Here is a 57,671-nt window from a genome sequence, read left to right as displayed (position 1 = left end):
ACAGCGGTTTGGACACGCCAATCGCATAGCTCAGCTGAATGGTGCAGCGTTCAGCCATGCCGGCAGCGACAACATTCTTGGCCAGATAGCGCGCGGCGTAGGCTGCCGAACGATCCACCTTGGTCGGGTCTTTGCCTGAGAAGGCCCCGCCACCATGCGGGGCAGCACCACCATAGGTGTCGACGATGATCTTGCGGCCGGTCAGACCGGCATCGCCATCGGGACCGCCGATCACGAATTTGCCGGTGGGGTTCACATGCCATTCGGTCTCAGCGCTCAGCCAGCCGTCAGGCAGTGTTTCGGTAATATAGGGTTCGACGATGGCGCGGATATCGTCCGAGGTCAGCGCCTCATCCAGATGCTGCGTCGACAGCACAATCGAGCTGACGCCGACTGGTTTGCCATCGCGGTAAACCACCGACAGCTGCGATTTCGCATCGGGGCCCAGCGCGGGCTCTAAGCCGTTTTTACGCACCTCAGCCAGGCGACGCAGAATTGCGTGGCTATACTGGATCGGCGCAGGCATCAGCGCGGGCGTCTCGGTGGTGGCATAGCCGAACATGATGCCCTGATCGCCAGCGCCCTCGTCCTTGTTGTCCGAGGCATCCACACCCTGCGCGATATGCGCGGATTGTTCGTGCAGAAGGTTGGTCACCTCGACGGTCTCGTGGTGGAACTTGTCCTGCTCGTAGCCGATATCTTTGATACAGTCGCGCGCGATCTCGTCGATGCGGCCCATATAGTCATGCAGCTTGTCCTGATCCGACAGCCCCACTTCCCCGCCGATGACCACACGATTGGTGGTGGCGAAGGTTTCACACGCAACGCGCGCTTCGGGTTCTTCGTTCAAAAACGCGTCGAGGACGGCATCGGAGATCCGGTCACATACCTTATCCGGGTGCCCTTCGGAAACGGACTCCGAAGTGAAAGTGTAGTTCTGTCGGGACATGAAAGTGCTCCATTAAGATTTCCCCCGTCACGCCAGGAAGCCGTTGTGACAGGCAATCGAGGGATACGCTCACAGGTTTCCGGGGTCAATCCGATTTATGGGCACTCTGCCGAGCGTTGCGCCATTGCAGCGCAAACATAGACAATAGCAAGGCGAAGATCGGAATATCCCCTATCCGCGAATAAACCGTGGGGGCCAGAGGCGCAGGCAGCGTCGCGTCGATATACCCCGCCTGCCCCAATGCCAGCGCATCCACAACGCGGCCCAGTGGATCGATCATCGCGGACACACCCGTATTGGCCGAACGCATCATCGGCAGGCCCTGCTCAATCGCCCGCATCTGTGCCTGTGCCAGATGCTGATAAGGACCAGACCAAGTGCCGAACCATGCGTCATTGGTGATCTGCAGCAGAAAATCCGCCCGCGCCGGGGCCGACAAGACGTCCTGAGTAAAGACGGCCTCATAGCAGATTAGCGGCAGCGCCTTGCCCAGTTCGCCTGCATCCATCAATGCTGCTCCCTGACCCGCACTGAACCCGTGGCCGTTGGTGGCCGCCATACCATAGACACCAAACTTTGCCATCACCTCGCCGAAGGGCACATATTCCCCAAACGGGGCCAGGTGATGCTTGTCGTACAAGCCCTGCTGCTGGCCCTGTTCATCCAGATAGATCATCGAGTTGTAAATGCGTGGACCGTCACCCCTTTGAATGCCTAGAAACACAGGTGTCCCCTGCGCCGCATCGGCAATCGCATCCAGATAAGGCTGGGCGCTGCCCAACCATGCAGGTACCGAAGTTTCAGGCCACACAATCAGATCGGGCCGCGGCTGCGCGGCCGTAAATTCGATCTGGCGCGCAAAGAAAAGCGGCGCATAGTCCGGATCCCACTTCTGATGTTGGGGGGCGTTAGGCTGGATCAGGCGGACAACGTGATCGGTTTCGATGACAGTCGGGCGCGCGGCCGCATATCCCAGCGCCAGACACACAGCACCAACAGTCAAGGCAATAGGCACAGCAAATCCCGCCCTGTGCGCGAACGCCGCGCCCAAAGGCAGCGTCGCCAACAGGGTCAATGCACCCAGACCGTACGGCCCAAACAGGGACAGAAGCTGCGCGACCGAAGTATCAACCCAAATCTGTGCCAACCCGGCCCAGGGAAATCCCGTCAGCACATACCCACGGGCGCATTCCGCTAGCGACACCGTCACCGCCAGAAAGACAGCCTGCGAAACCGCACGACTATCCGGTCTCCGCGCCACCCAAAAGGCCAGAGCCCAGAACAGTGCCAACCCTCCAGCCATGAAGACCAAGGCAAATGGCGCCATCCAGGCATGACGTTCTGCATCGACCAGAAACGGCTCAATGATCCAGCTCAGGGCATGGGCAAAATACCCGGTGGCAAAAGCCCAACCCAGCCAGGCGGCACGCCCTCTCGTTTCCGTTGATAAATACAGCGGGGACAGAAGGATCAACGCGATCAGAGACGCCGCCCACCCCCCATAGGGCGCAAGACCGAATGCTGCCAGCACCCCCAACATGGCTGCCAGCCCAAATCTTACCCAAAAGGGCCAGCCCCTTGCAGGGTTCATGCAATGACGTCCGGCAACATGACACGCAAACGCTTGATACGGCGTGGGTCGGCGTCAAGCACTTCGAATTCGGGGCCTTCCGGGTGCTGAACGACCTCTCCGCGTGCGGGAACCCGACCGGACAACATGAAGACCAGGCCGCCCAACGTGTCGATCTCTTCTTCGTCCACATCCTCGTGGCTGGTCAGCGAGCGGCCAATCTCGGCCTCGAACTCTTCCAGCGGGATACGCGCCTGAACGATGTAGCAGCCAGGTTTTTCCTCGATCCACAGCTGACCTTCGTCCGCATCATGTTCGTCAGCGATTTCACCGACCACCTGCTCAATCAGATCTTCGATGGTCAGCAGCCCATCGACACCGCCATATTCATCAATCACCAGTGCCATGTGACGGCGTTCGGTTTGCATCTTGGTCATCAGAACGCCAATCGGCATCGAGGGGGGCACGAACAGCAAGGTCCGTAGCATCGGCACCAAATCGAACTCTGCCGACTCACCGTTGAACCCGTGGGTCAGCGCGAAATCCTTTAGGTGGATGAACCCCAATGGCGTATCCAGCGTTCCCTCATAGACTGGTATCCGCGACAGACCACTGTCCCGGAACAGCTGCGCCAGTTCGTCTTTCGTGATGGTTGAAGGGACCGATACGATCTCGGCCGTCGGGATGGCCACATCCTCGACCCTCATCCGCCGCAGGTTGATCATCCCGCGCGGTTGCGATTTGTCGATCTCGTGGCCGTTGGTTACGCGAACTTCTTCGTCGCCCTGCGACGAAAACGCGTCCACTATTCGAGAAAAAAATCCGGCTTTCTCTTTGACATTGTCACCGCCGTCCTTCGGTTGCGCGCCCTGCGCCGCCATAGAACTGCCGTCTGTATCGCCCATAATCCTGTTCCAATTAATCGGCCCTGAAGGCCCACACTACCCATTATATGGGTCATCGATACCCAGTTTGCAAAGTATCTCGACCTCGACCCCTTCCATTAACGTGGCATCGGGGTCACGTATGTGGTCGTAGCCCAGTAAATGCAACATCCCGTGAATAATCAAATGGGTGACATGATCATCCATGGTTTTACCCGCGTCCGAGGCTTCGCGCGCGCAAGTATCGAAGGAGATTGCGATATCGCCCAACGCGATCTCGCCAGTAAAATCCGGTGTCGGCGGTGTCGGCGCCTGCCCCGGCGTTTCGGCCGCCAGATCTTCTGCCGGCCAGCTGAGAACATTGGTGGGCGTCGGCTTTTCGCGAAACTCCGCATTCAGCTCGGCAATCCGCGCATCACCACAGGCCAGAAGGCTGACTTCACACAGGTCAGCATTCATTTCACAATGATCCAATACTGACTGGACAGCGCGCATGACCAAGGGCTCAAGCCCTTGCCAGCGCGAATCTTCGATTGTCAGTTCAAGGTTCATACCATCATGTCCAAAGTCCCGGCGTCGGAACCCTGATGGTTACCCTGTCTCACGGCCCGCGTCGGCCTCATACGCTTCGATAATGGCGGCGACAAGCGGGTGGCGCACAACATCCTTCGAAGTGAAGTAGTTAAAGCTGATATTCGGGATCGTCTTCAACAACCGTTCGGCATCGCGCAGACCCGACTGGACCCCGCGCGGCAAATCTACCTGCGAACGGTCGCCGGTGATCACCATCCGACTGCCTTCACCCAGACGCGTCAGGAACATCTTCATCTGCATGGTCGTGGCATTTTGCGCCTCGTCCAGAACCACAAACGCATTGGCCAGAGTACGACCACGCATAAACGCCAGAGGCGCAATTTCGATTCGCTTTTCCTCGATCAGCTTGGCCAGTTGCTTGCCTGGCAGAAAATCGTTCAGTGCGTCGTAAAGCGGCTGCATATACGGATCGACCTTGTCCTTCATGTCGCCCGGCAGATAGCCCAGTTTTTCGCCTGCTTCGACAGCAGGACGGCTGAGGATGATCCGATCTACGTGCCCCCCAATGAACATTGACACCCCAACGGCAACCGCCAGATAGGTCTTGCCAGTCCCCGCCGGACCAATGCCAAAGGCCAGTTCGTTGTTGAACAGAGACTGCACGTACGCTTTTTGCGCATCGGTGCGCGGCTCAACCAGTTTCTTGCGGGTTTTGATCTCGACCGTGCCGCCCTTGAACATCTCAAGCTGGTCGCCGTCGCGGCTGCCGGTTCCGGTTTCCGAACCCCCCATCCGCAATTCGCGGTCAACATCGGCGGCCTCAACCTCGCGACCGCCTTCCAGACGAGCATATAAGGCCTGCAGCACTTCGATCGCCTGTTTCTGGGAATCGTCGTCGCCCATAACAACCAACTGGTTGCCACGGCGCACGATCTGGACGGACAGCTTTTGCTCGATGTCAGTCAGATTGCGGTCATATTCGCCGCACAGATCAATCAATAACCGGTTATCGGGAAATTCAACGAATGCCTCACTCTGGGGCATTTCATCTTGCGGTGGGGTCAGGGCACCGATGGCCAATCCGTTCTCCTGTCTTGGCGTTTCACCCCGAGCGTGACAACAATTCTTGACGGGCGCAAGCCACAGTTTCAAATTTTCCGCAATGGATGGTAAAACCGCCGAAGGCTGACAACAATATCTGGCCTGCGTGAAGTCAGAACCTGTAGTTCAGTCCAAATCTCAGCCCCCGGTATCGCGGCGTCGATTTCGTTGAGAACCCATTACCAAACGTGATTTCGTCCGAGTCAAACTGCACGTATTCATACTCGCCCGTGATTGACCAATGTTCGCTTAGGTTATGTTCCGCACCGATGCTGGCGGAAAACCCCTTTCGGTGGCCAGAGTCTTCAAACGACTGAACCGTGGGTCCGGACGTCAAGCTGCTGGTAGTCCGTACATCACCGCGCACCAAACCGACTGAGAGGAAGTACAACAATGTACCGCTTTTGTTGGTCAGACCGTTGCGAAACCGCAGCGACAGAACATCAGACACTTCCGAGCCGCCCGTCACGGTGGTACTGCCAATCTGTGTCATGACCTCGTCATCAAGCGAACCGAAATCATATCCCAGTTCAAACCCGTAAACGTAATCGCGTCCGCCTATAGCAGGCACAACACCGCGCCAGCCGCCGCGAATGCCGCCGTAGTTGCCGCCCAGGTCCAGCTCTCCAATTTGAAAAAGGCCCGTTGGTGTTCTCAACCCAAACCGATCCGTGCCGTCTGTCGCGTATCCGCCACTCAGGCCGAGATAGAAGGCACTGACATCGCTGCCAAAACGTTTCGGGCTGGTCACTTCGGGATCGGTCACGCCCTGATCCAGATTCCCTGCTGCCGTCGCGGTTGAAAAAAACGAGGATGCCACCAGAGTCGCAAAGACGGTTTGGCTGTTTGGCCCCAGTAAACGTTCTAGAATCTTCACTCGCACCCTCCATCGTCCTGACCTTGAACTTGCGCCAGCACCGAATTGGAATTTCAGGAAGTCAAAACTCTAGCCCCCAAAAAACCTGGCCTTTCTCGGACCATATTTCCAAGTCATAAATCAAGGGTAAATTTTGGAAACATACGCCAAAACTGGTACTCGGACAGCATTTGATACCAGAATCAGATCAACGCGCCCGCCAATGAATTCGCGCCTGATTCGGTGATCCGAACATCCCTCAACTCACCCACGGCCACATCAACGTCTGACACGTGAACCGAATGCAGATACTCGGATTTTCCGACCATTTGTCCAGGCAGACGACCGGTTTTTTCAAACAATACCCGCACCTTCCGGCCAACCATTGAATCTTGGATTTCCCGCTGATGCCGCGTGATCAGAGCCTGCAAGCGCTGTAGGCGATCATCTGCGGCAGCAGGGTCAACTTGAGGCCGTTCGGCCGCAGGCGTTCCGGGGCGCGTCGAGTATTTGAAGGAATAGGCGTATCCATATTTAACCTGTTCCACCAAATCCAGTGTGGCTTGGAAATCCTCTTCGGATTCCTCGGGAAAGCCGACGATGAAGTCGCCGGACATAACGATATCCGGGCGCGCTGCACGGATACGCTCGATCAGGCGCAAGTAGCTTTCAGCGGTGTGGCTGCGATTCATCCGCTTGAGGATTCGGTCCGAGCCTGATTGCACTGGCAGATGCAGGTAGGGCATCAGTTTCTCACAGGTTCCGTGCGCTTCGATCAGGTCGTCCGCCATGTCGTTGGGGTGCGACGTGGTAAAACGGATGCGCTCCAGCCCATCGACCTTGTTCAACTCCCAGATCAGACCAGCCAAGGTCATGTCTCCGTTCGGACCCGCGCCGTGATAGGCGTTGACGTTCTGACCCAGCAAAGTGATCTCGCGCACGCCGCGATCGACCAGATCGTGCGCCTCACGGATGATGCGATCCGCAGGGCGGCTAACCTCGGCGCCACGGGTATAGGGTACCACGCAGAAGGCACAGAACTTGTCGCACCCTTCCTGCACGGTCAGAAACGCCGTTGGGCCACGTTTGGCCTTGGGCCGGTTCTTGAGTTTCTCGAACTTGTCTTCCTCGGGGAAATCCGTGTCCAGCGCTTTGGCGCCGGTGCGGGTCTTCGCCTCCATCTCGGGCAGGCGGTGATAGCTTTGCGGGCCGACCACCAGATCGACCAGCGGCTGACGACGCATGATTTCTTCGCCTTCGGCCTGTGCAACGCATCCTGCAACACCGATCTTCAAATCTGGCTTCTCGGCCTTTAGCCCTTTGAACCGGCCAAGCTCGGAATAGACCTTTTCAGCCGCCTTTTCCCGGATATGGCAGGTGTTGAGCAGAATCATATCCGCGTCATCAGGGCTTTTGGTTTCGACATAGCCCTGTCCGCCCAGCGTCTCAGACATGCGTTCGCTGTCATAGACATTCATCTGGCAACCATAGGTTTTGATGTACAGCTTTTTGGGTTCTGACATGGGTATGGCCTTTGCGCTCGCGGGATCGGCGTCGTCTATACCTTGCGAACGCCGCTTGCAATGGTGAGGCGATTACTCGATTTTGACCGGAGTTTCCAGCAAAGTGGAACCGAACAGGCAATGCAGTACGACTCACTCGATGTTTTTCTGACCTCTGGCAAATCCGCGCTGGCCAAAGGCCCCGTCGCGCTGATCTTTGCCGAGGATACTGTCGAGGTCGACAGCACCATCCGGCACCATTTGCAACTGGGCTTTAAATCCCTGATCGTCTTTATGCCACTGGACTTTGCGTTGGCCCCGGACCTGACGGATCGCGTTCACCGGGTCACACTGACCTGCGTACCCAGAGCTGTGGTGTTCGACACGATCAACAGAATCATCCAGGACGCGCCGGGTATCTGGATGTACTACTGCTACAACGCCGAGTATCTTTTCTTTCCGTTTTGCGAGACTCGAACAGTCGGTGAATTGCTGGCCTTCCATAGCGAGGAACGCCGCGATGCTATGCTCTGCCATGTGGTCGACCTCTACGCCGATGACCTGAACGCTTTTCCGAACGGTGTCTCACCAGATCGGGCAATGCTGGATAGCACGGGCTATTACGCCCACACCCGCCACGATACAGAGGGCCACCCGGTCGAGCGTCAACTGGACATGTCCGGCGGTCTGCGCTGGCGGTTCGAAGACCACATCCCTTATGAACGCCGCCGCATAGACCGGATAGCTTTGTTCAAGTCCCGCAAAGATCTGCAACTACGGCCGGATCACACGTTTAACGAGCCGGAATACAACACCTATTCCTGCCCGTGGCACCACAACATGACTGCCGCCATATGCTCGTTTCGTGCAGCCAAAGCATTGAAAAGCAACGCCGGGTCCACTTTTGACATCCCCAGCTTTTGCTGGCGCAACACTGTGCCGTTTCAATGGACATCAGGCCAGTTGCTCGATCTGGGGTTGATCGAATCGGGCCAGTGGTTCTGATCCCGGCTTAACGCCGCAGCAACACTGGAAACCAGTCTTCGCGCAGGCGCTGACCAAGGGTCATGTCATGGCCCGGATACGGCGGAGATGTGCGGCCCGGACGCTCCACATACCGCGCGTCGTCCCCCACCAGCCTAAGCGAAAACGCACGGCGCCGGCTGTCAGAGTGGTTTCCGCGCGCGCCATGCAACGTGCGATAGTTGAAGGCGACAGCGTCGCCCGGCTCCATTTCGAATTCCACAACCTTCATGCCTTCGGCGTCAGGGTCAGGGACGGGGATGTACTGACCCTCATCGGGAAAGAACCCTTCTTCCGACACCCAACGGGTCGGCAAAACTTCTTTCTCCCACCGGTGCGAGCCAGCAACGCAACGCAGTGTCGCCTGTTTCACGGGGTCCAGAGGCGACCAGAAACTGATCGTCTGCTGTCCTTCTACAAAATAATACGGTCCATCCTGATGCCAGGGCGTGGCCATCGAGGTACCCGGTTCCTTGACCAGAACGTGATCGTGGAACATCTGAACCGTCTGCGATTGCATCAGGTCCGCCGCAACCTCAGCGGCGGGAGAATTTTCGATCACATCCCGAAATTGATCAATCCGCGACCAGTTGCAGTAGTCGTCAAAGAAAAGTCCGCTCTCGCCCTGTTTCTTGTTTTCAGACGCGTAAGGCCCAGGCTCTGCCATATTCGCGGCAACGCCATCGCGCAGGGTTTCGACGTGATCGGCAAACAACCCTTTTATCAAAACAACGCCGTCCTGCTGAAAGGTGTCGATCATATCCTGTGTGATCAAAGGGTGCGTCATGTCTGTCTCCGCGCTGGTGGCGGGACGATCTGCGCATGCGAAAGACCTCTGTTCAAGTAATATCTTTTGAAGATACACTTAATCTTATGTTATATCTATCACTGCGCCAATACGAATATGTCTGCGCGATCGGGTTGCACGGCAGTCTATCCGCCGCAGCACAGCACCTGAATGTCTCGCAACCCGCCCTGTCCAACGCGCTAACCCGCGTAGAGGATCAGCTGGGTTATCCTTTGTTCGCCCGCAGGCGCGGCGCGGCGATGGCGCTGACACCGCAGGGGCGCAGCTTTATCGAAAAGGCCCAGGCCCTGCTGGCCAGCGCCGCCCAACTGGAAAATACAACCGGTACAACCGCCGGCAAGAACAGGCTGCGTATGGGGTGCTTTGTCGATCTGGCCCCCTTCCTACTTGCCCGCGCCTTAAACAGGTTGCGCGATGTTCTGCCTGACGTCGCAGTGCCTTACCGGGTAGACAGCTTTCAGGGTCTGATATCCGGCCTGATAGACGGGCAGATCGACCTGGCTATTACGTACGGGGTAAGTATGGACGCGACCTTTACCCGGCATACCCTCTTCACCAGCACTCCGCATGCTTTGCTGTCCCCGGATCACCCGCTGGCCGCCAAAAGCCATATCTCCCTGCAAGATCTGGCCGCTTGTCCGCTGATATTGTCAGAAGAAGGGCTGTCGGCACAGCACGTGCTGGGATTGTTTCGACAGATCAACGAAAACCCGACAGTGGCCCACCGGGCGGCTTCACTGGAAATCCAGCGCAGCCTGGCGGCACATGACGAAGGGGTCGCAATCAGCTACGCCAATCCCCCCGCCAACATCAGTTATGATGGACGGCCACTGCTAAGCCTGCCCTTATCGGATTCGTTTGCGGCCGAACCTGTGGTGCTGGCTCGACACGGGACAGGCCCTACGGATGCACAGATTGCGACCGCCGAGCGCGCGTTGATCGACCTAATGAGGTGAGATTATTTTTTCCGCAGGCGGATCACGACATCGACAGACGCGATCTCAACACCTTCAGGGGCCTCGGGCAAGCGTTGAATCACCAGCTGGTCCGACGGCGCATCGCTCAGGCGGCTTTCATCTTCCCAGTAAAAATGGGGATGGTCGTGGGTGTTGGTGTCGAAATAGCTTTTCGACCCGTCCACCGTTATTTCTTGCAGAACGCCGGCATCACAAAAGGCCCGCAGCGTGTTGTAGACAGTGGCCAGAGATACGGCGTCGCCGTTCTTTTTCGCCGCTTCAAACAGACTTTCGGCGGTAACGTGGCGGTGTTTTCCATCACCGACTAGCAGTTCAGCCAGAGCAACGCGCTGACGCGTCGGACGCAATCCGGCGTCGACCAACCAATTTGTCGCTATATTCTGGCTTTGAGGTGTCATGAATCCGAAACCCGTTCGTTGCTGAAGTATATATAGGTGCTCTGGTGAGGAAATTTCAAATGAAATTCATTCGCAAAGAATGGTCTGAACTCAACACGATGTAAGGGAGCGCTCTTGCAGGACCTTGCATACGGGTGCTAGGTGAGGCCAGATATAACGAACGAACCCCTGGCAGGAGAGGCGGCAGAATGGCCCAATTCCCAAGCAGCTTTGACAAGGACGATCTGCTGAAATGCGCCCGTGGCGAGCTATTCGGCCCCGGCAATGCGCAATTACCTGCCCCGCCGATGCTGATGATGGATCGGATCACCGACATTTCGGCCGATGGCGGTGCACACGGTAAAGGTCATGTTCTGGCCGAGTTTGATATTACCCCGGACCTTTGGTTCTTTGATTGCCATTTCCCCGGCAATCCGATCATGCCCGGTTGCCTGGGACTGGACGGCCTGTGGCAGTTGACCGGTTTCAACCTGGGCTGGCGTGGCTGGCAGGGGCGCGGCATGGCCGTGGGCGTGGGCGAGGTCAAGCTGACCGGCATGGTACGCCCGGATCGCAAGATGCTGACCTATAAAATCGATTTCAAAAAGGCGATACAGACCCGCCGCCTGACGATGGGTGTGGCGGATGGTATCGTCGAAGCGGACGGTGAAATGATTTACGACGTCAAAGACATGAAAGTCGTTCTGTCCGAAGCCTGAGCCGGACCGGCCTGAAATAAGGAGCACGCACATGCGTCGAGTAGTTGTCACCGGTTTGGGAGTTGTCTCCTCCATCGGGAACAATGCCGAAGAGGTTCTGACCTCACTCAAAGCCGGCAAGTCCGGCATTGTTGCCAACGAACAGATGGTCGAACATGGCTTTCGCAGCCAGATCGCTGGGTCACTCAAGATCGACGTAGCCGAGCATGTGGACAAGCGCACCCTGCGCTTCATGGGTCCCGGTGCCGCCTATGCTCATATCGCCATGAATCAGGCGATTGCTGATGCCGGCCTAACCGAGGATCAGGTTCAGAACCCCCGCACCGGTTTGGTGGCCGGGTCGGGCGGCCCCTCAACCAGCGCCATGCTAACCGCACATCAGACCGTATTGAAAACCGGAGCGACAAAGCGGATCGGCCCCTTTGCGGTACCCAAGTGCATGTGCTCGACAATTTCCGCCAATCTGGCGACCGCGTTTAAGATCAAGGGTATCAACTACTCAATCACTTCGGCCTGTTCGACCTCGCTGCATTGCATAGGTAACGCGGCCGAGCAGATCATGATGGGCAAACAGGACGTCATGTTTGCCGGTGGTGGCGAAGAACTCGACTGGACCTTGTCCTGCCTGTTCGACGCGATGGGCGCGATGTCCTCGAAGTACAACGACATGCCGGAAAAAGCCTCGCGCGCGTTCGATCAGGACCGTGACGGGTTCGTGATCTCAGGTGGTGGCGGCATCGTCGTGCTGGAGGATCTGGAACACGCGCTGGCCCGAGGGGCCAAGATTTACGCCGAGGTTACCGGTTTTGCCGCAACCTCGGACGGCCATGACATGGTGGCCCCGTCGGGGGAAGGCGGCGAACGCGCAATGCGTTTGGCCCTGGCCACCCTGCCTGAAGGCCGTAAAGTCGGCTACATCAATGCTCACGGCACATCGACCCCGGTCGGCGACGTTGGCGAGGTCGAAGCGGTCCGTCGTATTTTCGGTGAAGGCAACGTGCCGCCGATTTCATCGACCAAGTCGATGACTGGACACGCACAGGGTGCAGCCGGCGCGCTTGAGGCCATCTTCTGCCTTTTGATGCTGGAACATGATTTCATTACTCCGTCGATCAATGTCGACACACTAGCCGAAGGCATCCTGCCCGGTGAAATTGCAACTCAAGTAGTTGAAAACGCAGGTCTGGACAGCGTGATGACCAACAGCTTTGGCTTTGGCGGCACGAACGGGTCCATGGTTCTGTCCAGGTTTAACGGGTGAAAATGATGTCGGAACTTCTTAAGGGCAAACGCGGCCTGATCATGGGCGTGGCCAATGACCGGTCGATCGCATGGGGCATTGCCAAAGCCATGCACGAAGCGGGTGCAGAGCTGGCATTCACCTATCAGGGTGAAGCATTCGGCAAACGGCTGGAACCGCTGGCCAAAAGCCTGGGCAGCGATTTTATGGTCGATGCAGACGTCACCAGCGACGAATCTCTGGACCGCGCATTTGGCGAACTGGGCGCACGCTGGCCGACAATTGATTTTGTCGTCCACGCCATTGCCTATTCGGACAAGTCCGAGTTGGCAGGCCGGTTCCTGAACACTACCCGGGCGAACTTCAAACATTCGATGGATGTATCCGCTTATTCCTTTATCGAGGTTGCCCGCCGGGCCTATCCGCTGATGAAGGACAATGGCGGTACGCTACTGACCCTGACCTATCAGGGATCGAACCGGGTTGTGCCGAATTACAATGTCATGGGTGTGGCCAAGGCTGCACTGGAATCCGCCACGCGCTATCTGGCCAATGATCTTGGCCCCGATGGCATCCGCGTGAACGCGATTTCACCCGGTCCGATGAAGACGCTCGCAGGCGCAGCCATTGGCGGCGCACGCAGGACCTATAAGTTCTGCGACCAGAACGCGCCCATGCGATCAAACGCAACGCTCGAGGCCGTCGGGGGCACAGCAGTTTATCTTGCCTCTGATGCAGGTAAGTGTACCTCGGGCGAGATCATTCGCGTCGACGGTGGTTTCCATGTTCTGGGCATGCCGCAACCCGACAACATGTGACCCGATCTTTCCCTGTCCGCGCCTAGATTTGACCATCTTTCGCGGGCACGGATAGCCTCATGAGCAAAGCTGAACAAATCATTGCCAGCAACACGCGGGTGTCCCGTCGTAAACCCGGATTTTTAGGGTATCGCGGCCGGGTCGCGTTGCTGGCCCTCACCACTATACTGATGCTGTTTGTGTTTCTTACTCAGGCAGACGTCCGCGACGCACTCACATCCTGGACCAGCCTGATTTCAGGCTGATCCTCTGCTCCGGCCCAGGCCGGTCAGTTGATCGAGACGACCTCAATATCGAAAATCAGATCCTGACCCGCCAAGGGATGATTGGCATCCAGTGTGACGGTTGCCTCGTCCGCGTCCACCACGGTCACAGGAACGGCCTGCCCGTCCGGTGTTTGCATCTGTAGCTGCGTACCGGGTTCCAGCGGAATATCATCCGGAATGCCTTCCCGCGGGATCTGCTGACGTGCAGCGGGATTGATCGGGCCATAAGCGTCCACACAGGCGATCTCGACGCGTTTTTTTTCACCCACAGCCAGGCCAGGCATGGCCGTATCCAGCCCGGGAATGATCTGGCCTGATCCGACCACAAATTCCAGCGGATCGCGCCCTTCGGAACTGTCGAACACGTTTCCGTCTAACAACGTTCCCTTGTAGTGGATGCGAACCGTGTCGCCCTGTTTGATCTCGGTCATCTGTGGCCTCCGGCCGTTAGGGGTTGAAGCGACCAAACCTACGGTGTGACACGGTATTGTAAACCCTTCCCTCTTTTGCGCTGGGAACTGTTGTGCCACCCTGCGCCCAACCTACGGAGGGGAGTTGATGCCAATCACCACTTGCGTTTTCGACGCGTACGGGACGCTGTTCGACGTTGCCGCCGCCGCACGGCAGGCCGCATCCGAACCCGAATTCGAGAAGTTGAAACAAAAATGGCCCGATCTGGCCAATCACTGGCGGCTGAAGCAACTGCAATACACATGGCTCCGCGCGATCACCGATGCCCATGCCGATTTCTGGGATGTGACGCAGGACGGGCTGGATTGGGCGCTTGAGGCCACGGGGTTGCAGGGCGACCCGGCCCTGCGCCAGCGCCTACTGGATCTGTATTGGGAATTACAGGCGTACCCCGAAGTGCCACAGATGCTGTCCGATTTGAAAGCCGGGGGGCTGCAAACCGCGATCCTGTCCAACGGATCAATGCCCATGCTGGATGGTGCCGTGAAATCCGCAGGAATCAGCGACGTGCTGGATGACATTCTGTCGGTCGAAAGTGTCGGCGTCTTCAAACCCCATTCCCGCGTCTACGATCAGGTGCAACAACGTTTTGGCTGCGCCCGCGATGAGGTGCTGTTCGTTAGCTCAAATGGCTGGGACGCCGCCGGGGCCAGCGGATACGGGTTTGAAACCGCTTGGGTAAATCGGTCGGGTGAGCCAATCGACCGCTTGCCATGGACGCCGGCGCATGTACTGTCCGACCTGACAACGATCCCCCAACTGGCTGGACTGTAATGGCTTTTTTCAGCACATCCGATGGCAAGCGCCTCTATTTCACTGACGCCGGGTCCGGAACTCCGGTGCTGTGCCTTGCCGGATTGACCCGCAACAGCTTGGATTTCTCGTTCCTCGCCTCGCATGTCCCGGACCTGCGGTTGATCGCGATGGATTATCGCGGGCGCGGGCAGTCGGACTACGACCAGGATTACATGAATTACAACGTCATCCGCGAATCTCAGGACACAGTCGAGTTGCTGGATCATCTCGGACTGGACCGCGTGGTGATCCTGGGCACCTCACGCGGTGGTCTGATTGCAATGGCGCTGGCCGCAGGCCACCCCGAGCGGCTGTCTGGCGTGATTCTGAATGACGTTGGTCCGGTGATCGAACCCGCGGGCATCGCCATGATCATGGGCTATGTGGGAAAACAGCCGGTTTCCAGAACATATGACGAGGCAGCGCAAGCGCTGCAGCAAGTAATGGGTGATCAGTTCCCCGGCGTTGCGTTGGACCGGTGGCGGCAACAGGCGGAATTTCAATACGCACAGGCTGTTGAGGGCCTGACCCTGCGTTATGACCCGGCTCTGCGCACAGCGCTACTGGAGCAGACCGCAGCAGGCGCAGCCCCGGACCTTTGGGCGCTTTTCGAAGCGCTGCGGGGCATCCCAACCGGTCTCATTCGCGGTGCTAACTCTGAATTGCTCAGCAAGGACACGCTGATCGAAATGCACAATCGCCTTCCCGACCTTATATCAACCGAGGTGCCGGATCGTGGGCATGTGCCGTTTCTGGACGAACCGCAATCGCTAGCCCTTATTCGCAAAGTATTGGATGCCGCATGAGCACGCTGAAGATGATCGAAGCCGCAGCCGAACGGTTGAAAGGCCACGTCCGGGAAACGCCTCTGCTGACCTCACCATTTCTGGACGAGATGGCCGGTCGTCGGGTGCTCGTGAAACCAGAGTGTCTGCAACATACCGGCAGCTTCAAGTTTCGGGGCGCATGGTCGGCGATATCTGCGCTCAGCGACGCAGAGCGGCAGCGCGGTGTGATCGCCTATTCCTCGGGCAACCACGCACAAGGCGTCGCCCATGCTGCGACCCTTCATGGCATTTCCTCGGTCATCATCATGCCCTCGGACGCGCCGCAACTTAAGATCGACAATACGCGCGTGCTTGGCGGCGAAGTCGTTTTGTACGACCGTGCAAACGAAAGCCGCGAAGAGATTGGCGAAGCTCTGGCCACCAAACGCGGCCTGACCCTGATCCGCCCTTATGATGAACCGCAGGTGATTGCCGGTCAGGGCACCACCGGGCTTGAGATCGCCCGACAGGCGGCTGCGCTAGGTGTCGCTCAGGCTGACGTTCTGGTGTGCTGTGGTGGTGGCGGGTTGAGTTCGGGGATCGCTCTGGCGCTGGAAACCCACGCGCCCGGCCTGCGTGTTCGTACATGCGAGCCGGATGGGTTCGATGACGTGAAACGTTCCCTGGCTGCCGGACAGATTCAGGGCAACAACGCTGCCAGTGGCAACATCTGCGACGCAATTCTGACCCCGCAACCCGGCGAGATTACGTTTCCGATTCTGCGCCGTCTGTGCGGACCGGGCCTGTCGGTTTCGGAAGAAGAGGCAATGCGCGCCATGGCGCAGGCGTTTTTGCGGCTCAAGATCGTGCTGGAACCAGGCGGGGCGGTATCGCTGGCCTCGGCGCTTTATCGACGGGACGAAATCGAGGGCGACGCGGTGATCGTTGTGGCCTCTGGCGGCAACGTTGATCCGGAAGTCTTTGGAACAGCGCTGGAATTCCTGACCTGACATACATCAATGATTAGGTCACTGTGATATTTTACGTATGACGACAGGGGATTAAGTCATGCAAATTGCGGATATCGGAGACGTCAAACTCCACTATCGGATTGATGGCGATCCGGCTGGTGCGCCGATCGTCTTTGCCAATTCACTCGGCACTGATCTGCGCCTGTGGGATGCGATGTTACCGCATCTTCCCGCAGGGCTAAGGATCATACGATATGACAAACGCGGGCATGGCCTGTCGTCGCAACCCCCCGCCCCTTATTCCATGGGCGCGCTGGTACGCGATGCCGAGACCCTTTTGGATCATCTGGATGTACGAGATTGCGTTTTTGTCGGCCTGTCCATTGGCGGGCTGATCGCGCAGGGTCTGGCGGTTAAACGCATGGATCAGGTGCGCGGTATGGTACTGTCGAACACCGCCGCCAAGATTGGCACCCCGTCGATCTGGCAAGACCGGATGGAGGCCGTCCGTCAAGGCGGTATCGAGGCACTGGCGGATGCTACGATGGAACGTTGGTTTTCTCGCAAATTCCAAGCTTCGCCCGATCATCTGCTGTGGCGCAACATGATGGTGCGGCAACCAATGGACGGGTATCTGGGCTGCTGTGCCGCGATCTCGGGCACGGATTTCTATACGCCGACAAGCGGCCTGCGCCTGCCGACGCTGGGCATTGCCGGCAGCGAGGACGGTTCGACCCCGCCCGATCTGGTACGCGAAACCATCGACTTGATCCCAGGATCAAGGTTTGAACTGATGCGCCGAGCCGGGCACCTGCCCTGTGTTGAACAACCGGCAGAGTACGCGGCATTGCTGCGTGAATTTCTGATTGATATCGGACATATTTAAAGGAGCAAGATCTTGGCAGATTTTCTGTTGGTCCATGGATCCTGTCATGGCGCCTGGTGCTGGCGTGATCTGATCCCAGCGCTCGAGGCGTTGGGCCATACGGCTCGAGCCATTGATCTGCCCAGTCACGGTTCTGATCCAACGCCGGTTGCCGATGTCACACTCGAAAACTGCCGCGATGCCGTCCTTTCCGCCTGTACTTCACAAAAGATTGTCGTCGGCCATTCATGGGGCGGATATCCAGTCAGCGCCGCCGCCGAAAAGAACCCGGACGCCATGCGTGCCATAATCTACCTGTGCGCCTACGTGCCTCAAGATGGGCTGTCCATGATCGAGATGCGCAAGCGCTCGCCCCGACAGACGATCCACGATGCGGTTGACAAATCCGCTGACGGCCAGTCTTACACGTTCAGCCCGAAGAAAATCCGCGATCTGTTTTATCACGATTGCCCACCGGAAACCGTCCCCTATGCATTGGCGCGCCTGAGTCCGCAGGCCATTGCACCGCAAGAAACCGACTTGCCCGTGTCTGAGAAGTTCGCCCGTGTCCCCAAGGCCTATATCCGCGCCACGCAAGACCAGACGATCCCTCCAGAGTACCAAGAGCAGATGAGCCGCATCGCACCCGAGGGATTGCGGCCCACGATCAACAGCTCGCATTCCCCGTTCTTTGCCCAGCCCCGGTATCTGGCTGAAATTCTGGACGATCTGGCGCGAAAACTTCCCCCTGCGTAACCCTCTCTGACGGACCCTTCACACAACATTCGAGCGTGATAGGGTCTCCGGACGATTTCTCACGATTGGTTACCATGCGCCTACCTTTTCTCTTCGTTCTTTGTACGGTCATGATCGACGCGATGGGCATCGGTCTGGTGCTGCCGATCATGCCGGAGTTGATTGTCGAAGTTCAGGGCGGAACCCTGGCCGACGCCGCAATATGGGGCGGCGTACTGAGTACGGCCTTTGCGGCGATGCAGTTCGTATTCGGACCGATACTGGGCAACCTGTCTGACGCCTATGGCCGACGCCGGGTCCTGTTGGTGTCCCTGTTCATCATGTCACTGGATTACATGGTAATGGCCGTCGCTGGCAGCATCTGGTTACTACTGGCCGGACGTATCGTCGGAGGTGTAACCGCAGCGACCCATGCCACTGCGGCAGCCTTCATGGCAGACGTGTCCAAACCCCATGAAAAAGCCGCGAATTTCGGCCTTCTGGGCGCCGCCTTTGGTGTCGGCTTTGTACTCGGCCCGGTCATCGGAGGATTGCTTAGCGAATACGGCACACGTGCACCCTTTTGGGCGGCCGCAGCATTATCCGCCCTGACATTTTTGGCAGGCCTTTTGGTGATGCCCGAAACCGTGACAGACAAAACCCGCCGTGCTTTCAGCCTGCGCCGGGCCAACCCAGTGAACTCGCTGCGCGCCATTGCGTCCTTACCCGGCATTCGCCCGATGCTGTGGGTCTATTTCCTCTATTCGGTGTCAATCTACGTCTATCCCGCAATCTGGGCTTATTTTACAACCGAGCGCTTTGGATGGTCTCCGCAGATGATTGGCCTGTCGCTGGGCGTCTACGGGATCGGAATGGCGGCCGTGCAGGGCGGACTGATCCGCCCGGCCACCCGCTATCTGGGAGAGCGGGTTACAATCATCTGCGGCATGGGGTTCGAGATCGTCAGTTTCCTGCTGTTGGCGTTCCTGACCAATGGCTTCATCGCGTTGATGCTGATTCCGATCACAGCGCTTGGGGCCGTTGTCACACCTGCCCTGCAAGCCCTGACATCCCGTGCGACACCGGACTCGCAACAGGGAGAGTTGCAGGGCGTACTCACCTCACTACACGCGCTGTCGATGGTGATCTCGCCCTTGGTGATGACTTCAGTGTTTGCCTATTTCGTCCGGTCTGACACCAGTATCTATCTGCCCGGCGCGCCTTTCCTGCTGGCCATGGTGCTGATGGTCGTTGGCTTCACGCTATTTCTGCGATCCCCGCCCTATCGTCGCGTAACAACGACATCGCAATGACGGTTTCCGTCTTGCGACATGCATGTTCCCGCGTCACCGTGGCCAAAAAGGAGTGAGGGAGACCAATGCAAACCATCAAAGCTGCCGTCTGCCGGGCGTTCAACGAACCCCTGGTCATCGAAGACGTTCAGATCGCTCCACCGGGCACAGGTGAGGTCGAGGTCACTCTGGATGCCGTCGCGATCTGCCATTCAGACATCACCTTTGCCAGCGGAGCGTGGGGAGGGCACCTGCCCGCCGTATACGGGCACGAAGCGGCCGGCTTGATCACCGAGACGGGCGGTGGGGTCGGACATTTCAAGGTAGGTGACCCCGTCGTGGTAACACTGATCCGCGCCTGCGGGTCCTGCCCCTCTTGCGCGGGTGGGCAGCCGACAATCTGCGAAACACCCTATGATACGGTCAAAGGTCCGTTGCAGACAGCTGACGGCGGACCGCTGGATCAGGCGATGGCTTGCGGTGCGTTTGCCGAAAAGGTCGTGGTCAGCCACCGGCAGATTGTGAAAATCCCGGAAACCATGCCGAAGGACGTAGCCAGTCTGCTTTCTTGCGGCGTGATCACCGGGGTCGGCGCGGCGGTGAACGCTGCAAAACTGCGACCCGGTCAGGATGTGGTGGTGATCGGAGCTGGGGGCGTCGGGCTGAACGCCATTCAGGGCGCGCGCCTTGCCGGGGCGCGGCGGATCGTTGCTGTCGACATGACTGAGGAAAAGCTGAGCATCGCTAAGGAGTTCGGTGCAACGCACGGCGTGCTGGCCAGCTTGAAAGAACCGTGGAAAGCCGCCTTCAAGGCCCTTGGTGGACGCGGCGCGGATGCGGTACTGATCACTGTGGGTGCGATCCCTGCCTATGATCAGGCCCCGCGTTATCTGGGCCGGGGCGGCAAAGCGATTATGATCGGCATGCCGCATTCGGGGGACATGTCCACTTATGAACCCGTCGTTCTGGCGGCGCTTGGCCAAGGTGTTATTGGGTCGAAAATGGGAGATGTTGTCATTCAGCGCGATATCCCGTGGATGATTGACCTCTACGAACAAGGACGGTTGAAATTGGACGAGCTGATCTCGGGCCGTTGGTCACTGGATCAGATCAACGAGGCGATCGAGGATACCAAGACCGGGTCGGCCAAGCGCAATGTGATCATTTTCGACAAAGGCTGACACCAGCTAAGGGGAGGACACCGGATGAAACTGCAGGACCTCGATATCATCGTGACCGCCCCTCCAGCACCGGGTTGGGGCGGCCGTTACTGGATTTTGGTGAAGATCACGACCGATACCGGAATCATCGGCTGGGGCGAATGCTACGCTTCATCCGTCGGCCCCGAGGCGATGCGCCATGTGATCCGCGATGTGTTCGAACGGCATATGCTGGGCGAAAGCCCCGAGAATATCGAATTGATGTTTCGCCGTGCTTATTCCAGTGGCTTCACCCAACGCCCGGACTTGACCGTGATGGGCGCGTTCTCGGGGTTGGAGATCGCCTGCTGGGACATTCTGGGCAAAGACCGTGACCGGCCCGTTTATGCCTTGCTGGGCGGTCTGATGAATGAGCGCATCCGGGCCTATACCTACCTCTACCCGCTGCCACAGCATAATCTGACCGATTTCTGGACTTCACCCAATCAGGCCGGAGAATGCGCGGCAGAGATGGTGCGACGGGGGTTCACGGCGGTCAAGTTTGACCCTGCCGGCCCCTACACAATCCGCGGCGGGCATATGCCGGCAATGTCCGATATCTCAATGTCGGTCGCATTCTGCAAAGCGATCCGCGAGGCAGTAGGCGACAAGGCCGATCTGCTGTTCGGCACGCACGGCCAGTTCAACACCGCAGGCGCGATCCGATTGGGTCAAGCGCTGGAACCCTACTCTCCGCTGTGGTTCGAAGAGCCCACGCCGCCCGACATGATCGAGGACATGGCCCGTGTCGCGCGTAACGTTCGTATCCCCGTCGCGACCGGCGAACGCATGACCACCAAGGCCGAGTTTGGGGCTGTGCTGCGCGCCGGGGCCGCCGAGATTCTGCAACCCGCTCTGGGCCGTGCCGGAGGCATCTGGGAGATGAAGAAGGTCGCCAGCATGGCCGAGGTGTTCAACGCCCAGATGGCACCGCATCTTTATGCCGGCCCGGTCGAATGGGCGGCAAACATCCATCTGGCCGCGTCGATCCCGAACCTGCTGCTGCTCGAATCCATCGAAACGCCTTTCCACGACCAGTTGATCAAAGGCTCGCTGTGCGTTGACGAAGGTTTCGTCAGTCCACCCACTGCACCCGGACTGGGGATAGTAGTAGACGAGGATCTGGCCCGCGCGCATCCTTACACGGGCCAAGACCTACACCTGCAAATGCAGGAGGAGCCTTGTGATTACGTTAACGGCAACGCCTTCCAGGGCGGCGCGCCCGCGTCCGAGGGGTGACAAACATGCCTGAATTGAGGCATATTGGTCCAACCCCAAGTTGCAGACAGGACAGGCGTGACCCCAAAGGACAAGGACAACAAAACCACACATCCTGAGAACCCCGCGGACATGAAAGAAAGCGCCGCGCGGGCTACGGCGTTTTTGAAAACACTGGCGCATGAAGGGCGGCTGATGATCCTCTGCCATCTGGGTGAGGGTGAAAAATCCGTTGGGCAACTGGAACAACTGCTGCAAACCCGTCAGGCCGCCGTCAGTCAGATGTTGGCCCGACTGAGGGAGGAACGGCTGGTTTCGACCCGCAGGGATGGCAAGACCATCTATTACTCGCTGCAAGACGGCAACACGGCGCAGGTGATAGGGCTGCTTTACGATCTGTTCTGCAAGCCGGACGCCTAGTTCGAGACATATCCCGCGATCACCTGCAACAGCTTGAATGCGGTTGCGGCATCGTTTTCGACCACGGCCAGGAATTCCTCTTCACCGATACGCAGACAGGACAACTCGGTTTCGGCAATCATGCTGAGCGCGCGGGGTTCCTTGCGGATCAGCCCCAGCTCACCCACAAGCGCCCCCGGCCCGACCGTCGCGATAAGCTGATCCGGGCCATCCATTTGCGGCAGATACAAACCGGCCTCGCCTTCCAACACCACATAGGCACCGTCGGTTGGCTGATCGTCTTTCAAAAACACGATCTCTCCCGCTTTGGCGTCGAACCAGCGCGCACCAAAAGCCAGCAGGCGCAACTGCCGACGGTCAAGACCGGAGAACAGCGGCGTCTGTTCCAAAGCACGCAACTTACGTGCAAGGTCGGCTGAAGCTGCACTATCCTCTTCCACTGTGTCCTGCCCTTCATCCGTAATCACCCGACCTTGCCGAATTTCGACGTACATGTCGAATGCATCAGGATTTTCGAATTGGTCATTAAGGTAGATGACGGTTGTTTCCGGCAGCAATTCACGCAGGTTTTTATAAACGGCCACCTGTGTTGCCATGTCATAGCTGGCCAAAGCGCTTTCCAAAATCAGGATGTCCGGTTTTTTGATCGTCGCACGAGTAAACGCCAGCGGTTCGGCAAAAACGGCCGGCAGATTCTGGCCCCCGATCGCAACCGGAACGTCATAAATCAGCTCGACCACCAGGGGACGTGCGCCATGCGCATCCAAAACGTCGACAATAAGCTTGCGCGACTCGTCCGACCGGGCTCCGCCGATCTGGCTGACCTTACCAAACAGCGCGTTTTCCATGACCGTCAGACCAGGCGCAATTTCGTCGTCCTTCAAAGGCACAAAGACGTCGTGCAACCGTTCAAGCAGTTTCTCGGAGTGGCTATGACGCAGTTCGAGGATACGGTTCTTGAGTTCATCCGTGAACGCAGGTCCGATCTGTTCTGCCGAGATGACAAATGGGACAGCCAGAAGACTGGCGAGTTGCTCGTCATCCAATCCGGACACGCCCTCGTTCCGGGTTCGCTCGACCAGTTCAACCGCAGCTTCGTATGTTTGCGCCTCAAGGCCGAGTTTACGGAACAGAGGGTGGTCGGTGCCATCCAGGCCAAAAATCTGGCGCAGCATCTCGATCACATCTCGGGTTAGGCTGACCAGAGTTTCATCCAGCCCCAATTCACGCAGTTGACCCAAAAAGATGGTCTGTCGGGCTAACAATTCCTGCGTGACCGGCACGCGTGGCGTGGCAAACAGCAGGTTCTCTACCACCGGTAGGGCCGGATTGTATGCGTCGCGATCAAACACAAGTGCCTGCTGGTCCAAACCTGCCTTTTGCACCGCCTGTTGTACCAGCGGTCGCAACTCAACCAGCTTTTGCGCCAGATCGGCGTGGTTATTGATATCAAATGTCTGATCGGCTCCACGTTGGAACAAAGCCGCACCTGATCCCATGCCGTCAATCAGCTGCAGCCACCAATCCCGCAGCGCATTCGGGCTATCCAGACCGGCCATGGATGGGTCCAGCCACTCGACACTATACGGGTCGGCGCTGTTTCCGGCCCGTTGCGTTTCTGCAAAGTCGGGATCGCCATTCTGAGTGGTGAGCGGCCTTTGGCGCATTGGCATCATCACGTTGTCGCCCAATGTCCCCTGAAACATGATCGGTCGGGACGACGCATAACCGATGCGCTCAGCCACGACGCCTTGGTGCAGGGACGACAGGTTAAGGTCCCCAATTTCGACCCGGCCCGAGCTGGGTAGAACTTCCCGTGTCAGCAATTCGGCAACCGCGCGCCTGTCCTCTTCGCTTGGGGCCGCGATACCAACCGTCTGGCCCGCTACGAAGGTCAAATTCAAATCGTCCAGCACCTGATTGCCGTCCATGTCCCGGACTGACACGCGATCCAGAACGATATCGCCTTTCAGGTGGGGTCTTGCTTCCGGTTCCCCTTCGAACAGCTTTTCATCCAGCATTCCTGGCGGGGCAAAACGTTCGATCACGACGTCCCAACGCAGCGACATATCCTGCGTCTGGTTGTAGTAAGTCAGCAACTCTTTCCAAGGCGAACTCAGGTCCTTATAGGCTGCCAGCGCCGCGACCAGCGCCCCCAGCGAGACTGATCCTTGCAGCACTAGAAGACCGCCGACCAGATAGAACATGAAGGGCGTAAGCTGCGAAATGAAGTTGTTGATGAACTTCATGAAGAATTTCTTCTGATAAATCTCGAACCGGATACCGAACAGCCGCCCCAGCTGCTCCGAGATCATCGCACGACGATAACGCCAACCTCCATTGGACCGCAGGGTCGAGGCACCGGCGGCATTCTCGCCGATCTGGGCGGCCAGCACCCGCACTTCTTGAATGCGCTTTTTGTTCAGCAGGTTGATCTGCCGTTGCAATTTGGGAATCAGCCAGGCCTGCAACGGGATCAGAGCAATGGCGGCCAACCCGAACCAGACGCTTTGCAGGAACAGAAACGACAGGATCGTGATCATTTGACCCGCCTGAAGAACCGGTTGGCTGATCGCATCGCCCATCAGCCCGCCCATCGGTTCGCTTTCGGCGGTGATCATCGACACCATTTCGCCCTGGCTGACGCGCTCAAAATAGGGTTGGGGAAACCGCAAGGCGCGGTTGATCAGCTGATAACGAAACCGGCGCAGCATCCGCTCGCTCAGGACACCTTTCATGGTGTTGATGCGCATCTTCATCAGACCATGGGCCAGCACCGCCACCAGAAAAGCGATACACAGGATGATCAGAAAAGTGGTCTGCGGCAGGCTATAGCCTAGGACATCCACCACAGGGCTGGCCGCACCGATCGCATCGTTGATAATGCGCTTGGGCAGTTCCAGCGTCAGGTAAAGCAGTGGAAATAGCGTAGAGGTCACGGCCAGCAAAATCAGCTGATCGCGTTTCGAGTACTTCCAAATAAACCGGAAAATCGTACGTTCTATGGAACCCGCCCCTATTATGGATCACCGATCTTATCATGACGAAAGTGCCGTAAATCCAATATCCGGAATTTACAGCAATCCTGTCAGGTGACGCAAATAGTTTCCAGTTTGATCGGATATCCGCCCTGTGTGAACAAGTTCATTTGCGCCGCACCGGTTTAACCCGTAAAGTTTGCAACAGGACGATATCGGGAGGAATATTTTGACCGCCAGCTTAGGCGCAGCACTTTTGATGCTCTGCTTGTTGCAGATCAAGCATATGTTTGCGGATTTCTACCTCCAGACACCCAAAATGTTGTCCGGCCGTGGTGAATATCTTCACTGGGGCCGCGCGCAGCATGCCGGGGTGCATGTCATCGGATCCGTAATTGTTTTCCTGCTGTTCGGGGCACCGTGGTCCTTTATTCTGATTATCGCCGCGCTGGAATGGATTGTGCATTTCAATATTGATTTTGCCAAAGCCAGCTATTCGGACAAGAAACAGCTGATTCCTTCACAGGCTGCATACTGGCGCGCGGCCGGATTGGACCAATGCATGCACAACCTGACTTATATCGCCATGGTCTGGGCCTGGGCTAAATTTGCCGCCTGATCGAAGCATTCGCTTCAGATAACGGTCTCCGTTTCCGCAGCGCGATAGGCCGCCAGCCAGCGCCTGTCCAACGCGTCGAGTTTGTCCGTGTCGAACCGGTTCGCATCCTCCCAATAACGACCAGAAGGAACGACGTAACCCAGTTGTTCTTCGTCGTTCAGAATAGCCGACAGCGCATCCGTCAGGGGAAGAGGCGTTTCTGTCAAATTACCCAAACCCACTGACGGGAACAGCAGGCGGCTTTCACCCTCTGACAATCTGACAACACGGCAGCCCTGTACCGCAGCAATCAACGCCAGCCGGGCCGACTTGGCCTCGAGCGACCGGAGGGTGACATCGGGGCGCAAAGGATCCGCCGCACCATTTCCGTAGAAATGCGTTTTCCCCTTGCCGGGGTAAACCATGTCACACCCGAAAAACGCCAGAACCGCGGGCTGCAGCGCTGCAAGCGCCCAATAGCCTGCCGTAAAAGCCATTGTGCCACCAGCATAGACGAACCCGCCAAAACAGTTTTGTGCTGGCACGTAGTCCTGCGCGGTGACAATGCACTGATCGGGTTCAACCTTTTTCGGGCAGTTGCGATCCGGGAAATCCTCGGGGTGTATGAGCACATCCCAATCCGGTCGGATGCGCCAGGCATTATTGATCGCGACAATATGAGTGAAGGGGTCGCGAGGCCAGCCCCGTGCGACAACCGCGTTCGGGGCGCTTCCCAGTATCAATACTCGGTTCTTTGGCTCGGTCATCCTGGGTCCCGCTATTCTGGTTCCAAGGAAGATTAGAGCGTTTTGACAGCCAGGCTAGCCCAGAACCGAAAAACTGCTTTCCTCGTTTATCGGGCGTTTTCGCGAGTAGAATCCGACGTCGATCATCCGCTTGATATAGGGCAGCTCAAACTGCAGAGGTTCCGCATCGTGGTCACTCCCACCTTCGCAATAGTCAATCAGGGCTGTCATCATCTTCCCGGCAATCGGCGCGTTTTTGTACTGGTTTCCGCTGGTGCCACACGCCATGTAAAAGCCCGGCAGGCTGGATTTATCATAGATTGGAATCCAGTCGGTCGATGCGTCATACAGATCGACCACACCGCGCGTTTTTGAAGGGATGCCCAGGCTCGGCACCCGTTGGGCGTAACGCATGGCCTGAGTTGTCCATTGATCGGTGAAATCGTGGTTATAGTTTACGTCGTCCTCGCACCACTGATGCGGATCGCATTCCGGGTCTTCGGACCCGACGAGGATATGGTTGCCGTGCTCGGGGCGGCAATAGCAGGCGATATCGCTGTCTGAAACGATGGTGCCGTCGTTCTCGAAATCAAAGCCCTCTGGCGCGGGCACATGTACGACCTCCTGCCGCAATGGCCGAGTTTCGATGGTCATGTCCTCCAGCACGCCTGCCATCCTATTGATGATCGCTGACCCGGGCCCGGCAACGTTTATAACGACCTTGGCGTGAATTTCCTCGCCCGAGGCCAGCTTGACCCCCGAAACGCGCCCACCGTCGGTCAGGATTTCGACAACCTCGGCGCCGGTGCGCACTTCAGCCCCGTGCTGTTTCGCGGCATCCATCAGGTTCTGCGCCGACAGCGCCGGGTCAGTGACATAGCCCGCCTGCGGCCAGAACACTCCGCCCTGCATCTTGCGTCCATTGGTTTGACCGAAATCCGGGTCGTCCATGCGACGCGCAGGGGCAAAGCTGTCCAGCGAATAGACAGGCAAGCGCTCGGTGATTTTCTCGGGCGACCATTCCTCGAACGGGCAATCCAGATCGGCGCTGTTCTTCATATGTTTTTCCAGCATCCCGTTGGCGTCCGTCTTCATCACCAGACAACCCGTCTCACGGAACTGCGCCAGATTGGCCTCTGCCGGCAAACCAAGATACGCGGCCCAGTCGCGCCAATAATGATAGCCTTCCCATGCAAACGCCGTGCCATCGAAAGTCGAATAATGCATCCGAATGATTGCGCAGGACCCTGCGGTCGAACCGTGGCCGACCTGCGCATTGCGATCCAGCGACAGGGTTTTCCAGCCAGCCTTGGTCATTTCAAACGCGATGGCCGCGCCGATCACACCTGTTCCGATGATGATTGCGTCAGGTTGGCTCATGAGTGTTCTCCTTTCCAGTAGCGCGCTGAATAGGCGCTGAATTCTTCGACTTCCTCGGGCTTTGGCTCGACCCCGGTAAAGGCATATAGATAGTGCGGAACCATCGAAATCCGCGTGGACATAGGTTCGTTCAGCTGTGCCAAATCGTACCCGATTTGCATGTAGTAGAGGATCCGCGCGCGGGTTTCGGCCTCGATCTCGGAATAGCCATAGCGCGCAAACATGGCGTGCAGCGCCGCCAGACGCCGTGCATCCGACTGATCCAGCGCATGGCGGACCTTACCCGACTTGCGCGCCCAGTCACGCACGGCAAAATCCAGCGCAGTGTCGAACAGGTCCGTGTTCACCACGCACCGATGCACGTTGCAGACGGCCGCGGTGATCGTGTCCGCCGGGGCCTGTGCCTGCGCGATCAAACCAGCGGTATTGGTGGATTGCCATCGCGCCAGCAAGGCGTCCAACAACTCCTGCCGGGATTTGAAATACCAGTAAAAGGACGACCGTGAAACAGCCATCCGTTCGGCCAAATTCAGAACCTTGATCTGATCGACGCCATCCGAAATCAGAACGTCCATCGCAACGTTCAGCCAGTCGTCGCGGGTGACCTTGACGTTTCCGACCAGGGGTTCAGCTTCGGGATCATCGCGGTGAAGGATGGGTTTGGTGCTCATTCAACTCTCCGGCGGCGCGCCGCCCTCTTCGGTTCGGCGGGCAACAAAGTCCTGCAGCGCACCCAACCGGTCCGTGTTATGGGGCGGAGCCTCGAAGTTCTCAAGAATGTCTTTCCAGACGTTCGTCGCCCTGTGATTGGCATCGACTGAGCCGCGCTCAGTCCAGGTACCAAAGTTTGCATAATCATGCACATGCGGTTCATAGAAAGCCGTGTTGTAGCGTTCCATAGTCTGGCTTGTCGCAAAGAAATGCCCACTGGGTTCAACTTCGGTCAGTGCCGTATCAAAACCGATCTCATCCCGTCCGGCCTGCGCCCCGGCGCACAGTTCGGCCACCATGTTCAGCACTTCAGCGTCACAGATCATCTTTTCAAAGGATACGGTCAACCCACCCTCTAACCAACCGGCAGAGTGGATGATGACCGTGGCCCCGGCCATCAGGCAACCCCACAGGCCGAACTGGTTTTCATTGGCCGCCTGAACATCATTGGTATTCGACGCCGAGCCTGCAGCCGACCGCCACGGCAGCCCCAGATGTCGCGCCAATTGGCCTGCCGCAAGCGATGCCTGAAAATGCGAGGGCGTGCCAAACGCAGGCGCGCCCGATTTCATGTCTACATTGCTGGTGAAAGTCCCGTAACAAACTGGCGCACCCGGATTTGTCAGTTGCGTCAAGGTCAGCGCGGCCAACGCCTCGGCGTGGGACAGCGTGATCGCGCCAGCCACTGTGATCGGTGCCATCGCCCCCATCAAGGTAAACGGAGTGATGATCGACATCTGCCCGTGCCGCGCAAAGTCGATCAGTCCCTGTGCCATCGGAATGTCCAGTGTACGCGGGCTGTTGGTGTTGATAATGGTATAGCAATGTGGAGTGGCACGGAATTCATCGTCCGACAGACCCCGCGCGGTGGTCAGCATCTCAAAGCAGTCCATCACCTGCGGCGTCCCACGCGAGAAGAAGAAGGGGAACTTGTCGGTCAGTTCCATCTGCGCCTGCGTGGTGAAATAGTGCCTCAGATGGGTCGGTACGTCTTGCGGCTCAACCTGAGGCGAGATCATCTGGAAGACGTCGAAATGGTGGGTGAGTTTCAGAAACTCCAGATAATCCTGCCCGGTTGCGGGGCGACGTCCGCGTTCCAGATCGGTCGCATTTGGGGCCCCTGCACCCGGTTGAAATACCAGCGAACCCAGTTCCAGCGTGAAATCGCGATGTCGCGCCCCCGCGCTGCAGGCAATTGACTTGGGCGCCGAGGCCACCGCAGATTCGACCATATCGCGCCCAATGAAGATCATCTCGCTGTCCTCATCCACCCGCGCTCCACCCATGGCAAAGATTCGACGCGCTTCGGGCAGCAGGACCTTGACCCCCAGCTCTTGCAACGTGCGCAAGGCGGTTTCGTGCATGTCCGCAATCTGATCCGCCGGGAACACTTCCATGAGGGGAAACGGGTTTTTCAGTTGGCGATAGTTCACGTCGCGGCTGACCGGCGGTGTCGCATCAGCACCGCGCCCGCGCCGTCGCCTGCTACGTTCCGAAGTCTGGGAAATCATTGTCAGCCCCTCATTGCTTTGCCCTGCGGGTCATAGGGTGACGGGGCAATCACGCGCGCCGGACGTTCCACACCAACCACATGGACCGACAATTCAGTTCCCGGCGCGGCCTTGCCCCGGTCGACAAGCGCCATCGCCAGTGATTTTCCTGTGTAGTGACCAAAGCCGCCCGACGTCACGAACCCCACACGTTCACCCTCGGCCCAGATGGGCTCGTACCCGCTGGCATCGGCATCCAGAGCGTCAACCTCTAGCGTTACCTGAACCTGAGCCGGGCCGTTGCCGTCCCGCTCTGCCATCGCTGCGTCTTTGCCGACGAAATCCTTATTCCAGTCGATCCAACGATCCATCCCGGTCATGCCTGGCGTGTAGGCTTGCGTGAACTCCGCCGACCAGATGCCAAAGCTCTTTTCCAGTCGCGTCGACAGCATCGCGTTAAAGCCACATTCGCGGATGCCTTCACTGGCCCCGGCTTCAAGCAGCATGCGGCGCAGCGCGATGTGATCGCCGGATCGGCAATTGATCTCGTACCCTTTTTCACCAGTCACCGACATGCGCGCGACGCGGGCGCGCACAAGGCCGATGTCAAAATCGCCGCACCCCATGAATTGCAGACCCGCGATATCCTGCTCGGCCAGCTTCTCGACAACCTCCTGCGATTTTGGACCAACCAAGGCGAAACCGCAGTATTCTTCACCCAGATCACGGATAATTACGCCATCAATCATGTGATCGTCGAACCATCGCATATGCCAGGCCCGCAGGTAGTAGCTGCCCATGATCCACCACGTGCCATCGCCCCAGTTCAACACGGTTAGATCACCCTTGAGCCGCCCGGTCTCACCCAGCATCGGTGCCAGTTTCGCCCGGCCCGGCGCGGGCAGTTTCGAGGCCATCACGTTGTCCAGCCAGATTTCGGCGTTAGGTCCGCTGACTTCGAAACGCGAAAAGCCAGATATGTCCAGCAGGCCCACACCTTCACGGATCACCTTGCATTCCTCAGCCACGATGTCATGGGCATTGGACCGCTTGAGGGTCGGCGTTTCCTCAAACCCTTTCGGTGCGAAGTACAACGGTACTTCCAGATCCCAGCTGACACCCCACTTGCAGCCCGCCTCGGTCATCACATCATGGGCAGGGGCCATCTTCAGCGGACGACCCGCTGGAAGCTGCTCGTTCGGATAGGTCATCACGAAACGGCGGGAATAGAACTGGCCGGTGGTCTCGCGGATGTACCGCTTGTTCTGCGCAAAATCGCCATAGCGAGCCACGTCCATCGGCCACGCGTCTGCCTCGGGCTCGCCGTGGATCATCCACTCGGCCAGCGTTTTTCCCACACCGCCGCCCTGCAGGAAGCCCGCCATCACCGCACACGCCGACCAGTAGCCAGGTTTGCCCGGCACCGGCCCGACCAGAGGGTTGCCGTCGGGCGAAAACGTAAACGCCCCGTTCACCCAGGTTTTGATGCCGACATTCTGGATCGAAGGGTAGCGTTCAAAGCCCAGCGTCAGTTCGTTTTCGATCCGGTCGAGCTGTTCCTGAAACAGCTCTTCGCCATAGTTCCACGGCGCGCCGTCCATGGCCCAATGTTCGTGATCGACCTCGTAGATGCCGACCAGAACGCCCTTTTGGTCCTGCCGCATATAGGTGAACCCTTCGAGGTCCACAGTCATCGGCATTTCGAAATCCGCCGCTGCAACCTCGGGCACCGTGTCGGTAATCAGGTAATGGTGTTTGAGCGGTGACACCGGCAATTCCACTCCAGCCATGCGCCCAACCTGCTTGGCCCAGAGGCCCGCGGCGTTGACCACATGCTCGCAGGTGATCGTGCCTCGGTCAGTTACCACCTGCCAGCCGTCAGCCGTCTGGATCAACTCTTCGACCTTGGTTTCCTCATAGTATTCCGCGCCGCGCTTTTTGGCCGCTGTCGCGTAAGCCTGCACAGTTCCTGTGGTGTCAATGTACCCCTCGCGATCAGCCCACATGGCACCAAGTACGCCATCTGTGGACATGATCGGGCAGCGTCGCTGCGCTTCTTCCGGCGAAAGCAATTCACAGTCGTCAATCCCGATAGACTGGAAAATACGGTAATTGGCCTGCAACCACTCCCAGCGTTCCGGCGTGCCCGCCAAGGTCAGGCCGCCGGTCATATGCAGACCGATATTCTGACCTGATTCCTTTTCGATCTCGCTAAGCAGGTCGATTGTATAAGCCTGCAAAGATGCCATGTTCGGGTCAGCATTCAGGGCATGCACACCCCCGGCCGCGTGCCAAGAGGAGCCAGACGCCAGACGCCGACGCTCGAGCATAACCACGTCCGACCAGCCAAACTTGGCCAGATGATACAGAACCGAGGCCCCAACGACGCCGCCCCCGATGACCACTACACGGTATTGAGATTTCATCCTGCCCTCCCCAGCCTGACGTGCAGAGGCACGCTAGACGTACTGTTCACTTCTGTCTAGACATTTCTGTACAGTTCAGACGACGAATAAACTGGCAACCCAGTGTTCGATTTTAAAGTTTGGCGCTGGGGCGGGATCCAACCTTTTCAAACCATGCCAAAGTGGCAGAGTTTTCCTGTGGAATCCGCATCTTGATCACACGGGCAAAGTCCACGAACACAAACGTGGAAATGTCTGCCAGCGTGAAGTCGGGCCCGGCGATAAACGGGCTTTCTGTCAGCCTTGCCTCCAGCAGATCAAAGAAATGTGCAACCCGCGCCATTCCCCTTTGCGCCAGTTCCGGGATTTGCGGGTGATTCACCGGCCCCGGAATCGCCCTGTTGGAAAAGGCCGGATGCGTATTTCGCAACGCGTCTCCAATAGGCGCGCCGCCTTGTTGTTCGACAATGCTGTTCCACATCAGAACAGACCCCTTTTCATCCGGGTTCCGACCCATCAGCGGCGGTTCAGGGAAACGCGCTTCAATATAGGCCGCAATCCCAAGATTTTCTGTCAGCACTGCCCCGTCATCAGTGACCAAGACCGGAACGGTCGCATTGGGATTGACCGCTTTGAACCCTTCACTCAGCTGTTCGCCCTTGGAGATCGAAATCTCTACGGTTTCAACCTCCACCCCTTTTTCGGCAATAAACATACGCGCGCGGCGTGGGTTAGGCGCAGTCGGGCAATCATAAAACAGCATCAAACTGTCCTTTTAAAAGTGTCAGCGACGATAAACGAAACACCGGCCTTCTACGGCGTCAGCAGGCAAAGGTAGCTCGGTCAGGGTTTCGAAATACATCCGATCGCTGGACACCATCAACCCACCTTCGGCCAACAACGGCTCGATCAGAGGCGAAACAAATTTGGCAAAGGCGTCATTCTTTTTGCGGTTATGTCCGCCGAGATCGGCATGGATCAGACTGGCCGTGGCTCCGAAACGATCCACGGATGCTGGAAGCGTTTCCCGTACATCTCCCAGAATCACCAGATCGTCCGGTGGTGTCGAATCCGGGTGGGACGCAATCGCTCGCTCGAACACATAGACGGGGCGGTCCTGAACGTATTGCACCATGTGATGATACGTGCGCCCGTTGCCCAAACCCAACTCGAACACGGGGCCCGGCATACCGTTGGTCTGCGCTATGGCGTAATCCAAACAGGCGCGTTGGGACACCATGCGGTCGATAAACAGATCCAGGCGGCTTTGGTCGTCGGGCACGGGAAATCTCTCCTTGATATCAGTAGACTTGTCACATGGGGCCGATAGGGCATGTGATGGCAAATCCTCAAGGATTTGTGTAGGCGATTTGGCGTCAGTTTCACAAAATCGCGACATTTCGGCCCAAGAACGGGTTTGACTAGTCTGCACCAACCGCGCGAAACTACACCAAAAAACACAGGGAGTTGATTAAGCCGATGCCGACCCACGGCCTAACGGGTGGAAAACCCGCATGACAGCGTTGTTGTCTGTCCGCAATCTCAGCATCGGTTTTGGTGCGGGTGAACCTGTTGTCAAAGGCGTTAATTTCGAAGTTGAGGCCGGACAAACCCTGGCGCTGGTCGGCGAGTCCGGTTCAGGCAAAACCATATCCTGCAGGGCAGCCCTGCGGATATTGCCCCGCACCGCGCAGATTCGCAGCGGTACGATTACCCTTAATGATTCCAAGGGAATGGTCGATCTGACGCAGATCAGTGAACGCCAGATGCGTGACATTCGCGGCAATCGGGTGTCGATGATCTTTCAGGAACCGATGCGTTCCCTGTCGCCCTTGCACAAGATCGGCAATCAGGTCAGCGAGGTTTTGTGGCTGCACCGCAATGCGTCAGAGTCTCAGGCGCGCAAAGAAGTACTGACCCAGTTCGAGCGCGTAGGCTTTCCCGACCCTGAGCGTGCTTATGATTCTTACCCGTTCGAATTGTCTGGCGGCATGCGCCAGCGCGCTATGATTGCGATGGCGATGGTGTCCAAACCCGAATTGCTGATCGCTGACGAACCGACCACAGCGCTGGACGTAACCACACAGGCGCAGGTTTTGGGGCTGATCAAGGAATTGCAGCGCGAAACCGGTATGGCGCTGATCCTTGTTACGCACGATCTTGGTGTCGTGGCCAACATGGCCGAGCAGGTCGTCGTCATGCATAAAGGCCGCGTGATGGAGGCCGGTGCCGCCGCTCCTATCCTGACCGCACCGGCCCATCCCTATACGCAACAGCTTTTCAACGCCGCCCCCGAGATACCGGACGAAGAATCCGTTGGGCTGCCGATGCCCGACGAAGATTTGATTCTTCAGATGAAGAACGTGTCGAAAACCTACACGATGCGATCCAGCAAGGGCTGGCAAGGAGAGCGGTTGATCCACGCCTGTCGTGGTGTGGACCTGAAACTTGCACGCGGCAAGACGCTGGCCATTGTCGGCGAAAGCGGCTCGGGGAAAACCACGGCTGCACGCATCGCATTGGGTGCCGAGCCCCCCGATCCCGGTGGCGAGGTTCTGTTCCGGACATCCCCCGACGAAGACCCGATCACGGTGCACCACATGGCCCGCGCCCAGCGCACGGCTTTTCAGCGCAAGGCGCAGATGGTGTTTCAAGACCCCTACAGTTCGCTCAGTCCTCGGATGCGAATACAAGACGCCATGACCGAACCGCTTGAGATACACAATATTGGCACAACGGCGGAACAACGGGACAAGGCCGCGGAAATGTTGCAGCGGGTCGGCCTGAATGCAGACATGCTGAAGCGATACCCGCACGCATTCTCTGGCGGTCAGCGGCAACGCCTGTCTATTGCCCGCGCCATGATGCTGGACCCGCAACTGATTGTCTGTGATGAGCCGACCTCGGCGCTGGACGTTTCGGTGCAAGAGCAGATTCTGACGCTATTGGAAAATCTGCAGGACAGTCTGAACCTGTCCTATTTCTTTATCTCCCACGACCTCGCGGTTGTGGCGCGTATCGCCGACGAAGTTGCTGTGATGCGTAGGGGCCTTGTGGTGGAACAGGCCCCGCCCGAAACCCTTTTCTATAATCCCCGCCACCCTTACACCAAGGCGCTGATTGCCGCTCAGCCAGAACCTGACATCAACCGCCCCATTGACCTGAAATTGGTTGCTTTGGGCGCAGGTTCGCCAGACAGTTGGGATGACGCCTTCCGATTTACCGACTCCGTGATACCCTCGCTGGTGGAAATGGAGCCCGGCCATAAGGTACGATGCCATGTTTAAGACCACTCGCCCCCTGTTTCTGGCAGCCACGCTGACCGCTGCGTGGCTGCTGCCTGCAGCAGCAGACATACCGCCCCTTCAAGAAAGCTCATTCTGGGCCAGCGAAGTAGATGCCGGAAACTTGCCGCCGATTCAGGATCGCCTGCCAACCGAACCGCTTGTGGTCGACCTTGCCGCCAAAGGGCGCGAATTCGGTACACAAGGCGGTACGCTACGCACAATGGTCACCCGGTCCAAAGACATCCGCCAGATGGTTGTTTATGGCTACGCCCGACTGGTGGGATTCAACGAAAATTATGAAATCGTCCCCGACCTGCTGGAATCCTTCGAAAACGAAGACAACCGAAAATTTACCCTGAACCTGCGGGAAGGGCACAAGTGGTCGGATGGAAGTCCGTTCACATCCGAGGATTTTCGCTATTGGTGGGAAGACGTTGCGAATAACGAACTGCTCAGTCCTTCGGGGCCACCGGATTTTCTGATTGTCGAGGGAAAGACACCGACCGTTACCTTCCCCGACGAATCCACCGTGGTGTTCGAATGGGAAGATCCGAACCCTGACTTCCTGCAATCACTAGCTCAGGCGCGCCCGCCTTTTATCTATCGGCCAGCCGCGTTTCTGAAGCAGTACCACGAAAAATATGCAGACGCCGAGGAGCTTGCATTCCAGGTTGAAGACGCCCGGGTCAAAAGCTGGGCCGCATTGCACAACAAGCTCGATAACCTCTACAAATTCGACAACCATGAACTGCCAACATTGCAGCCTTGGCTGAACGCCAGTTCGGGCAAGAAAATTCGGCACAACTTCGTACGCAACCCCTACTACCACCGCATCGACAGCAAAGGCGTTCAGTTGCCTTATATAGACGTGGTCGAAATGGAGATTGTGGCGCCCGGTCTGGTCGCTGCCAAAACCAATGCCGGTGAAAGTGACTTGCAAGGGCGTGGCCTTGCCTTCCGTGATGCCTCGATCCTGAAAAAGGGCGAGGAAATCGGGAACTACAAAACGCTGCTCTGGAAGACCGGGGTTGCCTCGCAGATCGCGATCTATCCGAACCTGAATTTCTCGGACGACGGTTGGCGCGACGTATTGCGGGACGTGCGCGTGCGCCGTGCTTTGTCGCTGGCGATTGACCGCAAGACGATCAATCAGGCGCTTTATTTCAAACTGGCCCATCCAGGGGCGATGGCTGTGTTGCCAGCCTCTCCGTTTTACAGCGAAGATAACGCTCAGGCGTGGGCGCAGTATGATCTCGAAAAGGCCAACGCCCTTCTGGACGAGGCCGGCCTGACCGAGCGGGACAAGAACGGCGTCCGTATGCTGCCCGACGGGCGCCCTATGGAACTGGTCATCGAAACCGCTGGTGAGCGGCAAGAGGTCGAAAACGCCCTGCAGATCGTCACAGACACCTGGCGCGAAATCGGCGTCGATCTGGTGATGCGCCCGCTTGACCGCGATATTCTGCGCAACCGTGTTTTCTCGGGCAACACCATGGCCTCGGTCTGGTTTGGCTGGGACGATGGAATACCGCAGGCCCACACTTCGCCAGCATATCTTGCACCAACCGATCAGGTTTTTCTGTCCTGGCCCAAATGGGGACAATATTACCAAACCAGCGGTGACGCTGGCGAAGCCCCGGATATGCCCGAAGCCGAGCGCTTGATGCAATTGGCCAAGGAGTGGGAGGCCGCCACAACGGATGAAGAACGTAAGGCGGTGTGGACTGAGATGCTGAATATTCACGCCGAACAGCTGTACGCCATCGGCATTCTGAACGGCGCACCCCAGCCAGTCGTGGTGTCGAACCGCCTGCGCAATGTACCCGAACAGGCCATGTGGGCGTGGGAGCCAGGCGCGCATTTCGGCATTCACCGCCCGGACGAATTCTTCTTCGCTGACTGACAGGAGCAGCTAAATGGTTATGCTGCGCTATGCGGTCTATCGCTTTTTCACGATGCTGCTGACGCTGCTTGTGGTGTCGGTTCTGATTTTCGTGATCATCAACCTGCCCCCCGGCGATTACCTCAGCAACCAGATCGCTGAGCTTCAGGCATCCGGGCAATCTGCAGGGGTAGCCAAGGCTGAATTCCTGCGCACAGAATACGCATTGGATCGCCCAATGTGGGAGCAATACCTGATCTGGATAGGGTTCTGGCCCGGTCCGCATGGCTTTGAGGGGCTTTTGCAAGGCAACTACGGCTGGTCTTTCGAGTTCGACCGACCCGTGGCCGAGATCGTAGGCGACACCCTGTGGCTGACGGTTGTTGTCAATCTGGCGGCCATCCTGTTCGTCTATGCCGTGGCTCTGCCCTTGGGTGTCATCGCCGCAGCTCGGTCAAGAACGTGGATCGACTATACTTCGGCCTTTGTCGGCTATCTGGGTCTGGCCACCCCGAACTTTTTGTTGGCACTGATCCTCTTTTATTACGGACACCGCTATTTCAACTTGCCTATCGGCGGCCTGATGGACCCTTCGTTTGAAGGCCAGCCGATGAGCTGGGAGAAGATGAAATCAATCCTCGTCCATCTGATCGTTCCGACCTTTGTCATCGGTACGTCCGGGGCCTCGGCCATGATGCAGCGTCTGCGCGCCAACATGCTGGATGAGCTGGGCAAGCCTTATGTGGAAACCGCCATCGCCAAGGGCATGGCCCCTTCGCGGATGCTGACAAAATACCCGCTGCGCGTGGCCTTTAACCCGTTTGTGGCCGACATCGGCAACCTGCTGCCATCGATGGTCTCGGGGTCCGTTCTGGTCTCGGTCGTGCTGGGCCTGCAAACCATCGGTCCGACCCTGCTGACGGCATTGAAGACGCAGGATCAGTTCCTTTCGGCCTTCATCCTGATGTTCGTGGCCTTGCTGACCCTGATTGGCACCATGATATCCGACATCCTGCTGGTCATGCTCGACCCGCGCATCCGGTACGAGGGGCGTGAAGCATGACCCAACATCCCGACGGTCGCTATGTTGACGACGCCCCGTTCGATCCCGATGCCGCCCTGCAACAGCTTGAACGCGCTGATCTGGACGCACCAAACTGGGTGCTGGTCTGGCGCAAATTCAGGACTCATAAGCTGGGCCTGATCTCGGGCATCTTCCTGCTGATGTGTTACCTGATGCTACCGTTTGCCGGGTTTATCGCACCTTACGGTCCGAATGAACGGAACGGAGAGCATCTCTATGCCCCACCTCAAAGCATAAACTGGTTCTACGAGGGCCAATTCATCGGCCCCTATGTGTTTCCTATCGTGGCTGAGGCCGATCTGGAGACCTTCCAGTGGAAATTTGTGCCCGACACCGAAGACCCGCGCCCGATCCGGTTCTTCTGCCAAGGGTCAGAATACAAGCTGGCCGGTCTGATCAAAACAGATACTCACCTATTCTGCGCCCCCGAGGGCGCGACGCTGTTCCTGTGGGGATCTGACCGCCTTGGCCGAGATGTGTTCAGCCGCATCCTCTATGGCGCACAACTGTCGCTGACCGTCGGTCTGATCGGCATTTCAGTATCGTTCTTTCTGGGTATCATCTTCGGCTCGATGGCTGGATACTTCGGCGGCAAGATCGACTGGGTCATCAACCGCGTTATCGAAATTCTGCGCTCGCTGCCGGAACTACCGCTCTGGCTGGCACTATCGGCGGCGGTACCGTCGAACTGGAGCCCCGTGGCGGTGTTTTTCATCATCTCGATCATCCTCGGGATTCTGGACTGGCCCGGCCTTGCCCGATCCGTGCGCGCCAAATTCCTGTCGCTACGCGAAGAGGAATACGTGCGTGCCGCCGAGATGATGGGCGCAAGTTCAGGCCGGGTGATCCGCAAGCACCTGCTGCCCAACTTCATGTCTCACCTGATCGCCTCAGCCACATTGTCGATACCCGCGATGATCCTCGGGGAAACAGCGCTCAGTTTCCTTGGCCTCGGTTTGCGGGCCCCCGCTGTCAGCTGGGGTGTGATGCTGAACGATGCGCAGAATCTGGCCTCGATCGAAATTTATCCGTGGACGGCTATCCCGATGCTGCCAATCATCGTGGTCGTTCTGGCATTTAACTTCTTGGGCGACGGTTTGCGCGACAGCCTGGACCCGTATCAGCAATGACCCTGCTCTCTGCCCTTCCCGCCTCGGACAGCTATCGGACGACCGGCAAGGGCGCACGGCCCAGCGCGTTTGCGGTATCCGAACTGGCGACAGCAAGCTTCGCGGCGGTCGGTCAGGAATTGGCGCGGCTTGTGGCTGCTCTGAACCTTTCCCCCAAAGCACCCGAGGTTTCAATCGATCATCGTCTGGCCTCGCTCTGGTTCGGGTATTCGTTCAAGCCTGACGGATGGGAGATGCCAAGCCTTTGGGACGCCATCGCCGGAGACTATCAGGCGTCGGACGGGTGGATAAGGTTACACACCAACCTGCCGCGTCACAGGGCAGCCGCCTTGAAAGTGCTAGAGGTAAAAGGCGACCGGGAAACCGTATCGCAAGCTTTGAAGGACTGGGCGATTGCCGACCTGGAAACCGCAATCGTTGCTGAAGGCGGGGTTGCTGCGGCGATGCGCAGCCGAACCGATTGGCTCGACCATCCTCAGGGCCGGGCCGTGTCACGCGACCCGCTGATCGGCTGGCACAGCCCGCGGCACGTCACCTTGCGCGAGCGCCCCAAAGCGACCGCAAGTCGCCCGCTGGCTGGCCTCCGCGTTCTGGACTTCACCCGCGTTCTGGCCGGTCCGGTTTCAACCCGCACACTGGCTGGGTTCGGGGCCGAGGTCCTGCGCATCGACCCGCCGGGGTGGGACGAGCCCGGCGTCATCCCCGATATCTCTCTGGGCAAGCACTGTGCCTATCTGGACCTGAAATCTCAGACCGGACTGGAAACACTGCAGGAGCTGTTGTCGCAGGCCGATGTCTTAGTTCACGGCTATCGCCCTGGCGCATTGGATGCGCTTGGCTTGACAAAGCTCAAACGAGATGAACTGGCGCCGAACCGGGTCGAGGTCACACTGAACGCTTACGGCTGGCAAGGCCCCTGGTCCTCCAGACGTGGTTTTGACAGCCTGGTACAGATGAGCGCAGGCATCGCGGAAGCCGGTCGGGACTGGGCCACTGCCGAAAAACCCACACCGCTGCCGGTTCAGGCCCTGGATCACGCAACCGGTTATCTTATGGCGGCTGCCGTTTTGTCGGCGCTGACTGAGGCTGCATCAGGAAATTCGGTCATGCTTGCCCAACTGTCGCTGGCCCGCACAGCCGAACTATTGGCTGCACTGGCAAAAAACAATGTGGACGACGACATCACAGATGCCCGACCCGAGGATTTTGGCCAGACATCCGAGGTCACGGATTGGGGGCCGGGTCACCGATTGAAACCTGCACTGACAGTGGGCACAGCCGATATGTCCTGGCCCCTGCCCGCCTCAAAACTGGGAACTTCGCAAGCGGTCTGGCCCTAGGTCGCCATCTGATTCATCAGCCGCGCGGAACGCGCGGTCCGGCCCAACCCTTTGGATGGCGTCTCGCCAGAGACGCACACCAATGGGGCGGGAGCCGCCCCTAGCGGTCGTCCCCACCGGGATCGATATCACCCAGCATATCCTCATCTATCGCGGCCTGTACGGCGCCGGTCACGGCCTCGCGCTGCTTTGGCGACAGGTCGTCCGGGTCTTTTCCTTCGGCCAGTCGCACGGTGACTTCACGGTGCGCAAAATTGATGCCTTCCCGGGCGAACAATTCGCGGATATCCTGATACACCTTCTTGCGCACCAGCCACTGATCCCCCGGCTTGGTCATAAACTTGACCCGAATGATCATCGCGGAATCCTGCATTTCGATCACACCCTGCGATTTCAGGGGCTGAATGAAATTGTCACCAATCACCGGATCACTCAGCAACTCCTGACCCAGTTTCTTGATCAGCTTCCGCACCTTTTCGACGTCGGTGTCATAGGTTACTCGCAGGGGCAGTTTCATGATCACCCAGTCACGGGAATAGTTGGTCAGCACCTTGATCTCACCAAAGGGGATGGTGTTCAGCGCGCCCAGATGGTGGCGCAGCTGGAAGGACCGGATCGAGATCTTCTCAACCGTCCCCTTCACATCCCCGATATCAATGTATTCACCTTTGCGGAACGCGTCATCCATCAGGAAGAAGGCCCCCGAAAAAATATCCCGAACCAAAGTTTGCGATCCGAAGCCAACGGCCAGACCAACCACGCCAGCGCCCGCGAACAACGGACTGACATTGATGCCCAGTTCCATCAGCGCGATCAGAACGATCGTGACGACGACAACGGCCAATATCGCGCCTCGGAACAGCGGCAGCAGGGTCGCCAAACGGCTTTGCCCACCCTCGCCACCTTCATCACCCAATTCGGCCTCGGCCCCGCCATCGACAACTTCCTCAGCGATTTTGGAGTCGATCCAGATACGGAAAAAATTGAACATGATGTACCCGATGAATAGGATGACCATCACGTCCAGAGCTCGCTCGACCGGCAGGTCTTCGCTCCAGCTTGCATCTGGGTTCCAGATCACAACCAGCGCATACAACCCTACCACAAAGGCCAAAATCCCTGCCACGCGGCGGGCCAGATCTTCGTAGGTCAAAATAGCGTGTTTGCGCATCTCTGCCTCAGCCGTTTCTACGGTCTCTTCTGGCCTGTCAGAGGCATCGGCTTCGGCGTTGATCTCTTCAATCTGGCGATTGCGTTCGAAATAGCGTTCCAGCAGATAATTCATCGCCCCATAGGCCACGACCACCGACATGAAAATCGCGTAACTGCTGGCCACGATGGGGATTGAGTTTTCGTTCTCGAGGACAAGGTCGACCGCCAGCTTGAACCAGCTGAATACGATGTACACGATGAGAACGGGCGCCCAGGCAAAGGATATGAACCGCAGTATCCACGACACCTGATCAGGTGCCCGTCCACCACGGATAGCGTTAGAAATGGCACGCGCGTTGAACAAGATCATCAGCACGTTGCCCAGCGCACCAAACATGGTCAGACCGCCATAGACCATTGCATAGACGTTATAGTTCAACCCGAAATCAGCGACCCATGTCGAAAACAGCACGACCGAGATGTCATACGTTGCAAGTGCCGACGCCCAGAAATACAGCCGCTTCGCATCCCTGTCGGAAAAGGGTGGCAGGCGGTATTGGCTCAGATAAGGCGACAGAACCATTCGCCACAGGTCCGAGACCGTGCGCGACAGAAAGAACGCTGTGAAGATCGCCGTGACGGTGAACTGGATCGATAAATCTTCCGCCTCGCCAAAAAACAGATATCCGACGATCAGCGCCATAAGCATCGCAAAGATCGTGGCCCCGAAGCCCATGAAAAAGCGGAACACCAGAAACGGCATCTTTTCGCGATAACCCTGCGGGTCTTCCTTGGACCGCGCCACAACAAGATTCTTGGCCATGCGCTTGCCGTAAATCTCGGTGGACAACCAGCGCCCAAGCAATAGGAACAAAATGTTCCAGAACAGTACCTCGACATAGGTCTGTATCCGGCCATCCGGGCTGGTCTGACGCAAGATGTATTTCACCTCGAAGATGGAATAGGGCAAGGCCTCCAACCTCGATGCCAGCGACTCGCGGAATTTCGACAGACGCTCCTGTGCTTTCATCAATTGCGACCCGTCGCCCATCGGATCGATTGGCTGACCGGCTTCGGTGTTGGTTTCCCCGCCCGAACTGACAACCCGCCCCGCGCTGTCAATGACAATCACGCTTGCCCCTGCCTCGGTCGCGGCCTGTATTGCGGCGGCCAGATCGCCATCCTGACTGGTGTCGGCAGTGGCGTCTGTACCCGAAGTATACCCAGGGATAAGTGAGGTCTGCGCCGCCGCGCCAGCGACGTAGGCTACCGTGAATGCCCAGATCATCAGGGCTATTCCAGCAAAAAGCTTGAGTTTCATCGAGATTTCTATCCAATTCGCGTGTCGCGCCACAGGTTAATGAAGCACCTGACGGTATTCAATTATTCAGCCTTTCGCTTTTCAAGATCGTGTTATTGCGTGTTCCCGTTGCAATGCTGGTGATAACGGTGTTTCCAACCTTGAAAAAACTGAATATGACCTTCACGGAAAATGGGTAAGAGTGGTAAAGTCGACAGCATGCTCGGCAGGCGTGAAGAGGCCCCGGAAACCCCGGTCAATTGGATGTTGCCAAATCGCAATGCTTGTTGAATTTGCGGGTTCTCAGCCCCCCCTTTGGCAAGCGCCCACAAAGAATATACGATATTGGGTGTAAACGCGCGGAAGTACACCGGGAAACACGACAGGCGAAGGCATGAGCCTAGGAATACAAAACGACACCACCGGCCGGGCGCCGCGCATATTGCTCTACAGCCACGACACATTCGGGTTGGGGCATCTGCGCAGATCGCGCGCTTTGGCTGCGGCCATCACACAGGCAAACCCGCACGCATCCGCCCTGATTCTCACCGGCTCGCCGGTGGCTGGTCGGTTTACGTTTCCTCGTCGGGTCGATCATGTGCGCCTGCCGGGTGTGACCAAACGATCTGACGGCTCATATGCGGCACGGACGATCGGCATGGGAATTGAAGAGGTGACCGAGCTTCGCTCGGGCCTGATCCAAACCGCCGTTCAGCAATTCGACCCGGACGTTCTGATCGTGGACAAGGAACCCACCGGTTTTCGCGGGGAACTGCTTCCTACGTTGGAAAACCTGCTGCGGTCGCAACGCACCAAGCTGGTTCTGGGCCTGCGGGACGTGCTGGACGAACCCGAAGTTCTGGCCGCCGAGTGGGCGCGAAAAGACGCCCTGGAAGCAACCGAAAAGTTCTATGACGAGATTTGGGTCTATGGCCTTCGGTCCATCTATGATCCGACCAAGGGTTTACCTCTCAGTGCCGCAGCGCAGGAGCGTATGCACTGGACGGGATATTTGCGTCGCGATCTTGGTCCAGTGGGTGAGCCACCTGAACAACCCTACATCCTGATCACACCTGGCGGTGGTGGTGATGGCAAGGCGATGGTGAACCTTGTCCTGTCCGCCTATGAAAAGGATCCGAACCTATCGCCGCGGGCCGTGCTGGTCTATGGCCCCTTTCTGTCCGGCGAGCTGCGAGAGGAATTCGAGGCGCGCGTTGCCGCTTTGGACGGGCGCGTGACGGCAGTTGGCTTTGAATCGCAAATCGAAACCCTGTTTGCGGGCGCCGCAGGGGTGGTCTGCATGGGCGGCTATAACACGTTTTGCGAAGTTCTCTCGTTCGACAAGCGTGCCGTCATAGTTCCACGCACAACTCCGCGGCTGGAACAATGGATACGGGCCTCGCGCGCTGAAGGGCTGGGGCTTGTTCGGATGCTGGATGAATACAGCGCCGGATTGACACCCGACGCGATGATCGAAGCCATCCGAAACCTTCCTCGTCAGCCCCTGCCGTCCGAGGCCATTCAGGACGGGCTGCTGGATGGTTTGGATTACGTCATCGAACGCATTGACGCTCTGCTGAGCAGGGAACAGGAACGGGCCACCGGATGACCGAAACCCAGCCGAAACTGGCGGTGTTGGTCAAAGGGTGGCCGCGCCTGTCCGAGACGTTCATTGCGCAGGAACTTGTTGCCCTGCAGGAGGCCGGTCACCGCTTTGACATCTGGTCTTTGCGCCATCCAACGGATGTAAAGCGCCACCCGTTGCACGACCGGTTCCGCGGTCAGGTGCATTATCTGCCTGAATACCTTTACGAAGAACCGCAGCGCGTCTGGGCCGCACGCGAAATCGCTCAGAGCCTGCCCGGCTATGCCGAGGCCTACCGGGTGTGGCGCGCCGATCTACGCCGCGATCCGACGCACAACCGCATCCGCCGATTTGGTCAGGCCTGTGTTCTGGCTGCGGAATTGCCCCAAGTGACGCAGGTAATGTATGCGCATTTCATGCACACCCCGTCCTCGGTCGCCCGGTACGCCGCGATCATGCGTGGCCTGCCATGGAGTTTTTCGGCCCACGCCAAGGATATCTGGACCTCGCCTGATTGGGAAAAAAGCGAAAAGTTGCATGCCAGCACACATGGCGCAGCTTTTGGCGCGACCTGCACCGCCATTGGCGCCGAACATTTGCGCAGTCTGGCGGATGATCCTACGCGTATTGATCTGATCTATCACGGACTGGACCTGAGCCGTTTCCCTGCACCGCCCGACCGTGCGCCGCGCGCAGCGGACGGGCCGTTTCTTATGTTGTCTGTGGGCCGCCTGGTCGAGAAGAAAGGCTTTGACCGCCTGATCGACGCCTTTGCTTTGCTACCAGAGTCTCTCGACTGGCATTGGACGCATATCGGGGGTGGAAAACTCGGCGGTATCCTACGTGACCGGGCCGAGGCCGCTGGCCTTTTGCACCGGATCACCTGGAAAGGGGCCTGTGATCAGCCCGAGGTTATCGCTGCAATGCGCGATGCCAACCTTTTTGTTTTGCCCAGCCGAATTGCCGCAGACGGAGATCGCGACGGACTACCAAACGTACTGATGGAGGCTGCGTCGCAGCTGTTACCGATCCTGTCGACGCCCGTGTCTGCGATCCCGGAGTTCATCGAAACGGGCACGCACGGGGTGCTGTCTGATGACGCCCCTTCGGCGTTGGCAGCGGCCATGACACGTTTGGCCGCTGATCCTGCCAAAACCGCGTCCATGGCCTCGGCTGCGTATGACCGGCTGATTGCCGAGTTTCGCATGGACCCAGGCATCGCCCGGCTGTCCGAACGATTGCGAGCGCTGGGCGCGGATGCAAGCTAATGGTCCGGATCGCCTTTTACACACCGATGAAAGCGCCTGACAGCGCGGTGCCTTCCGGGGATCGCGAAATGGCCCGTAACCTGATGCAGGCCATCGCGGCGCAGGGCGACACTGTCGAGCTGGCATCCCGGCTACGCGTGTATGACAAGGTCGGAGATGCGCAGGTGCAAAGCGCCCTGCGAACCGAGGCTGACGCAGAGGTGCGCCGTCTGATCACGAACATGCCAACGGATACCGGGCTGTGGGTGACTTATCACAACTATTACAAAGCGCCTGACCTGCTAGGGCCGCGTGTAAGCAAAGCCCGGGGCATTCCCTACATCCAATTGGAAAGCACTCGCGCGACCAGCCGCTTGAACGGCCCCTGGGCCAGGTTTGCCGAGGCCGCGCATGACGCTTGTGATGCAGCACAGGTGATCTTTTATCATACCGCCAATGATCTGATCACGCTAAAGCGGGAGCGTTTCGGCGACCAAAGCCTAGTCGAACTGCCCCCCTTTCTTCCTATATCAGACTTGCCGCCTGCGTCGTCCTGCGATGGTCCGATGCTTACCGTTGGCATGATGCGGCATGGCGACAAGCTGGCCTCATACACCATTCTCGCACAAGCGTTGGCGCAACTGGACGGCAACTGGGCGCTCAACATCGCAGGCGACGGACCTGCACGCCCCGAGGTCGAGGCGTTGATGGCCCCGTTCGGTGCCAAGGTTCGGTTTCTGGGCCAATGTGATCGCGACACCTTGCAAGATTTGTACGGTGCGGCCTCGGCTCTGGTCTGGCCTGGCGTCAACGAGGCCTATGGCATGATCTACCTTGAGGCGCAGGCCAGTGGCGTTCCCGTTGTCGCGCAGGATCGGCCGGGCGTTCGCGACGTGCTGAACCCGTCTGATTATCCCTCTGTCGATGCAGGTCCCACAGGGCTGGCCTTGAGGATGCACACTTTGCTAAATAACCCGTCTCTCCGCCTGTCTTTAGGCACACAGGCGCGGGCAAGGATTGCCGAACGCCACCTTAAGCCGGGCGCGACCGAACGGTTCTGGCAGGTCGCTCGGCCATTGGTGGAGGGTATTCGATGACTAAACTGGCTCTGCTCCGACACGGCCACACCGAGTGGAACCGGGCTGGCCGCATTCAGGGGCGCAGCGATATCCCGCTGGATAACGACGCCCGGTCGGAACTTGCGGCGTCGCAACTGCCTGCACCGTGGAATGAGGCTGCGCTCTGGTCCAGCCCATTGCTGCGCGCCAGTGAAACCGCGCGGCTGGTGGCAGGGCGTGATCCCCTGACCTCGGACGCGCTAACGGAAATGAACTGGGGCGACTGGGAAGGATTACGGGGGGTCGACCTGATTGCCGACCCGAACAGCGGGTACCGCCATATCGAAGATTGGGGCTGGGCATATCGCCCCCCAAACGGGGAAAGCCCGGCCGAGGTCTGGGCCCGTCTGCAACTCTGGCTGGAAAACCTGACCTCTGACACGGTTGCCGTCTGCCACATCGGCATCATGCGGGTCATTCTGGCACGTGCCTGGGGATGGGGCTTCGCGGGGCCAGCCCCCTTCAAAATCAAACGCAACCGCCTTTACATTGTTGATATTCCCACGATGACTCCCCTGCCCGACCCTGTCCGCCTGCTGAGACCCGAGGTTCCTCAATGAAAGTGATGATCGTTGTCACGCACTTGCTGGGCACAGGACATCTGAGCCGGGCTTTAACGTTGGGGCGATCCTTCCTGCAAAAGGGCCATGAGGTCTTTGCCATCTCGGGCGGGATGCCCGCCCCACAACTGGACAGCGCGGGCATGACCCTTTTGGGATTGCCACCGCTCCGGTCGGACGGCACTAACTTTACGCGGCTTTTGACACAGACAGATACCGTCGCCGACGTGGATTACCTGAAAGCACGTGAAACCGCACTGGTTCAGGCGGTACAAAGTTTCGCGCCCGATGTTCTCATCACTGAATTGTTCCCTTTTGGTCGCCGCTCTTTGACCGCCGAGTTCACTGCTGCGTTGGAGGCCGCGCACGCGCTACCACGCCGCCCCCTTATCCTAGGGTCGATCCGGGACATCCTCGCGCCGCCTTCGAAACCATCAAAGGCGGAACGCGCGGAAGAGATCGTCTGCCGTTTTTACGATGGTATCCTTGTACATTCGGACCAAAGTGTCGTTCCGCTGGACATCAGCTGGCCGGTCACGGATCGCCTGCGACAGAAGTTGCACTATACGGGCTTTGTCGCCCCTGCCGCCCCGACACCGCACCCGGATGGGGTCGGCCAAGACGAAATTCTGGTCAGCGCAGGCGGTGGATCAGTAGGTCAACCGATCTTTCGCGCAGCCATCGAGGCCGCACAAAAGATGCCCAACAAGCGCTGGCGCCTGTTGGTGGGTGGACAAGACGCTCGGGCGCGCATTGACGAGCTACATCAGATGGTCGGCGATGCACGGGTAACACTGGAACCGGTACGCCCGGATTTCCGCCAGATGCTGCCCCTTGCGGCAGCGTCCGTCAGTATGTGCGGCTACAACACCGCATTGGATATCCTGCAATCAGGAACCCCTGCCGTATTCATTCCTTTCGACGACGGGAACGAAGTCGAACAGGGCCTGCGCGGAAAAAGCCTTTCGGACTTGCCTGCAATTGACGTACTGCCCAGCAAGACCCTGAATGGTGATACCTTGGCCCGCGCGGCCGCGGCGGTGATGTCTGATGGCCCGCGCCCCATCCCGGATCGGGGCTTCGGCGGAGCTGTCAGATCGGTCGAGATCGCAATGTCCCTGCGAGCGCGCGCATGACAGCAGACTGGCGCCATCTGGAAATCGAACTGGACATCTGGCATTCGCAAGGTCTGAGGCTGCCCCTTTGGTGGCGCGATGACGACGCCATCGCGGAAACCCCCCAGCTTAAGAGGCTTTCAGAACTATCCGAATCCCTCAACCTGCCTGTTCATCTGGCAATCATTCCCCGCGATGCCGATGCCGGAATGGCGGATCACGTCTCGCATTACCCGCAGCTCATCCCTGTGGTGCACGGCTGGGCGCATTCCAACCATGCGCCACCTGACGAAAAGAAATCCGAATTTCGTTTGCATCGACCCATGGTTGATATTCTCGCCGATGCACGTTCGGGCCGAGAGCGATTGCATTCGCTGTTCGGTGACAGGCTTTGCCCGATGTTTGTGCCGCCCTGGAACCGCATCGCACCCGAGGTTGTTCACGAATTGCCCCGCCTTGGGTTTCACATCCTTTCGACAGCGACGCCGCGCCAGACGCGAATACCCGCCCCCGGATTGGAACAGGTCAATACTCACCTGGACCCAATCGACTGGCGCGGAACCCGGGGGCTGATCGATGCGGATACGTTGATCACGCAAACGGCAGACCTGCTGCGGGACCGGCGCGAGGGGCGGACCGACAACGCCGAACCCTTCGGCGTCTTGACCCACCATCTGGTCCATGATCAAGACATCTGGACCTTTACCGAAGACCTGCTGCGCAGGTTGCTGGACGGGCCTGGTTTTGTCTGGACCGCACCAGTACCTGTACCGACCGGAGACCCTGAATGAGCCGACTGGATTCCATGCTGCGCCGCCTGACGGCACAACGCGACGGATTGAACTGGGCGGTGGCCCAAATCAGAGATATGTCTGGCGACGTTCTGGATATGGGCCTGGGTAACGGCCGCACCTACGACCACCTGCGTGAAATCCTGCCGGAGCGGCGTATCTGGGTAATGGATCGGGTGCTGCAATGCCATCCATCCAGCACACCACCTGCCGAGGATTTTCTGCAGGGCGAGGCCGAACCCATGCTGGAAAAGCTGGCACAGGGCGGGCCGAAAATTACGATGGCGCATTACGATTTCGGGCGCGGCATCAAGGATGAAGACGTGGCCGAAGCGGCCCGCCTCAGCCCTTTGATTGCTAGTGTCATGTTGCCCGGAGGGTTGCTGATTTCGGGTCAACCTTTGGTCGGATTTCAACAGATCAATGGCCCGGACACCATCGCACCTGACCGATATCTGTTCTATCGGGCCTGATCAGGCCACGCGCCGCCCACGTGACCAGACGCCATTCAGTGCCGGAGTGCCCTCGTGCACGCGAAACCTGATGACATCTGCGCGCTTACCTGTCCGCAGTTCTCCTCGGTCCTCCAGCCCGACAGCCTGCGCGGGTGTCGCCGTAACAGCCCGCAGACCACGCGCAATGTCACCCCATCTTTCGCCAAGCCGAACAGCGGAAAGTAAAAGGGCAGCCGGAACATAATCCGACGACAGAATGTCGAGATGCCCCAGATCGGCCAGTTCTTGCGCGGCGACATTCCCCGAGTGCGACCCGCCCCGGATCAAATTCGGCGCTCCCATCATCACCTTGATCCCGTGATCGTGGCAGGCGCGGGCAGCCTCGACAGTGGTGGGGAATTCGGCCAGCCGGATTCCATGACCTGCGGACACGCGAACCTGTTCTTGTGTGGTGTCATCATGACTGGCCAGCATCGCACCGAAACGTCTGGCCGCCTTCACGGTCTCAACCTCATGCTGATCCCCCTTTTGGTCCCGCATTGCCTTGAGATCCGCAACATGCTGCAGGAAACCATCTCCCTCCAAACCCAGCTTTCCTTTCAGATACCCTTCGAGCGTCGAAAGGTCCCGAAACTGCCGCTGCCCCGGCGTATGATCCATCAGTGACACCAACCTGACCCGGTCTTCAGGGCCAAACTCATTCAGTTCCTCAACAAGTGTTTCGGAACACACCTCGGCCCGCAGGTGCAGGAAATGACTGATCTTCAGGGCATTCTGCTCGCGCAATTGCCACAGCTTGCTGGAAAGGGCCCGTGCATATCTCTGATAACGCTGTCCTGATGGGATAGACCCCACACGCATCGCATCGAATACGGTGGTGATCCCGGTACTCGCCAGTTCGGCATCGTGGGCCAGAATAGCCGCCGTGTGAGGCCAATCTACCTTGGGGCGTGGTTGAATGTGCCGTTCCAGATTATCGGTGTGCATCTCGACCAGACCGGGGCATACATAATCGCCTTGGCAATCGATCGCGCCCTCTGGCACCGCCTTGCCAGTCGCAACCTCAGATATGGTTTCCCCAACAATCCGTAGGCTGCCGGAAACTGTCTCATCCGAAAGAACAAGCGTAGCATTGGCAAGGATCAATTCTTCTGTCATCTGAACCTCACACGGTTTGGGCTATTGGCTGGGCCACGTACAGGAGGCCAATGTGACATTCTCGCGATACGCGGTCTATTTCGCGCCACCGGCAAATGCCGAATGGACAAAATTTGCGACCAGCTGGCTGGGTTGGAATATGGAAACCGGGCAAATGGTTCCGCATCCGGTCATTGAAGGTATCGACATTGCCGCCGTGACCGATGTGCCGCGAAAATACGGATTGCACGCAACCCTGAAGCCGCCGTTTCGTCTGAAGCCGGGTCAGTCGATGGATGGACTTGCAGAGGCCTGCGCACGGCTTGCAGAAACCCAGCCACCAGTGACTCTGGTTGGATTGGAGATCGCACGCCTGGGACGTTTTCTGGCCCTGCGCCCGCTTGGGGATGAGGTCGGCGTGAACGCCCTGGCCGCTGCCTGCGTACGCGATCTGGACAATTTTCGCGCCCCCGCCTCCGCAGCTGAGCTTGATCGCCGCCGCGCCTCTGGCCTGACCGTCGAGCAAGACACAAATCTTGCGAAGTGGGGGTATCCTTATGTGATGGAATCGTTCCGTTTCCACATCACGCTCAGCAGCAGGCTTAAAAAGCCAACGCTTGCGACGGTTCACGCCGCGTTGCAATCGCAGCTTGACCCGTTGCTGCCCGAACCTTTCCAGATCAACGACCTGGCCCTGGTTGGTGAGGCCGATGACGGTCGGTTCCACCTGATCCATCGCTACAGCCTGTCCGGTTGAAGCCTGGCGAGAATTGCGTCGACTGTCTCATCCAGTAGGCCCGAATTGTCGATCTCGATCACGCGAGATAATCCGTTCGGCAATAAGGCCCCGGCACGCTCCAGCCGCCGCGCCTGTTCAGTGGCGCTCTCTCGTCCGCGAGCAGACAGGCGGTACGCCAAAACATCTGGGGTGGCAGTCAATGAGATCACGATCATGTCACCGAACACCTCCTGCGCCTGCAACAAGACTGATCGGGACAGGTTCACAAATACCAAGTCGGCGGTGCGCCTCAGGTCTTCGATACTGCTAGGCACACCGTAGAAAAGACCGTGTGCGGCCCAGTGCAACGCAAAGTACCGCTCCGCGACCATCTGCCGAAATTCTGTGACAGACACTCGGTCAAAATCTTCCCCTTCTTCACCGTCAGGACGTGTGATCACCCGACGTACGGATCGAAAACCGGCAGAGCGGGCCTCTAATGCCGCCATCACGCTGTCCTTGCCTACCCCCGACGGACCCACAAACGCAATGACCGGTGCAAGGCCCGACATCTGGCGCCCGAGAGGCGTTACCTGATATCTCGGCACACCCTGCCCCCTTAGAAAGGTTCGGCGGATCATACGCTTGGTTTGTTCACCCAAATATGCGAAGTTACTGCCATTCATTTTAAGTATCTTTTTGTTTTCTGGTGTGTTTATGGACCTATTCGTAATTGGCGCGGTCATTTTGACCATTTTGCTTTATGTTTGCTGGCAAATTCGTCACGCGAAACGGCGACGACGGGCCATGCGCAGAGACCCGACTGGTGAATGGGCGTCGGTTGGAGCATCTTCGGCCACGCGCGAACCCATCCAAGACAGGACCAATCGGCAAATGTTCGCGCAGGAGCGGACCGGGAAGCCGACCTAGTAGACCCATTCCACAGCCACCGTTGGTGTGATCTGCCATCGAACCCTCTTGGACAAGTTGTCTGTATATACTATACAACTAGACAAATATTACGATTTACGAGAATGCTTCGCAACCCGATGCACAGTGGAAGACTGACGACATGAGGAAATCTCCTGTCTGGAAAAGTATCGCGCTCAGCCTGACCGAGGACATCGCCGAAGGCCGCTACAATACCGGCAACAGGCTACCGAGCGAAGCTCAGCTGGCGGCCCGATACGGCGTAAACAGGCATACGGTGCGTCGGGCGTTGTCGGATATGGCCGAGCAAGGGCTGGTGCATTCCAGGCGCGGTGCGGGCGTTTTTGTGGCCGCGCGGCCCACTGATTACCCGATCGGAAAGCGAGTCAGATTCCATAAGAACATTTCAGTCAGTGGCAGAATCCCGGGCAAGAAAATACTTTCGCTGACCACTCGTGTGGCCGACGATGCGGAAGCCGAAGCGTTACAACTTGCGCCGGGCGACCCCGTTCACATCTACGACGGTTTATCTTTGGCTGACGGTCAGCCCATCGGTCTGTTCCAGAGCATATTTTCGGCAAATCGCCTGCCGGGCATATTGGAGGCACTGAAGGAGACCCAGTCCGTAACCAAGGCACTGCAAAGCTGTGGTGTCACAGATTACACCCGCATTTCCACCCGTCTGACCGCCCGAGCTGCAACAGCAACGCAGGCGCTTCATCTGCGATTGCCTGAAGGCGCGCCAGTATTGTTTTCATCTGGGGTCAACGCTGACATGGTAGGCGTTCCCGTTGAGTATGGCCGTACGGTATTTGCCGGAGAGCGTGTCACGTTGACTCTAAACGCCGATTAAGCGGCTGTATCGAAGGCACGCAGTAGAAGTGAAAGATATGTACCTGCGAGGGAAACGTGGGGGCTACCCATCGGTACCCCACGCGGGTATACGCGACCGCGACACTCCAGCTGATACGAGGCCAGAATGAGCTTTGACCGCACCATCAAGATCGCTCCGTCGATCCTGTCCGCCGATTTCGCCAATTTCGGACAAGAGATCCAGGCTATTGAAGCCCAGGGCGCCGATTGGGTCCATGTTGACGTGATGGACGGGCATTTTGTTCCGAACCTGACCTTTGGACCGCCTGCCGTCAAAGCGTTCCGTCCGCATGTTAAAACGGTGATGGACGTACATCTGATGATCACTCCGGTCGATCCTTACATCCAAGCTTACGCAGACGCTGGCGCGGACATCCTGACCGCACATGTCGAGGCCGGGCCGCATACACACCGCACGCTGCAAGCCATTCGAGCCGCTGGAATGAAGGCCGGTGTTGCGCTGAACCCTGGCACCCCGGCTGAAGCGGTCGAACATCTTCTGGACCTGACAGATCTGGTGTGCGTCATGACCGTGAACCCCGGTTTCGGCGGCCAGAAATTCATTGACATGACCAGCAAAGTCCGCCGCCTGCGCGAGATGATCGGGGACCGCCCCGTCCACATCGAAATCGACGGTGGTGTCGATCCGCAGACCGCGCCTTTGGTCGCGGCAGCAGGAGCAGACGTTCTGGTCGCGGGATCCGCTGTATTCAAAGGCGGTTCGGTATCTCAGCCTGAGGTCTACGGCGAAAACATCCGCGCCGTTCGGACAGCCGCTGAATCAGCACTGTAAGGGTACGGCGAACGCCATCTGAACCTTATGGAATCTGCACTCTGGCGGATTGCAGGAAACGCGATATCTCGAGCCCGAGGCTGGCTTCAATTGAAATCGCCAGCTCGGGCTTTTTATTTAGTTCGGCATTCAAGTCCGACATGTCCCACACGATGACGCGGGACGGCTTCAACGCGGTCACAGTTACCGGAGCGGCAAACCCGTCCTTCTTGCTCAAAAAGGCTGTTCCGCCCAGAAAACGGCATTCACCCAATGTGTCGATCCTTTCGCCGTTCATCTCAACCTCAACCTCACCGTTCACGATAAGCGAGAGGCATGGAACAGGTTTGCCCTGGGTCAAAAGCTGTTCCCCAGCGTGAACGGTCTTCGACACTCCCATTCTGAGCAAATTATAGGCCTCACGTTCGGTGAAATTACGCAAAGCGGTCTCATACAGATGCCGTTCGGTATCCGTAAACGGCACGGGGCGGCGTTCGAGCAACAGGCGAACGATCCAAAAAATGTTGATCCCGGTGAAGAACAGGTTCCATCCTATAGGAGCCCAGAGCGGGTCACTTTGCAGATAGTAGTATGGCAGCAGGATCAGCGCACCGATCACAGACAGAACACGCAGCCAAAAGATGTCTCTTACCGAGTATGAAATCAGGTAAAAAATATTTGCTGCGTTGACCAACAGGTCCAATCCCACCATACCCAAACCTCGTCAGCTATGCGCGCTGAAAGGTGTCAGCCACGCTCTAAAAGGTGCATGGTGAGTTTAGCCACTCAATCCTCAGCTGTGGAAGGCTTTGGCAAAATTGCATTTGTGACGGTCGCAAACCCGTGATGCGGACCCCGTCGGCTTAGGCCGATTTGGCCAAGTCCGTCAGGTATGTAATCTGATCGGTTTTTTGATTTTTTCCCACCCCAGGCGGTTGAGTGCCCTCTTTAGTCAAGTTGTCATCGTCACTCAGAAACGCCGCCTGCATATCGTCCAAATCGCCACTGTGCAGGAAACGCGTGCTGTTCTGTACAAACTGAAACCCAAACATTGTCTACTCCGTCTTTCCTCCCTCGGCGCGCCAACCCACTGGAAACACAGAGGATTGTCGCGGCATAACGGGTACGATTGCAACTGGTGAACAAGTGCCAACGTTCGGAAATCTCACGAAACCGAGTTCGGCGTATTCTTGTATCCTCTGAAAGATAGAGACGAAGTTTTGCTTTGGGATGGAGGAGAAATTAATCTGCATTTACAGTGGCGCGGTCAATATGATCACCACAGACAAACGACTGGCCGCTGGTCAAAGCCGCCGCTCCGCCACGGGCGCTTCCACATCATATATGCCGTCCAGCGCGCCCCAAACTTCGGGGTAGTAAACGCGACCCGCTGGCGTTTAAAACGTGATACAAGCCCCAAAAGAAAAAGCAGGACAGAGCAGTGTCATGAAGTTCCGCATCATTTCCCCGGCCATAGTCACAGGTGGGCCGGAGCTTTTGCATCAATTGTGCGCGGAACTCAGCGGTTTGGGCTTCGACGCGGCAATGTGCTATACGCCTTTCGGCGAACAGCTTGAGACGCCAGAGGCATTCAGCAAATATAACGTCTCGCAGGCAGAGTTTGAGGATAGCGATGATGTTGTTTTCATCATCCCGGAATCCAGAACCGGCCTGATTGAATACATCAATCACGCGCAATCAATGATCTGGTGGCTATCGGTCAATAATTACACCGCGCGGAAACCGTTCAACTATGATCGCGGAACGAGGAGAACTCCTCTCAACCGCGGGCTGCGGCATCGCATCCCATTGGATCGCCTTAAGAACTATGACCTCGTTCACCTGAGCCAGAGCCACTATTCCACCGATTTTTTGGCAAGGCACGGAATTCCAAGCCTTCCTTTGGGCGACTACGTAAACGAAGAGTTTTTGCAGAACTCTGACCTCCGAGTGGAAGTAAAGACAGATACGATTGCCTATAATCCCAAAAAAGGCCTGCGGCAGACGCGGATGTTGATGAAACGTTGGCCCGAATTTGAATGGGTGCCTTTGGTCGATCTGACGCGCTTGGAAATGCTCGAACGCCTGCGCACCACAAAACTGTATGTCGACTTTGGTGCACACCCCGGTAAGGATCGAATACCGCGAGAGGCGGCCATAAGCGGCGCGTGTGTTTTAACCGGGCTGGAAGGCTCTGCAGCCAATCCGATCGACGTGTCAATTCCCAGAAAATATAAGTTTGACCACCGGCACCCAGATTTTTCTGACAACTTTGGGGCGATCGTACAGGACATCTTCAAGAACTATCAGGTTCATTGTGATGCCTTCGAGCCCTACAGGACCAACATAAAACGCGAACACGAAGAGTTTCGACTGCAGACGCGGGCTCTTTTCGAAGGGCTTTCGTTTTCCAAGGAAAGCGCCTGAGAGACACCAGGGTTCCAACAAAAAGGGCGCCCGAGAGGCGCCCTTTTCACGAGTTGTCGCGGTTGCGGCTTACTCGATGATTTTCGACACAACGCCGGCGCCG

Annotated in this window: 54 protein-coding genes and 1 riboswitch (1 of these 55 running past the window's edge); of the genes, 32 read left to right on the top strand and 22 right to left on the bottom strand. The window is 57.9% G+C overall.

The genetic code is table 11. The features are described from left to right. From metK to miaB, 7 genes are all read right to left on the bottom strand, one after another. Positions 1-949, bottom strand: partial view of a methionine adenosyltransferase gene (gene metK, locus ACR0IY_RS13590; protein WP_480674143.1) — the 5' portion only. The gene continues 233 nt to the left of window position 1, outside the view; the window shows 949 of its 1,182 coding nt (coding positions 1-949); its start codon is at positions 947-949; the stop codon falls past the left edge of the window. 5 nt (positions 950-954) lie between these two features. Next, a riboswitch (SAM-SAH riboswitch) is annotated at positions 955-1,004 on the bottom strand. 30 nt (positions 1,005-1,034) lie between these two features. Further along, positions 1,035-2,540, bottom strand: a complete 1,506-nt coding sequence (lnt, locus tag ACR0IY_RS13585) for an apolipoprotein N-acyltransferase (protein ID WP_480674141.1) — start codon at positions 2,538-2,540, stop codon at positions 1,035-1,037. Next, positions 2,537-3,424: a hemolysin family protein gene (locus ACR0IY_RS13580; RefSeq protein WP_480674139.1), complete on the bottom strand. Its 888-nt coding sequence runs from the start codon at positions 3,422-3,424 to the stop codon at positions 2,537-2,539. The genes lnt and ACR0IY_RS13580 overlap by 4 nt, the downstream gene beginning before the upstream one ends. 36 nt (positions 3,425-3,460) lie before the next feature. Next, positions 3,461-3,955 (bottom strand): rRNA maturation RNase YbeY, encoded by a 495-nt coding sequence (gene ybeY / locus ACR0IY_RS13575; RefSeq protein WP_480674137.1) that lies wholly within the window; start codon positions 3,953-3,955, stop codon positions 3,461-3,463. Positions 3,956-3,994: 39 nt separating this feature from the next. Then, positions 3,995-5,017 carry a PhoH family protein gene (locus tag ACR0IY_RS13570; protein WP_480674135.1) on the bottom strand — a complete coding sequence of 341 codons (1,023 nt, stop codon included), beginning with the start codon at positions 5,015-5,017 and terminating at the stop codon, positions 3,995-3,997. 133 nt (positions 5,018-5,150) lie between these two features. Then, positions 5,151-5,915, bottom strand: a complete 765-nt coding sequence (locus tag ACR0IY_RS13565) for an outer membrane protein (protein ID WP_480674133.1) — start codon at positions 5,913-5,915, stop codon at positions 5,151-5,153. A 182-nt stretch (positions 5,916-6,097) separates the two neighbouring features. Further along, complete coding sequence (gene miaB / locus ACR0IY_RS13560; protein ID WP_480674131.1) at positions 6,098-7,417, bottom strand: tRNA (N6-isopentenyl adenosine(37)-C2)-methylthiotransferase MiaB; 1,320 nt, start codon at positions 7,415-7,417, stop codon at positions 6,098-6,100. A gap of 120 nt (positions 7,418-7,537) precedes the next feature. On the opposite strand from miaB, the gene ACR0IY_RS13555 reads away from it, so the two are divergent. Further along, entirely contained in the window at positions 7,538-8,401 is an 864-nt protein-coding gene (locus tag ACR0IY_RS13555; RefSeq protein ID WP_480674129.1) for a glycosyltransferase family protein, read from the top strand. A 7-nt stretch (positions 8,402-8,408) separates the two neighbouring features. On the opposite strand, the gene ACR0IY_RS13550 is transcribed toward ACR0IY_RS13555, so the two are convergent. Then, the gene (locus ACR0IY_RS13550) at positions 8,409-9,206 is read right to left on the bottom strand and encodes a phytanoyl-CoA dioxygenase family protein (protein ID WP_480674127.1); all 798 of its coding nucleotides are present in this window, start codon (positions 9,204-9,206) and stop codon (positions 8,409-8,411) included. A gap of 86 nt (positions 9,207-9,292) precedes the next feature. Between ACR0IY_RS13550 and ACR0IY_RS13545 the strand changes: the two genes are divergently transcribed. Beyond that, positions 9,293-10,183 carry a LysR family transcriptional regulator gene (locus tag ACR0IY_RS13545; RefSeq protein WP_480674126.1) on the top strand — a complete coding sequence of 297 codons (891 nt, stop codon included), beginning with the start codon at positions 9,293-9,295 and terminating at the stop codon, positions 10,181-10,183. Between the two features lie 2 nt (positions 10,184-10,185). On the opposite strand, the gene irrA is transcribed toward ACR0IY_RS13545, so the two are convergent. Next, on the bottom strand, positions 10,186-10,602 hold the full coding sequence (irrA, locus tag ACR0IY_RS13540; protein ID WP_480674124.1) for an iron response transcriptional regulator IrrA: 417 nt from the start codon (positions 10,600-10,602) through the stop codon (positions 10,186-10,188). A gap of 188 nt (positions 10,603-10,790) precedes the next feature. Here irrA and fabA point away from each other — a divergent pair, with 188 nt between their 5' ends. Genes fabA through ACR0IY_RS13520 form a run of 4 tightly spaced genes read left to right on the top strand, consistent with a single transcriptional unit; the run spans position 10,791 to position 13,603 of the window. Beyond that, positions 10,791-11,300, top strand: a complete 510-nt coding sequence (gene fabA / locus ACR0IY_RS13535) for a bifunctional 3-hydroxydecanoyl-ACP dehydratase/trans-2-decenoyl-ACP isomerase (protein WP_170326986.1) — start codon at positions 10,791-10,793, stop codon at positions 11,298-11,300. 31 nt (positions 11,301-11,331) lie between these two features. Beyond that, entirely contained in the window at positions 11,332-12,561 is a 1,230-nt protein-coding gene (gene fabB / locus ACR0IY_RS13530) for a beta-ketoacyl-ACP synthase I (protein ID WP_480674122.1), read from the top strand. 5 nt (positions 12,562-12,566) lie between these two features. Continuing rightward, complete coding sequence (locus ACR0IY_RS13525; protein ID WP_480674120.1) at positions 12,567-13,358, top strand: enoyl-ACP reductase FabI; 792 nt, start codon at positions 12,567-12,569, stop codon at positions 13,356-13,358. 59 nt (positions 13,359-13,417) lie between these two features. Beyond that, on the top strand, positions 13,418-13,603 hold the full coding sequence (locus ACR0IY_RS13520) for a hypothetical protein (RefSeq protein WP_480674118.1): 186 nt from the start codon (positions 13,418-13,420) through the stop codon (positions 13,601-13,603). Between the two features lie 23 nt (positions 13,604-13,626). On the opposite strand, the gene ACR0IY_RS13515 is transcribed toward ACR0IY_RS13520, so the two are convergent. Further along, on the bottom strand, positions 13,627-14,055 hold the full coding sequence (locus tag ACR0IY_RS13515; protein WP_480674116.1) for an FKBP-type peptidyl-prolyl cis-trans isomerase: 429 nt from the start codon (positions 14,053-14,055) through the stop codon (positions 13,627-13,629). 127 nt (positions 14,056-14,182) lie between these two features. On the opposite strand from ACR0IY_RS13515, the gene ACR0IY_RS13510 reads away from it, so the two are divergent. From ACR0IY_RS13510 to ACR0IY_RS13470, 9 genes are all read left to right on the top strand, one after another. Continuing rightward, positions 14,183-14,869 (top strand): haloacid dehalogenase type II, encoded by a 687-nt coding sequence (locus ACR0IY_RS13510; protein WP_480674115.1) that lies wholly within the window; start codon positions 14,183-14,185, stop codon positions 14,867-14,869. After that, positions 14,869-15,696 carry an alpha/beta fold hydrolase gene (locus ACR0IY_RS13505; RefSeq protein ID WP_480674113.1) on the top strand — a complete coding sequence of 276 codons (828 nt, stop codon included), beginning with the start codon at positions 14,869-14,871 and terminating at the stop codon, positions 15,694-15,696. Before ACR0IY_RS13510 ends, ACR0IY_RS13505 begins: the two co-directional genes overlap by 1 nt. After that, positions 15,693-16,667 carry a threonine ammonia-lyase gene (locus ACR0IY_RS13500; protein ID WP_480674111.1) on the top strand — a complete coding sequence of 325 codons (975 nt, stop codon included), beginning with the start codon at positions 15,693-15,695 and terminating at the stop codon, positions 16,665-16,667. The genes ACR0IY_RS13505 and ACR0IY_RS13500 overlap by 4 nt, the downstream gene beginning before the upstream one ends. Positions 16,668-16,725: 58 nt before the next feature. After that, positions 16,726-17,514, top strand: a complete 789-nt coding sequence (gene pcaD, locus ACR0IY_RS13495; protein ID WP_480674109.1) for a 3-oxoadipate enol-lactonase — start codon at positions 16,726-16,728, stop codon at positions 17,512-17,514. Positions 17,515-17,526: 12 nt separating this feature from the next. After that, a complete protein-coding gene (locus tag ACR0IY_RS13490; RefSeq protein WP_480674108.1) occupies positions 17,527-18,249 on the top strand; it encodes an alpha/beta fold hydrolase in 723 nt (240 codons plus the stop codon). Positions 18,250-18,323: 74 nt separating this feature from the next. Further along, positions 18,324-19,541 (top strand): TCR/Tet family MFS transporter, encoded by a 1,218-nt coding sequence (locus ACR0IY_RS13485; RefSeq protein ID WP_480674106.1) that lies wholly within the window; start codon positions 18,324-18,326, stop codon positions 19,539-19,541. A gap of 65 nt (positions 19,542-19,606) precedes the next feature. Then, on the top strand, positions 19,607-20,701 hold the full coding sequence (locus ACR0IY_RS13480) for a Zn-dependent alcohol dehydrogenase (protein WP_480674104.1): 1,095 nt from the start codon (positions 19,607-19,609) through the stop codon (positions 20,699-20,701). A 24-nt stretch (positions 20,702-20,725) separates the two neighbouring features. Then, a complete protein-coding gene (locus ACR0IY_RS13475) occupies positions 20,726-21,958 on the top strand; it encodes a mandelate racemase/muconate lactonizing enzyme family protein (RefSeq protein ID WP_480674102.1) in 1,233 nt (410 codons plus the stop codon). A 111-nt stretch (positions 21,959-22,069) separates the two neighbouring features. Then, positions 22,070-22,357: an ArsR/SmtB family transcription factor gene (locus tag ACR0IY_RS13470; protein WP_480674100.1), complete on the top strand. Its 288-nt coding sequence runs from the start codon at positions 22,070-22,072 to the stop codon at positions 22,355-22,357. On the opposite strand, the gene ACR0IY_RS13465 is transcribed toward ACR0IY_RS13470, so the two are convergent. After that, positions 22,354-25,350, bottom strand: coding sequence for an ABC transporter transmembrane domain-containing protein (locus tag ACR0IY_RS13465; RefSeq protein ID WP_480674553.1), 2,997 nt, complete (start codon positions 25,348-25,350; stop codon positions 22,354-22,356). The two genes, ACR0IY_RS13470 and ACR0IY_RS13465, sit on opposite strands and share 4 nt — an antisense overlap. Before the next feature lie 244 nt (positions 25,351-25,594). Here ACR0IY_RS13465 and ACR0IY_RS13460 point away from each other — a divergent pair, with 244 nt between their 5' ends. Continuing rightward, on the top strand, positions 25,595-25,954 hold the full coding sequence (locus ACR0IY_RS13460) for a DUF3307 domain-containing protein (RefSeq protein ID WP_480674551.1): 360 nt from the start codon (positions 25,595-25,597) through the stop codon (positions 25,952-25,954). 14 nt (positions 25,955-25,968) lie between these two features. On the opposite strand, the gene ACR0IY_RS13455 is transcribed toward ACR0IY_RS13460, so the two are convergent. The 7 genes from ACR0IY_RS13455 to ACR0IY_RS13425 form a co-directional block, all read right to left on the bottom strand. Next, positions 25,969-26,700 (bottom strand): hypothetical protein, encoded by a 732-nt coding sequence (locus tag ACR0IY_RS13455; protein WP_480674099.1) that lies wholly within the window; start codon positions 26,698-26,700, stop codon positions 25,969-25,971. Positions 26,701-26,754: 54 nt separating this feature from the next. Then, positions 26,755-28,059, bottom strand: coding sequence for an NAD(P)/FAD-dependent oxidoreductase (locus ACR0IY_RS13450; protein ID WP_480674097.1), 1,305 nt, complete (start codon positions 28,057-28,059; stop codon positions 26,755-26,757). Further along, positions 28,056-28,730 (bottom strand): TetR/AcrR family transcriptional regulator, encoded by a 675-nt coding sequence (locus tag ACR0IY_RS13445; RefSeq protein ID WP_480674095.1) that lies wholly within the window; start codon positions 28,728-28,730, stop codon positions 28,056-28,058. Before ACR0IY_RS13445 ends, ACR0IY_RS13450 begins: the two co-directional genes overlap by 4 nt. Continuing rightward, positions 28,731-30,281 (bottom strand): trimethylamine methyltransferase family protein, encoded by a 1,551-nt coding sequence (locus ACR0IY_RS13440; protein WP_480674093.1) that lies wholly within the window; start codon positions 30,279-30,281, stop codon positions 28,731-28,733. Positions 30,282-30,283: 2 nt separating this feature from the next. Continuing rightward, a complete protein-coding gene (locus tag ACR0IY_RS13435; protein ID WP_480674091.1) occupies positions 30,284-32,686 on the bottom strand; it encodes a GcvT family protein in 2,403 nt (800 codons plus the stop codon). A 112-nt stretch (positions 32,687-32,798) separates the two neighbouring features. Further along, positions 32,799-33,428, bottom strand: a complete 630-nt coding sequence (locus ACR0IY_RS13430; RefSeq protein ID WP_480674089.1) for a glutathione S-transferase family protein — start codon at positions 33,426-33,428, stop codon at positions 32,799-32,801. Between the two features lie 21 nt (positions 33,429-33,449). Further along, positions 33,450-33,947, bottom strand: a complete 498-nt coding sequence (locus tag ACR0IY_RS13425) for a class I SAM-dependent methyltransferase (protein WP_480674087.1) — start codon at positions 33,945-33,947, stop codon at positions 33,450-33,452. A gap of 232 nt (positions 33,948-34,179) precedes the next feature. Between ACR0IY_RS13425 and ACR0IY_RS13420 the strand changes: the two genes are divergently transcribed. From ACR0IY_RS13420 to ACR0IY_RS13400, 5 genes are read left to right on the top strand one after another with little or no spacing between them, the layout of a single operon-like run. Beyond that, positions 34,180-35,952 carry an ABC transporter ATP-binding protein gene (locus tag ACR0IY_RS13420; RefSeq protein ID WP_480674085.1) on the top strand — a complete coding sequence of 591 codons (1,773 nt, stop codon included), beginning with the start codon at positions 34,180-34,182 and terminating at the stop codon, positions 35,950-35,952. After that, positions 35,945-37,855: an ABC transporter substrate-binding protein gene (locus tag ACR0IY_RS13415; protein WP_480674083.1), complete on the top strand. Its 1,911-nt coding sequence runs from the start codon at positions 35,945-35,947 to the stop codon at positions 37,853-37,855. Before ACR0IY_RS13420 ends, ACR0IY_RS13415 begins: the two co-directional genes overlap by 8 nt. 13 nt (positions 37,856-37,868) lie before the next feature. After that, positions 37,869-38,897 carry an ABC transporter permease gene (locus tag ACR0IY_RS13410; RefSeq protein ID WP_480674081.1) on the top strand — a complete coding sequence of 343 codons (1,029 nt, stop codon included), beginning with the start codon at positions 37,869-37,871 and terminating at the stop codon, positions 38,895-38,897. After that, positions 38,894-40,048 carry an ABC transporter permease gene (locus tag ACR0IY_RS13405; protein ID WP_480674079.1) on the top strand — a complete coding sequence of 385 codons (1,155 nt, stop codon included), beginning with the start codon at positions 38,894-38,896 and terminating at the stop codon, positions 40,046-40,048. Before ACR0IY_RS13410 ends, ACR0IY_RS13405 begins: the two co-directional genes overlap by 4 nt. Then, positions 40,045-41,388 carry a CoA transferase gene (locus tag ACR0IY_RS13400; protein WP_480674078.1) on the top strand — a complete coding sequence of 448 codons (1,344 nt, stop codon included), beginning with the start codon at positions 40,045-40,047 and terminating at the stop codon, positions 41,386-41,388. The genes ACR0IY_RS13405 and ACR0IY_RS13400 overlap by 4 nt, the downstream gene beginning before the upstream one ends. 100 nt (positions 41,389-41,488) lie before the next feature. Here ACR0IY_RS13400 and ACR0IY_RS13395 read toward each other — a convergent pair whose 3' ends face one another. Further along, positions 41,489-43,861 carry a mechanosensitive ion channel domain-containing protein gene (locus ACR0IY_RS13395; protein ID WP_480674076.1) on the bottom strand — a complete coding sequence of 791 codons (2,373 nt, stop codon included), beginning with the start codon at positions 43,859-43,861 and terminating at the stop codon, positions 41,489-41,491. Between the two features lie 373 nt (positions 43,862-44,234). Here ACR0IY_RS13395 and ACR0IY_RS13390 point away from each other — a divergent pair, with 373 nt between their 5' ends. The 7 genes from ACR0IY_RS13390 to ACR0IY_RS13360 are packed head-to-tail and all read left to right on the top strand — an operon-like array spanning position 44,235 to position 50,729. Next, positions 44,235-45,449, top strand: a complete 1,215-nt coding sequence (locus ACR0IY_RS13390) for a glycosyltransferase family protein (RefSeq protein WP_480674074.1) — start codon at positions 44,235-44,237, stop codon at positions 45,447-45,449. Beyond that, on the top strand, positions 45,446-46,693 hold the full coding sequence (locus ACR0IY_RS13385) for a glycosyltransferase family 4 protein (protein WP_480674072.1): 1,248 nt from the start codon (positions 45,446-45,448) through the stop codon (positions 46,691-46,693). The genes ACR0IY_RS13390 and ACR0IY_RS13385 overlap by 4 nt, the downstream gene beginning before the upstream one ends. Then, positions 46,693-47,769 (top strand): glycosyltransferase family 4 protein, encoded by a 1,077-nt coding sequence (locus ACR0IY_RS13380; protein ID WP_480674070.1) that lies wholly within the window; start codon positions 46,693-46,695, stop codon positions 47,767-47,769. Before ACR0IY_RS13385 ends, ACR0IY_RS13380 begins: the two co-directional genes overlap by 1 nt. Then, positions 47,766-48,350, top strand: coding sequence for a histidine phosphatase family protein (locus ACR0IY_RS13375; protein ID WP_480674068.1), 585 nt, complete (start codon positions 47,766-47,768; stop codon positions 48,348-48,350). The genes ACR0IY_RS13380 and ACR0IY_RS13375 overlap by 4 nt, the downstream gene beginning before the upstream one ends. Then, positions 48,347-49,486, top strand: coding sequence for a glycosyltransferase family protein (locus ACR0IY_RS13370; protein ID WP_480674066.1), 1,140 nt, complete (start codon positions 48,347-48,349; stop codon positions 49,484-49,486). Before ACR0IY_RS13375 ends, ACR0IY_RS13370 begins: the two co-directional genes overlap by 4 nt. Continuing rightward, on the top strand, positions 49,483-50,256 hold the full coding sequence (locus tag ACR0IY_RS13365) for a polysaccharide deacetylase family protein (RefSeq protein WP_480674064.1): 774 nt from the start codon (positions 49,483-49,485) through the stop codon (positions 50,254-50,256). The genes ACR0IY_RS13370 and ACR0IY_RS13365 overlap by 4 nt, the downstream gene beginning before the upstream one ends. Then, positions 50,253-50,729 carry a class I SAM-dependent methyltransferase gene (locus tag ACR0IY_RS13360; RefSeq protein WP_480674063.1) on the top strand — a complete coding sequence of 159 codons (477 nt, stop codon included), beginning with the start codon at positions 50,253-50,255 and terminating at the stop codon, positions 50,727-50,729. Before ACR0IY_RS13365 ends, ACR0IY_RS13360 begins: the two co-directional genes overlap by 4 nt. On the opposite strand, the gene ACR0IY_RS13355 is transcribed toward ACR0IY_RS13360, so the two are convergent. After that, entirely contained in the window at positions 50,730-51,869 is a 1,140-nt protein-coding gene (locus tag ACR0IY_RS13355; protein ID WP_480674061.1) for an alpha-D-ribose 1-methylphosphonate 5-triphosphate diphosphatase, read from the bottom strand. Positions 51,870-51,921: 52 nt separating this feature from the next. Here ACR0IY_RS13355 and ACR0IY_RS13350 point away from each other — a divergent pair, with 52 nt between their 5' ends. Further along, entirely contained in the window at positions 51,922-52,605 is a 684-nt protein-coding gene (locus tag ACR0IY_RS13350; protein ID WP_480674060.1) for a DUF1045 domain-containing protein, read from the top strand. Here ACR0IY_RS13350 and ACR0IY_RS13345 read toward each other — a convergent pair. After that, on the bottom strand, positions 52,587-53,174 hold the full coding sequence (locus ACR0IY_RS13345) for a phosphonate metabolism protein/1,5-bisphosphokinase (PRPP-forming) PhnN (RefSeq protein WP_480674058.1): 588 nt from the start codon (positions 53,172-53,174) through the stop codon (positions 52,587-52,589). The genes ACR0IY_RS13350 and ACR0IY_RS13345 overlap by 19 nt on opposite strands. A 464-nt stretch (positions 53,175-53,638) precedes the next feature. Here ACR0IY_RS13345 and phnF point away from each other — a divergent pair, with 464 nt between their 5' ends. Beyond that, a complete protein-coding gene (gene phnF / locus ACR0IY_RS13340) occupies positions 53,639-54,349 on the top strand; it encodes a phosphonate metabolism transcriptional regulator PhnF (RefSeq protein WP_480674056.1) in 711 nt (236 codons plus the stop codon). Positions 54,350-54,475: 126 nt separating this feature from the next. Next, positions 54,476-55,162, top strand: coding sequence for a ribulose-phosphate 3-epimerase (gene rpe / locus ACR0IY_RS13335; protein ID WP_480674054.1), 687 nt, complete (start codon positions 54,476-54,478; stop codon positions 55,160-55,162). A gap of 25 nt (positions 55,163-55,187) precedes the next feature. Here the strand turns inward: rpe and ACR0IY_RS13330 are convergent, their stop codons facing one another. Continuing rightward, entirely contained in the window at positions 55,188-55,853 is a 666-nt protein-coding gene (locus ACR0IY_RS13330) for a cyclic nucleotide-binding domain-containing protein (protein WP_480674052.1), read from the bottom strand. 734 nt (positions 55,854-56,587) lie between these two features. Between ACR0IY_RS13330 and ACR0IY_RS13325 the strand changes: the two genes are divergently transcribed. Further along, a complete protein-coding gene (locus ACR0IY_RS13325; RefSeq protein WP_480674050.1) occupies positions 56,588-57,568 on the top strand; it encodes a hypothetical protein in 981 nt (326 codons plus the stop codon). Positions 57,569-57,671: the final 103 nt, after the last annotated feature.

The organism is Ruegeria sp. BC1 (assembly GCF_056539305.1).
The sequence above is the reverse complement of the archived record's forward strand: the minus strand, read 5'-3'. Positions and strand labels throughout refer to the sequence as shown.

Bases quoted from the DNA above. Each gene is read 5' to 3' on its own strand.
- ACR0IY_RS13415 (WP_480674083.1), top strand. From the start codon at position 35,945: ATGTTTAAGACCACTCGCCCCCTGTTTCTGGCAGCCACGCTGACCGCT.
- ACR0IY_RS13380 (WP_480674070.1), top strand. From the start codon at position 46,693: ATGGTCCGGATCGCCTTTTACACACCGATGAAAGCGCCTGACAGCGCG.
- miaB (WP_480674131.1), bottom strand. From the start codon at position 7,417: ATGTCAGAACCCAAAAAGCTGTACATCAAAACCTATGGTTGCCAGATG.
- ACR0IY_RS13430 (WP_480674089.1), bottom strand. From the start codon at position 33,428: ATGCTGTTTTATGATTGCCCGACTGCGCCTAACCCACGCCGCGCGCGT.
- irrA (WP_480674124.1), bottom strand. From the start codon at position 10,602: ATGACACCTCAAAGCCAGAATATAGCGACAAATTGGTTGGTCGACGCC.
- ACR0IY_RS13445 (WP_480674095.1), bottom strand. From the start codon at position 28,730: ATGAGCACCAAACCCATCCTTCACCGCGATGATCCCGAAGCTGAACCC.
- ybeY (WP_480674137.1), bottom strand. From the start codon at position 3,955: ATGAACCTTGAACTGACAATCGAAGATTCGCGCTGGCAAGGGCTTGAG.
- ACR0IY_RS13475 (WP_480674102.1), top strand. From the start codon at position 20,726: ATGAAACTGCAGGACCTCGATATCATCGTGACCGCCCCTCCAGCACCG.
- ACR0IY_RS13500 (WP_480674111.1), top strand. From the start codon at position 15,693: ATGAGCACGCTGAAGATGATCGAAGCCGCAGCCGAACGGTTGAAAGGC.
- lnt (WP_480674141.1), bottom strand. From the start codon at position 2,540: ATGAACCCTGCAAGGGGCTGGCCCTTTTGGGTAAGATTTGGGCTGGCA.
- ACR0IY_RS13395 (WP_480674076.1), bottom strand. From the start codon at position 43,861: ATGAAACTCAAGCTTTTTGCTGGAATAGCCCTGATGATCTGGGCATTC.
- ACR0IY_RS13375 (WP_480674068.1), top strand. From the start codon at position 47,766: ATGACTAAACTGGCTCTGCTCCGACACGGCCACACCGAGTGGAACCGG.
- ACR0IY_RS13515 (WP_480674116.1), bottom strand. From the start codon at position 14,055: ATGACCGAGATCAAACAGGGCGACACGGTTCGCATCCACTACAAGGGA.
- ACR0IY_RS13550 (WP_480674127.1), bottom strand. From the start codon at position 9,206: ATGACGCACCCTTTGATCACACAGGATATGATCGACACCTTTCAGCAG.
- pcaD (WP_480674109.1), top strand. From the start codon at position 16,726: ATGCAAATTGCGGATATCGGAGACGTCAAACTCCACTATCGGATTGAT.
- ACR0IY_RS13410 (WP_480674081.1), top strand. From the start codon at position 37,869: ATGGTTATGCTGCGCTATGCGGTCTATCGCTTTTTCACGATGCTGCTG.
- ACR0IY_RS13555 (WP_480674129.1), top strand. From the start codon at position 7,538: ATGCAGTACGACTCACTCGATGTTTTTCTGACCTCTGGCAAATCCGCG.
- ACR0IY_RS13505 (WP_480674113.1), top strand. From the start codon at position 14,869: ATGGCTTTTTTCAGCACATCCGATGGCAAGCGCCTCTATTTCACTGAC.
- ACR0IY_RS13450 (WP_480674097.1), bottom strand. From the start codon at position 28,059: ATGAGCCAACCTGACGCAATCATCATCGGAACAGGTGTGATCGGCGCG.
- ACR0IY_RS13460 (WP_480674551.1), top strand. From the start codon at position 25,595: ATGCTCTGCTTGTTGCAGATCAAGCATATGTTTGCGGATTTCTACCTC.
- ACR0IY_RS13455 (WP_480674099.1), bottom strand. From the start codon at position 26,700: ATGACCGAGCCAAAGAACCGAGTATTGATACTGGGAAGCGCCCCGAAC.
- rpe (WP_480674054.1), top strand. From the start codon at position 54,476: ATGAGCTTTGACCGCACCATCAAGATCGCTCCGTCGATCCTGTCCGCC.
- ACR0IY_RS13480 (WP_480674104.1), top strand. From the start codon at position 19,607: ATGCAAACCATCAAAGCTGCCGTCTGCCGGGCGTTCAACGAACCCCTG.
- ACR0IY_RS13365 (WP_480674064.1), top strand. From the start codon at position 49,483: ATGACAGCAGACTGGCGCCATCTGGAAATCGAACTGGACATCTGGCAT.
- ACR0IY_RS13510 (WP_480674115.1), top strand. From the start codon at position 14,183: ATGCCAATCACCACTTGCGTTTTCGACGCGTACGGGACGCTGTTCGAC.
- phnF (WP_480674056.1), top strand. From the start codon at position 53,639: ATGAGGAAATCTCCTGTCTGGAAAAGTATCGCGCTCAGCCTGACCGAG.
- ACR0IY_RS13435 (WP_480674091.1), bottom strand. From the start codon at position 32,686: ATGAAATCTCAATACCGTGTAGTGGTCATCGGGGGCGGCGTCGTTGGG.
- ACR0IY_RS13405 (WP_480674079.1), top strand. From the start codon at position 38,894: ATGACCCAACATCCCGACGGTCGCTATGTTGACGACGCCCCGTTCGAT.
- ACR0IY_RS13470 (WP_480674100.1), top strand. From the start codon at position 22,070: ATGAAAGAAAGCGCCGCGCGGGCTACGGCGTTTTTGAAAACACTGGCG.
- ACR0IY_RS13390 (WP_480674074.1), top strand. From the start codon at position 44,235: ATGAGCCTAGGAATACAAAACGACACCACCGGCCGGGCGCCGCGCATA.
- ACR0IY_RS13370 (WP_480674066.1), top strand. From the start codon at position 48,347: ATGAAAGTGATGATCGTTGTCACGCACTTGCTGGGCACAGGACATCTG.
- ACR0IY_RS13355 (WP_480674061.1), bottom strand. From the start codon at position 51,869: ATGACAGAAGAATTGATCCTTGCCAATGCTACGCTTGTTCTTTCGGAT.
- fabA (WP_170326986.1), top strand. From the start codon at position 10,791: ATGGCCCAATTCCCAAGCAGCTTTGACAAGGACGATCTGCTGAAATGC.
- ACR0IY_RS13520 (WP_480674118.1), top strand. From the start codon at position 13,418: ATGAGCAAAGCTGAACAAATCATTGCCAGCAACACGCGGGTGTCCCGT.
- ACR0IY_RS13580 (WP_480674139.1), bottom strand. From the start codon at position 3,424: ATGGGCGATACAGACGGCAGTTCTATGGCGGCGCAGGGCGCGCAACCG.
- ACR0IY_RS13440 (WP_480674093.1), bottom strand. From the start codon at position 30,281: ATGATTTCCCAGACTTCGGAACGTAGCAGGCGACGGCGCGGGCGCGGT.
- ACR0IY_RS13325 (WP_480674050.1), top strand. From the start codon at position 56,588: ATGAAGTTCCGCATCATTTCCCCGGCCATAGTCACAGGTGGGCCGGAG.
- ACR0IY_RS13360 (WP_480674063.1), top strand. From the start codon at position 50,253: ATGAGCCGACTGGATTCCATGCTGCGCCGCCTGACGGCACAACGCGAC.
- ACR0IY_RS13420 (WP_480674085.1), top strand. From the start codon at position 34,180: ATGACAGCGTTGTTGTCTGTCCGCAATCTCAGCATCGGTTTTGGTGCG.
- ACR0IY_RS13400 (WP_480674078.1), top strand. From the start codon at position 40,045: ATGACCCTGCTCTCTGCCCTTCCCGCCTCGGACAGCTATCGGACGACC.
- ACR0IY_RS13330 (WP_480674052.1), bottom strand. From the start codon at position 55,853: ATGGTGGGATTGGACCTGTTGGTCAACGCAGCAAATATTTTTTACCTG.
- ACR0IY_RS13545 (WP_480674126.1), top strand. From the start codon at position 9,293: ATGTTATATCTATCACTGCGCCAATACGAATATGTCTGCGCGATCGGG.
- ACR0IY_RS13385 (WP_480674072.1), top strand. From the start codon at position 45,446: ATGACCGAAACCCAGCCGAAACTGGCGGTGTTGGTCAAAGGGTGGCCG.
- fabB (WP_480674122.1), top strand. From the start codon at position 11,332: ATGCGTCGAGTAGTTGTCACCGGTTTGGGAGTTGTCTCCTCCATCGGG.
- ACR0IY_RS13525 (WP_480674120.1), top strand. From the start codon at position 12,567: ATGTCGGAACTTCTTAAGGGCAAACGCGGCCTGATCATGGGCGTGGCC.
- ACR0IY_RS13485 (WP_480674106.1), top strand. From the start codon at position 18,324: ATGCGCCTACCTTTTCTCTTCGTTCTTTGTACGGTCATGATCGACGCG.